Annotated in this window: 53 protein-coding genes (1 of these 53 cut by a window edge); 29 read left to right on the top strand and 24 right to left on the bottom strand. The window is 66.3% G+C overall.

Going from position 1 to position 55,768, the window contains the following annotated elements; all coding sequences use genetic code 11:
- The 3 genes in view from hydA to E0W60_RS24435 are tightly spaced (at most 40 nt apart) and all read left to right on the top strand, a layout consistent with a single transcriptional unit that may run on beyond the window.
- Positions 1-697, top strand: partial view of a dihydropyrimidinase gene (gene hydA, locus E0W60_RS24445; protein WP_135705885.1) — the end only. Its footprint begins 740 nt before the window's first position; only the last 697 of its 1,437 coding nucleotides appear in the window; the start codon falls outside the window, past its left edge; the stop codon is at positions 695-697.
- Between the two features lie 40 nt (positions 698-737).
- Positions 738-2,132 carry an amidase gene (locus tag E0W60_RS24440; RefSeq protein WP_135705884.1) on the top strand — a complete coding sequence of 465 codons (1,395 nt, stop codon included), beginning with the start codon at positions 738-740 and terminating at the stop codon, positions 2,130-2,132.
- 17 nt (positions 2,133-2,149) lie between these two features.
- Positions 2,150-2,893 (top strand): aspartate/glutamate racemase family protein, encoded by a 744-nt coding sequence (locus E0W60_RS24435; RefSeq protein ID WP_029045961.1) that lies wholly within the window; start codon positions 2,150-2,152, stop codon positions 2,891-2,893.
- Positions 2,894-2,948: 55 nt separating this feature from the next.
- Here E0W60_RS24435 and E0W60_RS24430 read toward each other — a convergent pair whose 3' ends face one another.
- The 4 genes from E0W60_RS24430 to mutL form a co-directional block, all read right to left on the bottom strand.
- Positions 2,949-3,692 carry a GntR family transcriptional regulator gene (locus tag E0W60_RS24430; RefSeq protein ID WP_135705883.1) on the bottom strand — a complete coding sequence of 248 codons (744 nt, stop codon included), beginning with the start codon at positions 3,690-3,692 and terminating at the stop codon, positions 2,949-2,951.
- 110 nt (positions 3,693-3,802) lie between these two features.
- The gene (locus E0W60_RS24425) at positions 3,803-4,306 is read right to left on the bottom strand and encodes a GNAT family N-acetyltransferase (RefSeq protein ID WP_135705882.1); all 504 of its coding nucleotides are present in this window, start codon (positions 4,304-4,306) and stop codon (positions 3,803-3,805) included.
- A 56-nt stretch (positions 4,307-4,362) separates the two neighbouring features.
- Complete coding sequence (gene miaA, locus E0W60_RS24420; RefSeq protein ID WP_135705881.1) at positions 4,363-5,331, bottom strand: tRNA (adenosine(37)-N6)-dimethylallyltransferase MiaA; 969 nt, start codon at positions 5,329-5,331, stop codon at positions 4,363-4,365.
- 30 nt (positions 5,332-5,361) lie between these two features.
- Complete coding sequence (gene mutL, locus E0W60_RS24415) at positions 5,362-7,362, bottom strand: DNA mismatch repair endonuclease MutL (RefSeq protein ID WP_135705880.1); 2,001 nt, start codon at positions 7,360-7,362, stop codon at positions 5,362-5,364.
- 162 nt (positions 7,363-7,524) lie between these two features.
- On the opposite strand from mutL, the gene E0W60_RS24410 reads away from it, so the two are divergent.
- Positions 7,525-8,178 carry a VTT domain-containing protein gene (locus E0W60_RS24410; RefSeq protein ID WP_133092380.1) on the top strand — a complete coding sequence of 218 codons (654 nt, stop codon included), beginning with the start codon at positions 7,525-7,527 and terminating at the stop codon, positions 8,176-8,178.
- 28 nt (positions 8,179-8,206) lie between these two features.
- Here the strand turns inward: E0W60_RS24410 and E0W60_RS24405 are convergent, their stop codons facing one another.
- Both E0W60_RS24405 and murJ read right to left on the bottom strand, forming a co-directional pair.
- Complete coding sequence (locus tag E0W60_RS24405) at positions 8,207-9,055, bottom strand: SirB1 family protein (protein ID WP_133092242.1); 849 nt, start codon at positions 9,053-9,055, stop codon at positions 8,207-8,209.
- Positions 9,056-9,107: 52 nt separating this feature from the next.
- A complete protein-coding gene (gene murJ / locus E0W60_RS24400) occupies positions 9,108-10,658 on the bottom strand; it encodes a murein biosynthesis integral membrane protein MurJ (protein ID WP_133092241.1) in 1,551 nt (516 codons plus the stop codon).
- Between the two features lie 351 nt (positions 10,659-11,009).
- On the opposite strand from murJ, the gene rpsT reads away from it, so the two are divergent.
- On the top strand, positions 11,010-11,279 hold the full coding sequence (rpsT, locus tag E0W60_RS24395; RefSeq protein WP_063240209.1) for a 30S ribosomal protein S20: 270 nt from the start codon (positions 11,010-11,012) through the stop codon (positions 11,277-11,279).
- Positions 11,280-11,404: 125 nt separating this feature from the next.
- On the opposite strand, the gene E0W60_RS24390 is transcribed toward rpsT, so the two are convergent.
- Entirely contained in the window at positions 11,405-11,704 is a 300-nt protein-coding gene (locus tag E0W60_RS24390) for a DUF3579 domain-containing protein (protein ID WP_063240208.1), read from the bottom strand.
- 428 nt (positions 11,705-12,132) lie between these two features.
- Here E0W60_RS24390 and argF point away from each other — a divergent pair, with 428 nt between their 5' ends.
- Both argF and E0W60_RS24380 read left to right on the top strand, forming a co-directional pair.
- On the top strand, positions 12,133-13,056 hold the full coding sequence (gene argF / locus E0W60_RS24385) for an ornithine carbamoyltransferase (protein ID WP_133092240.1): 924 nt from the start codon (positions 12,133-12,135) through the stop codon (positions 13,054-13,056).
- Between the two features lie 79 nt (positions 13,057-13,135).
- Positions 13,136-13,447 (top strand): pyrimidine/purine nucleoside phosphorylase, encoded by a 312-nt coding sequence (locus E0W60_RS24380; protein ID WP_135705879.1) that lies wholly within the window; start codon positions 13,136-13,138, stop codon positions 13,445-13,447.
- Between the two features lie 27 nt (positions 13,448-13,474).
- Here E0W60_RS24380 and murB read toward each other — a convergent pair whose 3' ends face one another.
- Positions 13,475-14,485 (bottom strand): UDP-N-acetylmuramate dehydrogenase, encoded by a 1,011-nt coding sequence (gene murB / locus E0W60_RS24375; protein WP_135705878.1) that lies wholly within the window; start codon positions 14,483-14,485, stop codon positions 13,475-13,477.
- A gap of 131 nt (positions 14,486-14,616) precedes the next feature.
- On the opposite strand from murB, the gene E0W60_RS24370 reads away from it, so the two are divergent.
- Positions 14,617-15,102: a YajQ family cyclic di-GMP-binding protein gene (locus E0W60_RS24370; RefSeq protein ID WP_063240205.1), complete on the top strand. Its 486-nt coding sequence runs from the start codon at positions 14,617-14,619 to the stop codon at positions 15,100-15,102.
- 55 nt (positions 15,103-15,157) lie between these two features.
- On the opposite strand, the gene E0W60_RS24365 is transcribed toward E0W60_RS24370, so the two are convergent.
- From E0W60_RS24365 to E0W60_RS24355, 3 genes are all read right to left on the bottom strand, one after another.
- On the bottom strand, positions 15,158-15,619 hold the full coding sequence (locus E0W60_RS24365) for a DUF192 domain-containing protein (protein ID WP_135705877.1): 462 nt from the start codon (positions 15,617-15,619) through the stop codon (positions 15,158-15,160).
- 145 nt (positions 15,620-15,764) lie between these two features.
- The gene (locus tag E0W60_RS24360; RefSeq protein WP_133092236.1) at positions 15,765-15,956 is read right to left on the bottom strand and encodes a hypothetical protein; all 192 of its coding nucleotides are present in this window, start codon (positions 15,954-15,956) and stop codon (positions 15,765-15,767) included.
- Positions 15,957-16,060: 104 nt separating this feature from the next.
- A complete protein-coding gene (locus tag E0W60_RS24355) occupies positions 16,061-16,702 on the bottom strand; it encodes a pseudouridine synthase (protein ID WP_133092235.1) in 642 nt (213 codons plus the stop codon).
- A gap of 238 nt (positions 16,703-16,940) precedes the next feature.
- On the opposite strand from E0W60_RS24355, the gene icd reads away from it, so the two are divergent.
- Both icd and E0W60_RS24345 read left to right on the top strand, forming a co-directional pair.
- Positions 16,941-18,191 carry an NADP-dependent isocitrate dehydrogenase gene (icd, locus tag E0W60_RS24350; RefSeq protein WP_133092234.1) on the top strand — a complete coding sequence of 417 codons (1,251 nt, stop codon included), beginning with the start codon at positions 16,941-16,943 and terminating at the stop codon, positions 18,189-18,191.
- A 149-nt stretch (positions 18,192-18,340) separates the two neighbouring features.
- A complete protein-coding gene (locus tag E0W60_RS24345; protein ID WP_135705876.1) occupies positions 18,341-18,802 on the top strand; it encodes a VOC family protein in 462 nt (153 codons plus the stop codon).
- A gap of 222 nt (positions 18,803-19,024) precedes the next feature.
- Here E0W60_RS24345 and E0W60_RS24340 read toward each other — a convergent pair whose 3' ends face one another.
- Positions 19,025-19,231 carry a cold-shock protein gene (locus tag E0W60_RS24340; protein WP_010814999.1) on the bottom strand — a complete coding sequence of 69 codons (207 nt, stop codon included), beginning with the start codon at positions 19,229-19,231 and terminating at the stop codon, positions 19,025-19,027.
- Between the two features lie 530 nt (positions 19,232-19,761).
- Here E0W60_RS24340 and clpS point away from each other — a divergent pair.
- The 4 genes from clpS (at position 19,762) to E0W60_RS24320 (ending at position 24,472) form a co-directional block, all read left to right on the top strand.
- A complete protein-coding gene (gene clpS, locus E0W60_RS24335) occupies positions 19,762-20,088 on the top strand; it encodes an ATP-dependent Clp protease adapter ClpS (RefSeq protein WP_010814998.1) in 327 nt (108 codons plus the stop codon).
- Entirely contained in the window at positions 20,085-22,379 is a 2,295-nt protein-coding gene (gene clpA / locus E0W60_RS24330; protein WP_133092232.1) for an ATP-dependent Clp protease ATP-binding subunit ClpA, read from the top strand. The genes clpS and clpA overlap by 4 nt, the downstream gene beginning before the upstream one ends.
- Before the next feature lie 201 nt (positions 22,380-22,580).
- Positions 22,581-23,576 (top strand): tripartite tricarboxylate transporter substrate binding protein, encoded by a 996-nt coding sequence (locus tag E0W60_RS24325; RefSeq protein ID WP_135705875.1) that lies wholly within the window; start codon positions 22,581-22,583, stop codon positions 23,574-23,576.
- A 47-nt stretch (positions 23,577-23,623) separates the two neighbouring features.
- A complete protein-coding gene (locus tag E0W60_RS24320) occupies positions 23,624-24,472 on the top strand; it encodes a VOC family protein (protein ID WP_135705874.1) in 849 nt (282 codons plus the stop codon).
- Positions 24,473-24,526: 54 nt separating this feature from the next.
- On the opposite strand, the gene dut is transcribed toward E0W60_RS24320, so the two are convergent.
- The 5 genes from dut to E0W60_RS24295 all read right to left on the bottom strand — a co-directional run bounded on the left by dut (position 24,527) and on the right by E0W60_RS24295 (position 30,917).
- Positions 24,527-25,021 (bottom strand): dUTP diphosphatase, encoded by a 495-nt coding sequence (gene dut, locus E0W60_RS24315; RefSeq protein WP_133092229.1) that lies wholly within the window; start codon positions 25,019-25,021, stop codon positions 24,527-24,529.
- A 30-nt stretch (positions 25,022-25,051) separates the two neighbouring features.
- Positions 25,052-26,254: a bifunctional phosphopantothenoylcysteine decarboxylase/phosphopantothenate--cysteine ligase CoaBC gene (gene coaBC / locus E0W60_RS24310; protein WP_133092228.1), complete on the bottom strand. Its 1,203-nt coding sequence runs from the start codon at positions 26,252-26,254 to the stop codon at positions 25,052-25,054.
- A gap of 122 nt (positions 26,255-26,376) precedes the next feature.
- A complete protein-coding gene (gene lspA / locus E0W60_RS24305; RefSeq protein ID WP_135705873.1) occupies positions 26,377-26,907 on the bottom strand; it encodes a signal peptidase II in 531 nt (176 codons plus the stop codon).
- Positions 26,907-29,807: an isoleucine--tRNA ligase gene (ileS, locus tag E0W60_RS24300; protein WP_135705872.1), complete on the bottom strand. Its 2,901-nt coding sequence runs from the start codon at positions 29,805-29,807 to the stop codon at positions 26,907-26,909. The genes lspA and ileS overlap by 1 nt, the downstream gene beginning before the upstream one ends.
- Positions 29,808-29,921: 114 nt before the next feature.
- Complete coding sequence (locus E0W60_RS24295) at positions 29,922-30,917, bottom strand: bifunctional riboflavin kinase/FAD synthetase (RefSeq protein WP_133092225.1); 996 nt, start codon at positions 30,915-30,917, stop codon at positions 29,922-29,924.
- Between the two features lie 286 nt (positions 30,918-31,203).
- On the opposite strand from E0W60_RS24295, the gene E0W60_RS24290 reads away from it, so the two are divergent.
- Positions 31,204-33,006 carry an ATP-binding protein gene (locus E0W60_RS24290; RefSeq protein WP_431189914.1) on the top strand — a complete coding sequence of 601 codons (1,803 nt, stop codon included), beginning with the start codon at positions 31,204-31,206 and terminating at the stop codon, positions 33,004-33,006.
- Positions 33,007-33,030: 24 nt separating this feature from the next.
- Here E0W60_RS24290 and E0W60_RS24285 read toward each other — a convergent pair whose 3' ends face one another.
- Positions 33,031-33,690, bottom strand: coding sequence for a response regulator (locus tag E0W60_RS24285; protein WP_133092223.1), 660 nt, complete (start codon positions 33,688-33,690; stop codon positions 33,031-33,033).
- Between the two features lie 265 nt (positions 33,691-33,955).
- On the opposite strand from E0W60_RS24285, the gene purN reads away from it, so the two are divergent.
- The 6 genes from purN (at position 33,956) to nadC (ending at position 41,205) form a co-directional block, all read left to right on the top strand.
- A complete protein-coding gene (gene purN, locus E0W60_RS24280; protein ID WP_135705870.1) occupies positions 33,956-34,624 on the top strand; it encodes a phosphoribosylglycinamide formyltransferase in 669 nt (222 codons plus the stop codon).
- Positions 34,621-36,033, top strand: coding sequence for an RsmB/NOP family class I SAM-dependent RNA methyltransferase (locus E0W60_RS24275; protein WP_135705869.1), 1,413 nt, complete (start codon positions 34,621-34,623; stop codon positions 36,031-36,033). The genes purN and E0W60_RS24275 overlap by 4 nt, the downstream gene beginning before the upstream one ends.
- 57 nt (positions 36,034-36,090) lie before the next feature.
- Positions 36,091-37,482 carry a mechanosensitive ion channel family protein gene (locus E0W60_RS24270; RefSeq protein ID WP_133092220.1) on the top strand — a complete coding sequence of 464 codons (1,392 nt, stop codon included), beginning with the start codon at positions 36,091-36,093 and terminating at the stop codon, positions 37,480-37,482.
- Between the two features lie 391 nt (positions 37,483-37,873).
- Positions 37,874-39,064 (top strand): DesA family fatty acid desaturase, encoded by a 1,191-nt coding sequence (locus E0W60_RS24265; protein ID WP_133092219.1) that lies wholly within the window; start codon positions 37,874-37,876, stop codon positions 39,062-39,064.
- A 126-nt stretch (positions 39,065-39,190) separates the two neighbouring features.
- Positions 39,191-40,345, top strand: a complete 1,155-nt coding sequence (gene nadA / locus E0W60_RS24260; protein WP_133092218.1) for a quinolinate synthase NadA — start codon at positions 39,191-39,193, stop codon at positions 40,343-40,345.
- Positions 40,342-41,205, top strand: coding sequence for a carboxylating nicotinate-nucleotide diphosphorylase (nadC, locus tag E0W60_RS24255; RefSeq protein WP_135705868.1), 864 nt, complete (start codon positions 40,342-40,344; stop codon positions 41,203-41,205). The genes nadA and nadC overlap by 4 nt, the downstream gene beginning before the upstream one ends.
- 74 nt (positions 41,206-41,279) lie before the next feature.
- Here the strand turns inward: nadC and nadB are convergent, their stop codons facing one another.
- From nadB to radC, 4 genes are all read right to left on the bottom strand, one after another.
- Complete coding sequence (nadB, locus tag E0W60_RS24250) at positions 41,280-42,872, bottom strand: L-aspartate oxidase (protein ID WP_135705867.1); 1,593 nt, start codon at positions 42,870-42,872, stop codon at positions 41,280-41,282.
- A 266-nt stretch (positions 42,873-43,138) separates the two neighbouring features.
- A complete protein-coding gene (rpmG, locus tag E0W60_RS24245; RefSeq protein WP_010814980.1) occupies positions 43,139-43,309 on the bottom strand; it encodes a 50S ribosomal protein L33 in 171 nt (56 codons plus the stop codon).
- Positions 43,310-43,322: 13 nt separating this feature from the next.
- Positions 43,323-43,556, bottom strand: a complete 234-nt coding sequence (gene rpmB, locus E0W60_RS24240) for a 50S ribosomal protein L28 (RefSeq protein ID WP_006575661.1) — start codon at positions 43,554-43,556, stop codon at positions 43,323-43,325.
- 189 nt (positions 43,557-43,745) lie between these two features.
- Positions 43,746-44,432, bottom strand: a complete 687-nt coding sequence (radC, locus tag E0W60_RS24235; RefSeq protein ID WP_133092215.1) for a RadC family protein — start codon at positions 44,430-44,432, stop codon at positions 43,746-43,748.
- A 119-nt stretch (positions 44,433-44,551) separates the two neighbouring features.
- Between radC and E0W60_RS24230 the strand changes: the two genes are divergently transcribed.
- The 7 genes from E0W60_RS24230 (at position 44,552) to E0W60_RS24200 (ending at position 51,693) form a co-directional block, all read left to right on the top strand.
- Positions 44,552-45,040, top strand: coding sequence for an FKBP-type peptidyl-prolyl cis-trans isomerase (locus E0W60_RS24230; RefSeq protein WP_135705866.1), 489 nt, complete (start codon positions 44,552-44,554; stop codon positions 45,038-45,040).
- Positions 45,041-45,077: 37 nt separating this feature from the next.
- The gene (gene ispH / locus E0W60_RS24225) at positions 45,078-46,043 is read left to right on the top strand and encodes a 4-hydroxy-3-methylbut-2-enyl diphosphate reductase (RefSeq protein WP_133092213.1); all 966 of its coding nucleotides are present in this window, start codon (positions 45,078-45,080) and stop codon (positions 46,041-46,043) included.
- 585 nt (positions 46,044-46,628) lie between these two features.
- Positions 46,629-47,831, top strand: a complete 1,203-nt coding sequence (locus tag E0W60_RS24220) for a branched-chain amino acid ABC transporter substrate-binding protein (protein WP_133092212.1) — start codon at positions 46,629-46,631, stop codon at positions 47,829-47,831.
- Positions 47,832-48,047: 216 nt separating this feature from the next.
- The gene (locus E0W60_RS24215) at positions 48,048-48,983 is read left to right on the top strand and encodes a branched-chain amino acid ABC transporter permease (protein WP_135705865.1); all 936 of its coding nucleotides are present in this window, start codon (positions 48,048-48,050) and stop codon (positions 48,981-48,983) included.
- Between the two features lie 13 nt (positions 48,984-48,996).
- Positions 48,997-50,154, top strand: a complete 1,158-nt coding sequence (locus E0W60_RS24210; RefSeq protein WP_133092210.1) for an ABC transporter permease subunit — start codon at positions 48,997-48,999, stop codon at positions 50,152-50,154.
- Positions 50,155-50,167: 13 nt separating this feature from the next.
- Positions 50,168-50,944 carry an ABC transporter ATP-binding protein gene (locus tag E0W60_RS24205; protein WP_133092209.1) on the top strand — a complete coding sequence of 259 codons (777 nt, stop codon included), beginning with the start codon at positions 50,168-50,170 and terminating at the stop codon, positions 50,942-50,944.
- A 32-nt stretch (positions 50,945-50,976) separates the two neighbouring features.
- Entirely contained in the window at positions 50,977-51,693 is a 717-nt protein-coding gene (locus tag E0W60_RS24200) for an ABC transporter ATP-binding protein (protein ID WP_133092208.1), read from the top strand.
- Positions 51,694-51,969: 276 nt separating this feature from the next.
- Here the strand turns inward: E0W60_RS24200 and E0W60_RS24195 are convergent, their stop codons facing one another.
- Both E0W60_RS24195 and E0W60_RS24190 read right to left on the bottom strand, forming a co-directional pair.
- Complete coding sequence (locus E0W60_RS24195) at positions 51,970-53,157, bottom strand: acetylornithine transaminase (protein ID WP_133092207.1); 1,188 nt, start codon at positions 53,155-53,157, stop codon at positions 51,970-51,972.
- Positions 53,158-53,450: 293 nt separating this feature from the next.
- Positions 53,451-54,518: a CDP-6-deoxy-delta-3,4-glucoseen reductase gene (locus tag E0W60_RS24190; protein WP_135705864.1), complete on the bottom strand. Its 1,068-nt coding sequence runs from the start codon at positions 54,516-54,518 to the stop codon at positions 53,451-53,453.
- Between the two features lie 9 nt (positions 54,519-54,527).
- Between E0W60_RS24190 and E0W60_RS24185 the strand changes: the two genes are divergently transcribed.
- Positions 54,528-55,532: an NAD-dependent epimerase/dehydratase family protein gene (locus E0W60_RS24185; protein WP_135705863.1), complete on the top strand. Its 1,005-nt coding sequence runs from the start codon at positions 54,528-54,530 to the stop codon at positions 55,530-55,532.
- Positions 55,533-55,768 lie beyond the last annotated feature (236 nt).

The following is a 55,768-nucleotide window of genomic DNA, read 5'->3' as shown; positions in this document are numbered from 1 at the left end:
GGTGGAGCAGATCCGCTGGGCGCGCAACCACGGCATGAAGATCTTTGCCGAGACCTGCCCGCAGTACCTGTTCCTGACCGCCGACGACCTGGACCAGCCCGACTACCACGGCGCCAAGTGCGTCTGCAGCCCGCCGCCGCGCGACCGCGGCAACCAGGAGGTGATCTGGGACGGGCTTGCCGACGGCCTGTTCACCATCTTCTCGTCCGACCACGCGCCGTTCCGCTACGACGATCCCGAGGGCAAGAAGCCCGGCGGCAAGGAAGTGCCGTTCCAGTACATCCCCAACGGTATCCCGGGCCTCGAGACGCGCCTGCCGCTGCTGTTCTCGGCGGGCGTCAACGGCGGCCGCATCTCGGTGAACCAGTTCGTGGCGCTGACCTCGACCAATCCCGCCAAGCTGTACGGCCTGCACCCGCGCAAGGGCACCATCGCCATCGGCGCCGACGCCGACCTGGTGCTGTGGGATCCGAAGCGCGAAGTGCAGATCCGCAATGCCGACCTGCACCACGCCGTCGACTACACGCCGTATGAAGGACAGCGCGTGACCGGCTGGCCGGTGACCACGCTGGTGCGCGGCAAGGTCATCGCGCATGAAGGCGAAGTGCGCGCCGAGGCCGGCCATGGCGAGTTCCTGCCGTGCGCGCTGCCGGAGATGGCGCGGCCGCGCTACCGCACCTCGGGCGGCAGCCTGTGAATGCGGTGGTTTTTTCGATGATCTGACCGACACTGCCGATATGGAACTGACCAACAGCCTGGACGCCGCCACCATCGCCGGGCGCGTGGCCGCCGGCCGCCTCGATCCCGCCGAGGTGGTGGCCGCGTTCCAGGCCCGCATCGCGGCGCGCAACGACCAGCTCAACGCCGTCTTCGAACAACGCCAGGAGCTGGTCGACGCCGACCTGGCGCAGCTGCGCGCACGGCTGGCGCAGGGCGAGCGCCCGCTGCTGGCGGGCGTGCCGGTGATCGTCAAGGACGTGATCTGGAGCCAGGGCCGCCGCGTCACGCAGGGCTCGCAGCTGTACCGCGACTTTATCGCGCCGGCCGATGCGATCGCGGTCGAGCGCCTGCGCCGCGCCGGCGCGATCGTGCTCGGCATGGGCAATACCTCGGAGTTCGCCTGCAAGGGCCTGACCACCAACAAGGTCTACGGCCTGACGCGCCATCCGCTCGACGCCACGCTGACCGCCGGCGGGTCGTCCGGCGGCTGCGCGGTGGCGGTGGCTGCCGGCATGGCGCCGCTGGCGCTGGGCACCGACGGCGGCGGCTCCAGCCGGCGCCCGCCCGCGCATGCCGGCGTGGTCGGCTTCAAGCCGTCCTATGGCGCGATTCCCGATTCGATCGGCTTTGCCCATGCCTTCAACGGCATCCAGGTGATCGCGCCGATCACGCGTACCGTGTCCGATGCGGCGCTGATGTTCGAGGCGCTGGCCGGCGCCGATGCACGCGATCCCGATACGCTGGGCTTCAGCCTGGCGGCCGAGCGCCCGCTGCATACGCTCAGGATCGCGCTGAGCCCGCGCCTGGGGCTCGATACGCCGGTCGACGATGACGTCGCCGACGCGTGCGCGCAGGCCGTGGCGCGGCTGCAGGCGGCAGGCCTGAGCATCGAGATGGCCGACCCGGCCTGGCCCCGGGGCGCCGACGAGGCAGCACTGATGCCGCTGCAGCACGTGGGGCTGGCCAATCTCTACGGCGACGCCTGGCGCCGCGATCCCGATGTATTCGATCCGGATGTCGCGCGCCAGATCGAGCGCGGGCTGGCGTGGACCGGCGCCGACGTGGCGCGTGCCCGCGAAGCCAGCCACCAGATCGCGCTGGCCATGGCGGAGTTCTTTACCCGCTACGACTTGCTGCTGTGCCCGACCACACCGTGCGTGGCGTGGCGTAACGACCGGCTCGGGCCCGAACGGATCGGCGGCGTTGCCGTCGAGCCGCGCGCCCATGCGGTCTTCACCCCTTTCTTCAACCATGCGCTGGCACCGGCGATCTCGGTGCCTTGCGGCAGCGGCCGCGACGGCCTGCCGGTGGGCCTGCAGATCGCCGGCCCGCGCGGCGCCGACCGCACCGTGCTGGCCGCGGCCAGGCTTGCCGAACGCGTGCTCGCGGCGCGGCCCGGCGCTAACGGATAACTACGGATAACAAAGATATGCGAATTCTTGTCCTCAATCCCAATACCAGCGAAGGCATCACCGCGCGGCTGATGGCCGCGGCCACGCCGGTGGCATCGCCCGGCACCGAGCTGGTGCCGCTGACCGCCAGCCGTGGCGTGCCGTATATCGCCACGCGCGCCGAGGCGCAGATCGGCGGCGCCATTGCGCTGGAGATGCTGGCGGAACGCCACACGGAATTCGACGCCGCGATCATCGCCGCCTTTGGCGATCCCGGCCTGATGGGCGCGCGCGAGCTGTTCGACCTGCCGGTGGTAGGCATGGCCGAGGCGGCCATGCTGTCGGCCTGCATGCTGGGCCGGCGCTTTTCGATCGTCACTTTCGCGCGCGCCCTCGGCCCCTGGTACGAGGAATGCGTGGACATGCACGGCCTGCGCGGCCGGCTGGCCGGCATCCGCATGCTCGACGGCAGCTTTGCCTCGGTCTCGGACGTGCAGGAAGAAAAGGAAGCGGTGCTGGTGGAACTGGCCAACCGCGCCGTGGTGGAAGACGAGGCCGACGTGGTGATCCTGGCCGGCGCGCCGCTGGCGGGCCTGGCCGCGCGCGTGCGCGATCGCATCCCGGTGCCGGTGGTCGACCAGATGGCTGCCGCGGTCAAGCAGGCCGAGGCGCTGGTCGCGTTGCAGCCGCGCAAGGCCACCGCGGGCACGTTCCGGCGTCCGGATGCCAAACCGACGATCGGCCTGGCGCAGGCGCTGGCGGCGCGCATCGAGCACCGCTGAACACTGTCTGTCCAACACCGCGTCATTTCCGCGCGCAGCGGGAATGACGCCGGCCTTACACCGCGGCGAACACCGCTTCCAGGTCCACTTTCTCTTCAGCCGGCAATTCCAGCCGCAGTGTGCTCTCGACATGCTCGAGGTGCTCGTCCATCAGCTGCGCCACGCGCTCGCCATCGCCGGCTTCCAGCGCATCGACGATATCGTCATGCTCGTGATGCGGGCACGACGGCACGCCCGGCGCGTCGTACAGCGCGATGATGAGGCATGTCAGCGAGCACAGCTCGCGCATGTACTTGCCCAGGTACTGGTTGCCGGTCAGCTCGGCCAGCCTGCAGTGGAATTCGCCTGACAGCCGGATGATGGCGCGCCGGTCGTTGCTGTCGCGCGCCTGCGCTTCCTCGCGCGTGGTCGCGCGCAGCGCTTTCAGCCCGGCCGCATCGATCGCGCCGGCAAGGTCGCGCACCAGCGCCGGTTCGAGCAGGCGGCGCGAATGCAGCACCTGCCTGGCTTCGGCCACGCTCGGGCTCGACACGAAGGTGCCGCGGTTCGGGTGCACCGTCAGCACGCCTTCATGGGCCAGCTTGCCGAAGGCGAGCCGCACCTTGGTGCGGCTGACGCCGAATACGCTGCCCAGTTTTTCCTCGACCAGCTTGGTGCCGGGCGGCAGCCGGTGTTCCCAGATCGCGGTCAGGATACGGTCGGCGATTTCCTCCACCGACGCACCGCGCGCGTTGTCCGCATCGTTTTCGTTGGCATTGCCCAGGGCAGGCGCGGGCTGGTCGGTTCTGGTTCGTGGCATGGCGGGTCGGCGCGGGTGGTCCGAAAAAGACATTCGGTGCCGTCATTGTATGGCGGCTTGCCATCAAGTGTATAACACCGGCGGTGGACCGGTTGCCAGCGCCGGCGGATTTACTTCGCCTTGCCCAGCCTGGCCAGCGCGTCGCCGGTGACGCGGCAAATGCGCCAGTCGGGCAGCACTTCGGCGCCCATGGCCTGGTAGAAGTCGATCGACGGCTGGTTCCAGTCCAGCACCGACCACTCGAAGCGGCCGCAGCCACGCTCGACCGCCAGCGCGGCGAGGTGCTGCAGCAACGCCTTGCCCAAGCCGTGGCCACGCCAGGCCGGGTCGACGTAAAGGTCTTCCAGGTACAGGCCGGGTTTGGCGAGGAAGGTGGAGAAGTTGTGGAAGAACAGGGCGAAGCCGACCGCCTTGGGCGCGCCATTGGCGTCAACTTCAACCAGCACCGCTTCGGCGTGCGGCGTGGCGCCGAACAGCGCTTCCTCGATCTTTTGCGGCGTGGCTTCGACGATATGCGTCAGCTTTTCGTACTCGGCCAGCGCCAGGATCAGGTTGAACAGGGTTTCGCTGTCGGCAGCGGTGGCGGGGCGCAGGGTGAAGGCGGATCTGGACATGTCCGTGAGTAGGCAAGAACAGGATCCGCGATTATCGCCTGTGCATCACATTGCCGTCAGTGGCCAAAGTCCGCCAGCTTGCGCACCTCGTCAACATAGCCCGGCGCCAGGCAGTCCACCACCAGCCGCTCCGGCGTGCTGCGCAGCCAGGTCAGCTGGCGCTTGCACAGCTGGCGCGTGGCAGCGATGCCGCGCTCGCGCATGGTGTCGAAATCGCACTCGCCGTCGAGGTATTCCCACACCTGCCGGTAGCCGACGCAGCGGATCGACGGCAGCCCCGGATGCAGGTCCTCGCGTGTGCGCAGGCGGCGGACTTCGTCAATAAAGCCGTTGGCCAGCATGGCGTCGTAGCGCTGCGCGATGCGCGCATGCAGCGCCAGCCGGTCCGAGGGCTCGAGCGCGATCACGCGGTAGCGCTGGTCTGCGGCACCGGCAAAGGTGCGGCCCTCGGCCTGGCGGGCCAGCAGCGCCGACATCGGCTGGCCCGAAAGCCGGTGGATTTCGAGCGCGCGCTGGATGCGCTGCGCATCGTTGGGCGCCAGGCGCGCCGCGGTGACGGGGTCGACCTGCGCCAGCATCGCATGCAGCGCCGGCCAGCCGCGCTCGGCGGCGAGCTGGTCCAGCTCGGCGCGCACCGCGGGGTCGGCCTGCGGCAAGTCGTTCAGCCCCTGCGTCAGCGCCTTGTAGTAGAGCATGGTGCCGCCCACGATCAGCGGTACGTTGCCGCGCGCGCGGATCTCGCCGATCAGCCGCCCGGCATCGGTGACGAACTGCGCCGCGGAATAGCTCTCGACCGGATCGATGATGTCGATCAGGTGGTGCGGCGCCGCGGCCAGTTCTGCGGGCGTGGGTTTGGCCGTGCCGATGTCCATTTCGCGGTACACCAGCGCTGAGTCCAGGCTGATGATCTCCACCGGCGCATCGGCCGCCAGCGCCAGCGCGGCGGCGGTCTTGCCCGAGGCGGTGGGCCCGAGCAGGCAGACCACGGGTGCAGGCGTGGCGGAATCGTCAGGTACGGCGGACATCGTCGGCAGAGTCGTAAAGAGGCGGTGGCGCTACTGGCCGCGCAGGAACAGGCGGTCCAGCTCGGTCACGGTCAGTTGCACCCAGGTCGGGCGGCCGTGGTTGCACTGGTCGGCGCGCTCGGTCTGCTCCATCTGGCGCAGCAGCGCGTTCATTTCCTCGACGGTGAGCTTGCGGTTGGCGCGCACCGCGCTGTGGCAGGCCAGCGTGGCCAGCAGCTCGTTGCGGCGCTCGGCCAGCACGCGCGAGCCGCCGTAGGCGTGCAGGTCGCGCAGCACGTCGCGCGCCAGCGCTTCGGCGTCGGCCTGTTGCAGCAGCGCGGGCACCGCGCGCACCGCCAGCGTGGTCGGCGATACCGGCGTGATGTCGAAGCCGAGCAGCGCCAGCGTTTCCTGGTGCTCCTCTGCCGAGCCGATTTCCACCGGGCTGGCGGGCAGCGTGACCGGGATCAGCAGCGGCTGCACGGCCAGGTCGCGCGCGTCCAGGCCGGCCTTGATCTGCTCGTAGAGGATGCGTTCGTGCGCGGCGTGCATGTCCACCAGCACCAGCCCGCGCGCATTCTGCGCCAGCACATAGATGCCGTGCAGCTGGGCGATGGCATAGCCGAGGGGGTGGTCGTCGGTGGTGTCTGCCGCGTCGGCGGAGGCCGGCGGCAGGCGGTCGAGCAGGCCCGGCGGCTCGTCGGCGCGCGCGGCCTGCGCATCGGCCAGCCAGGCGGGCGGCTGCGCCGAAGCGCCGGGAAAATTGCCACCTGGAGCACCATACGGGCGAGGCGTCGGCGCGGTCGCGTCGCGCACCATGCCGAGGTAGGCCTGGCGCGGCTGCGCAATGCCGAGCTCGGTCTGCCGCGCCGCGGAGTAGTTGACCCACTGGCTGCCACCACCGCCGCTGCCGCCGCCAAATGACGGTCGGGCGCCCGCAGGCGCCGCAGCCGGCAGCCGGATCTCGCCGTCCTCATCGGTATGCAGGCTGTCGCCATTCTCGCCGGCCTGGCGTGCCAGGCTGCGCTGCACCGCGTGATAGATGAACTGGTGCACCGCGCGCGATTCGCGGAAGCGCACTTCGATCTTGGAAGGGTGCACGTTGACGTCGACCATCTCCGGCGGCAGGTCCAGGCACAGCACGTACGACGGGAAACGGTCGCCGTGCAGCACGTCCTGGTAGGCGCTGCGCACCGCGTGGTTGAGCAGCTTGTCGCGCACGAAGCGGCCGTTGACGAAGAAGTACTGCTGGTCGGGCCGCCCCCGCGACGCGGTGGGCAGGCCGGCAAAGCCGTACACGTGCAGCGTGTCGGCCTGTTCGTCCAGCGGCAACCGCGCCCGCGCGAAGTCGGCGCCCAGTACCTGCGCGGTGCGGTTGGCGACGTCGCCGGCGTTCCAGTGCTCCAGCGGCTTGCCGTTGTGGTGGACCGAGATGGCCACGTCCGGCCGTGCCAGCGCCACCCGGCGCACCATCTCCAGGCAATGCCCGAGTTCGGTCTGCTCCGATTTCAGGAACTTTCGGCGCGCCGGCGTGTTGAAGTAGAGATGCTGCACGTCGACCGTGGTGCCGACTCCGCCAGACGCCGGCTGCACGGTGCCGGTATCGGCACTGACCTGCGTGGCATGGGCGTCGGCAGCGGTGCGGCTGGTCAGCGCAAGTTGGGAGACGGAAGCGATCGAGGCCAGCGCCTCGCCGCGGAAGCCCAGCGTCAGTACCGATTCCAGTTCGTCGAGCGACGCAATCTTGCTGGTGGCGTGGCGCATCAGTGCCACCGGCAGCTCGGCGGCGGGGATGCCGCAGCCGTTGTCGGTGATGACGATGCGCCGCACGCCGCCTTCTTCCAGCCGGATGCCCAGCTGCGTGGCACCGGCGTCCAGCGCGTTCTCCAGCAGCTCCTTGACCACCGACGCCGGGCGCTCCACCACTTCGCCGGCGGCGATCTGGCTGATGAGCTGGTCCGGCAGCGGACGGATCGGACGCGGCAGCTGGGAGGTGCGAAGGGTGGCGCGAAGGGTGGTGCGAACGGGGCTCTGGCTGGCGGAATCGGGCATCCGGCGATTATACGTGGCCGTCCACGCAGAGTCGGCGCCACCGGCCCGCGACAAGTGGCGGAAGGGCACGCCGGCTCTTGTATGATTCATGCCAGGGCGGCACGCGCCGCGTGGACTTGTGCAGTCAACCAAACCATATCGGGGAACGACTTGGAATTCGCTTTGCAGCTCATCGACATGCTGGTCCATGTCGACAAATACCTCGGCACCGTCATCGACCAGTATGGCCACTGGGTCTATGCCATCCTGTTCCTGATCGTGTTCGCCGAAACCGGGCTGGTGGTCCTGCCGTTCCTGCCGGGCGACTCGCTACTGTTTATCGCCGGCGCCTTCTGCGCTACCGGCGCCATGAACGAATGGGCGCTGGTGGGCCTGCTGCTGGTGGCGGCCGTCACTGGCAATACCGTCAACTACTGGGTGGGCAGCTGGATCGGGCCCAAGGTGTTCGACCACCAGTGGCGCTTCCTGGACCAGGATGCGCTGCGCCGCACCCATGATTTCTACGAGCGGCATGGCGGCAAGACCCTGGTGATGGCGCGTTTCGTGCCGATCGTGCGCACCTTTGCGCCGTTCGTCGCCGGCGTGTCGCAGATGACCTTCGCGCGCTTCCAGATGTTCAACGTGCTGGGCGCGCTTGCCTGGGTGGTCGGGCTGGTCTTTGCCGGTTACTTCTTCGGCAACCTGCCGTTCATCAAGCAGTACCTGAACCTGATCGTGCTGGCGGGGATCGGCGCGGCGGTGGTGCCGCTGGTGCTGGGCGGACTGTGGAAGCTGGTGCGCGGCAATCGCCGCCGGCCCTCGCGCGTGGAGCGCTGAAGCGCCTGTAATATCTGACGCAGCCCCGTCAGTTGAGGCTGCGGCTCATCATGCGCAGTGCCGGCATGCGCTCGCGGATCTGGCCGATATCGGCGGCATCGGGGCGTGCCTGCACATAGGCTTCCAGGTCGGCCAGCGCCGGTCGGAAGCACTCCAGGTTGGCATACGCCAGCCCGCGGTCGCGCACTTCCTCGATCGAACCCGGCAGCAGGATCACCAGGCGGTTCTGCACCGCCAGCAGCCGCTGCCAGCGTGACTCCTGCAGGTAGATCGCCTTCAGGTTGCGCAGCATGCGCGCGACGATCTCGCGATGGCTGGCCGCGCGCAGGAACAGGCCCAGTGGCACCTGCCCGGAATCGGTGATGCCTTCGCGCTCCAGGTACGGATCCAGCATTTCCTGCAACTGCTCCTTCGAGAGCGTTTCGCCGGTCAGCGGGTCCAGGATCACCTCGCCCGCCGGGATGGTCATGCGCAACAGGAAATGGTTGGGGAACGACACCCCCTTGAGGGGCAGGCCGATCTGTTGGCCCAGTTCCATGAACAGCACCGCCAGCGAGATGGGGATGCCGCGCCGCTGCCGCACCACCACGTTCAGGTACGAGTTGTCCGGATCGTAGTAGTCGTTGGCGTTCGGGCCAAAGCCAAGGTCGCGATAGAAGAAATGATTTAGCAGCCGCAGCCGCTGGATTGCCGGCGTGCCTTCGGCGATCCGGCGCTTCAGGCGCAGCGCCAGCACGTCCAGTGCGGCCAGCTCGGCCTGCAGGTCCAGGTCCGGATAGGCATCCTGCGCGATGGACAGTGCGGTCTCGGTCAGCGGGATGCCGTTTTCGTCAGCCACGAGGCTGGCGAAGTAATCCAGGACTTTGGTGGATGTCATATCGGATTCCCGGTGCCGCCAGGGGCGCCGCGCGCAGCGTGGGTCACCACGCCTAGGCGGCGCGCCGCTTGAAGGCGGAATAGCGCAGTCCCATGAGCCACAGTGTACCGAAGTAGACCACCGCTGCAAGTACCAGGCACGACGCGAGCAGCGCGATGCGCAGCAGCGGCGTGGCGCCCAGGCCGATCCAGTCGAAATTGCGCGCGAACCAGAGCAGCATGCCCGACAACAGCAGCACCGAGGTGCCCAGCCGCGCCAGGAACAGCCACCAGCCCGGCGCCGGCTTGTACAGGCCGCGCCGGCGCAGGCCGAAGAACAGCAGCAGCGCATTGATGGTGGCGCCGGCACTGATCGACAGCGCCAGGCCCGCATGCCCGAGCCACGGCACGAACACGACGTTGCATGCCTGCGTGATCACCAGCACCAGCAGCGCGATCTTGACCGGCGTGCGGATGTCCTGGCGCGCATAGAAGCCGGGGGCCAGGATCTTGATGGCGATCAGCCCCAGCAGGCCGGTGCCGTACGACACCAGCGCCTGGCGCGTCATCTCGACGGCGTGGGCGTCGAACTTGCCGTAGTGGAACAGCACCGCGGTCAGCGGTGCGCCGAACACGAACAGCCCCACCGCGCAGGGCACCGCCAGCAGGAAGGTCAGCCGCAGGCCCCAGTCGAGCAGGCCGGAGTACTCCGCATGGTCTTCCTTGGCGCTCGCCTTCGACAGGCTCGGCAGCAGGATCGTGCCGAGCGCCACGCCCAGCAGCGCGGTCGGAAATTCCATCAGCCGGTCGGCATAGGTCAGGTACGAGACGCTGCCCGCGGCCAGGTGCGAGGCGATGTTGGTATTGATGATCAGGCTGATTTGCGCCACCGACACCGCCAGCAGCGCCGGCCCCATCTGGCGCAGGATGCGGCGCACGCCGGGATCGGACCAGGCAGTGCGCACATTGAAGCCCAGGCGCGGCATCACGCCCAGGCGGCGCAGCGCCGGCACCTGGATCGCCAGCTGCAGCACGCCGCCGACCAGCACGCCCCACGCCTGCGCATAGATCGGCTGGTCCATGTGCGGGCCGACGAACAGGGCGGCCACGATCAGGCACAGGTTCAGCAGTACCGGCGTAAACGCCGGCACGGCAAACTTGCGCCATGTGTTCAGGATGCCCGAGGCCAGCGCCACCAGCGAGATCAGGCCGATGTACGGGAACATCACCCGCGTCATGAAGACAGCGGCGGTATAAGTCTCGCTCTGCCCGCGGAAGCCGGTCGCCACCGCCGTCATCACCAGCGGCGCGCCGATCACGCCCAGCAGCGACACGCCCATCAGCACCCAGGTCATTACCGTGGCGACGGCGTCGATCAGCGCCTTGGTCTGCTCCTCGCCACGCTTGCTGTGGTATTCGCCGAGGATGGGCACAAACGCCTGCGAGAACGCGCCCTCGCCGAAGATGCGGCGCAGCAGGTTGGGGATGCGGAAGGCGACGTTGAACGCATCGGTCATCTCCGACGCGCCGAACGCGCGGGCGATCAGGATCTCGCGCACGAGGCCGGTGATGCGCGACAGCATCGTCAGGCTGCTGATGGTGGCGAGCGCTTTGAGCAGGTTCAAGGTGTGGATCGGAGCGGGACGGTGGATCGGTGCGGGCGCGGGCCGCGGGGCGGCGTGTGCCGGACGTGGCGCCCGGGACGCCTTTCAGACGTGGGCAACGCGGTAAAGTTGCCGGCTCGCCACGCGCACCGGCGCGATGTGGCGCATATTATACGGATCGCCTGTGAGAGGCCCCGCACGCGTCGGCAAAGTCCCAGCAGTCTTGCGCCGTGTGTCGGCATCTGTGTATAATTGCCGATTCACAAGGACAGTTGCGTTCCGGATTCGTGTGTCAGTGCATCCCGGGTCGCTCGATATGACTTAATTGTTGTGTCCCCCGCGGCACGCATCTGAATTCAGGATATTTTCGAAATGGCAAATTCCGCACAAGCTCGCAAGCGCGCCCGCCAGGCCGTCGCCCAGAACGCTCACAACTCCAGCCTGCGCTCGCGTCTGCGCACCGCCGTCAAGGCCGTCCGCAAGGCCATCGACGCCGGCGACAAGGCTGCTGCCGCTGAAGTGTTCAAGAACTCGCAAGCTGTGATCGACAGCATTGCCGACAAGAAGATCGTGCACAAGAACAAGGCTGCACGTCACAAGTCGCGCCTGTCGGCCGCCATCAAGGCCATGGCTGCTGCCTGATTGTTGTGTGGGTCGCCCCGGCGGCCCGGCAGCGGCGGAACTTCGGTTCCGCCAGACAAAAAAGCTCGTCATCCGACGAGCTTTTTGCTTTTGCGGCGCCTGTAGTTTGGCGACCTACCGCGATGTCATTCCAGCGAGCAGGCCTCGACCAGTTGCAGGTTGTTGTCGCGCGCAAAGTTCAGCACGAAATCCAGCGCCTTCGGTTCGATATCGCGCAGCCGCACATCCACCACCACGCATTTGACGTTGCCGGCGAAGATGGGGCGCACGTAGGGGGAATAGGTCAGCCGGGGATCGCCGGTGTCGCCTTCGGGGCGGAACTGCGCCATCACGCCGCACAGCCGCTCGGCCCAGTCGCTCGGGCGGAAGGTCTTGCCTTCCTTGGTAATGCCTTGGATAAAGTATTCGCGAACGTTGGGGTTCATGAGGCTGGACACTGCGGGTGAGGCGACGACTCGACGGTTAAGCCCGCGGAAACGTGCGCCCGTTTGACGCGGCTGGTGCGCGTTTGGTTCGCGCTTTTTCCGGCCGGGAAGGCGGGGCGTCGGTGTCTGCGGGGGCACTTTTGATGCCGGCGGCGCGCAGCGGCAAGGGTATGCCGGGGCCCCGCGTGAATCAGCCAGTATTATATCTTATATAAGACTTGCGCATAAGGGCGGAATCCTGTCGGGAACCTGTCAACGCGCTCGGCGCGGCGCCCGTCACGGGTTGTCCCGGGCTGGGCAAAGCAGAAATAATCCCTTATGATTCCTGCAGTTAAATTGCGTATGCGACGCGAAAGGCGGCTCCGCGGCGCGCTCAGGTCATGGCACTTCATGACGGCGCGTCCCCACCGAGCCGCCTTCTTTGTTTTATGAGCCCAACCCCGATCAAGCATTACCTCCAGTTCAGCGACTTCACTCCCGACGAGTACGAGTACCTGCTGGACCGCGCGCGGATCCTGAAGGCCAAGTTCAAGAACTACGAGACCTGGCACCCGCTGCACGACCGCACGCTGGCCATGATCTTCGAGAAGAATTCCACGCGTACGCGCCTGTCGTTCGAAGCCGGCATCCACCAGCTGGGCGGCCATGCGGTGTTCCTGAACACCCGCGATTCGCAGCTGGGCCGCGGCGAGCCGATCGAGGATGCGGCGCAGGTGATCTCGCGCATGGTCGACATCATCATGATCCGCACCTTCGGCCAGGACATCATCGACCGCTTTGCCGCGCACTCGCGCGTGCCGGTGATCAACGGGCTGACCAACGAATACCACCCGTGCCAGGTGCTGGCCGATATCTTCACCTACATCGAGCAGCGCGGCAGCATCCGCGGCAAGACGGTGGCGTGGATCGGCGATGCCAACAACATGGCCTATACCTGGATCCAGGCTGCCGAGCGGCTGGGCTTCAATTTCCATTTCTCGGCGCCGCCGGGATACCAGCTCGATCCCGCCATGGTGCCGGCGACCGCCGCCAGCCTGGTCAAGGTCTTCGAGGATCCCCTCGCCGCCTGCCAGGGCGCCAGTTTGGTCACCACCGACGTTTGGACCAGCATGGGCTTCGAGGCCGAGAACGAAGCCCGCAAGCGCGCCTTCAAGGACTGGATGGTCACCACCGCGATGATGGACCGCGCCGAGCCCGACGCGCTGTTCATGCACTGCCTGCCGGCGCACCGCGGCGAGGAAGTCGAGGCCGCCGTGATCGACGGTCCCAAGAGCGTGGTCTGGGACGAGGCGGAAAACCGCCTGCACGTGCAGAAGGCGCTGATGGAATACCTGCTCTGCGGCCGCTACTGAGCGCGCGCGGAGTGAACAGGGGAGGGGCCGCGATGGCCCCTCTTTTTACGTCTGATTCAAGACAGTGAAGGAGATGGAAGTGAGCCAGTTCGACAACGTATCGGTCGTCAAGAAAGCCAACCTGTATTTCGACGGCAAGTGCGTGAGCCACACCGTGCTGTTCCCGGACGGTACCCGCAAGACGCTGGGCGTGATTTTCCCGGCTTCGCTGACGTTCAACACCGGCGCGCCGGAAATCATGGAAATCAACGGCGGCAGCTGCCGCGTGCGCCTGGCCGGCGCGGAAGACTGGCAGGCCTACGGCGCTGGCCAGCAGTTCGACGTGCCGGGCAACAGCAGCTTCGACATCGAGGTGCTGGAGACGCTGGACTACGTCTGCCACTTCGGGTGATCGCCGGGCCAGCAGGCGCTAAAGGCGCTACAGCACTACCGGCTCGGGCTCGATCCGCACGCCGAAGCGCGCTTCGACGGTATCCGCGATGCGGTTGGCCAGCGCCAGGAGCATCGCGCCGGTTCCGCCGCCGCGGTGCACCAGCACCAGTGCCTGCTTGCCATAGACACCCACCGGGCCGTCGCTGACGCCCTTGAACCCGCAGCGGTCGATCAGCCAGCCCGCGGCGAGCTTGTAGCTGCCGTCCGGCTGGGGATAGCTCACCAGGTCGGGATTGGCCTGCAGCAGCGTATCGCGCTGCGCGGCGCTGACCAGCGGGTTCTTGAAAAAGCTGCCGGCGTTGCCGATCTGCGCGGGGTCGGGCAGCTTGCGCGTGCGGATCGCCACCACCGCGTCGCGGACCGTGGCGGCGTCCGGCGCGAGATTGCCGGACAGCTCGCGCGCCAGTTCGCCGTAAGACAGGACCGGTTGCCATGCCTTGGGCAAGCGCAGCGTCACCGCGGTAATGATGTAGCGGCCCGCGCCGGCCTGCTTGAACAGGCTGTCGCGGTAGCCGAACCCGCATGCGCGTAAATCAAGCCAGACGAACAAGTCGGCATGGCGGTCATAGGCGCGCACGCCTTCGAAGCGGTCACGCAGTTCCACCCCATAGGCGCCGATATTCTGGATCGGCGCGGCGCCCGCAGTGCCGGGAATCAGCGCCAGGTTCTCGAGGCCCGGCTTGCCGTCGGCAATGGTGCGGTCGACCAGCGCATTCCAGTTCTCGCCCGCGCCCGCGGTGACCAGCCAGGCGTCATCGGCATCCTCGACCTGGTAGCCCGGGATCTCCATCAGCAGCACCAGCGCGTCGAGGTCGCGCGTCAGCACCACGTTGCTGCCGCCGCCCAGCACTACCAGCGGCAGGCCATTGGCGCGCGGGTCCGCGAGTGCCTCGGTCAGGTCGGCTTCGCTGCGCACATGCACGGCGAAGCGCGCGCGCGCATCGAATCCGAATGTATTGTGGCGGCGCAGGGGATAAAATTCGTGGAAATCTGCCATGCAAGGGGATAGGTGACGCGGCCGCCGCTGGTGGTAAGCGTTGCGGCCCCTGGCTGCGAGGTAGGCCTGAATTATACGGAAGGCGTCGCCAACGGCCGCCTTCCGGGCATATGGATCACAAGGAGAATGCAATGCCGTCGTTTGACGTAGTGTGCGAAGCGAACATGGTCGAGGTGAAGAACGCCGTCGAGCAATCCAACAAGGAAATCTCGACCCGCTTCGATTTCAAGGGCTCGGACGCCCGGGTCGAGCAGAAGGAAAACGAACTGACCGCCTTTGCCGACGACGATTTCAAGCTGGACCAGGTGAAGGATGTGCTGATCAACAAGATGGCCAAGCGCAATGTCGACGTGCGCTTCCTGGACTACGGCAAGACCGACAAGATCAGCGGCGACAAGGTCAAGCAGGTCATCACCATCAAGAAGGGGGTGACGGGCGACCTGGCCAAGAAGATCGTGCGCATGATCAAGGACAGCAAGATCAAGGTGCAGGCCAGCATCCAGGGCGATGCGGTGCGCGTCTCGGGAACCAAGCGCGACGACCTGCAGAACGTGATCGCCATGCTGCGCAAGGACGTCTCGGAAGCGCCGCTGGACTTCAACAACTTCCGCGACTAAGCCGGATTCTCCCGGTGCCGGCGTCCATGCCGGCACCGCATGCCGCCGCGGCGCGTCAGCGCGCCTGCGGCAGCCCGCCGATCTTCGCGCCGGCGCGAATGCCCTTCTGCGTGAACCAGCCCTGGTTCATTTCCAGCGCATAGCGGATCGCCGTCTTCGGGCAGTGGTTGCTCTCGGTACGCGGTGCCATGTCCTCGATATTGACGATGGTCCCGTCGTCGGCAAGAAAAGCGATCGACAGCGGCAGCTCGGTATTGCGCATCCAGAAGCAATGACCGGCCTTTTGCTCGAACACGAACAGCATGCCGCTGTTGACCGGCATGCTCTTGCGGTACATCAGCCCCTGTTCGCGCGCCGCCGGCGTGGCGGCAACCTCGGCGTGGATCGCGTACATGCCCGCGGTCAACGGCACTACCGGCAGCGCGGCTTGCGCCTGGGCCTGGCCGGCGGCGAGCACGGCGAGCGCCGCGGCAATCTGGAAGCAGCGTGACAACGGCGTCTTGAGCAGGAAGGACATGGTGTTCGGTCTGGAAGGGCGCGGACGGCAGCCGCAAGCATAGCGCAGGTGCCGCGCCGATGGATGGCGGCGGCCAAAACGAAAAAGGCAGGCGCCTGGTGGCAGCCTGCCTCCTTCTTCGCCGGCGCGTGGCCGGCACGGCGGCTTACTGCGCGGCCGGGGCCGAAGCCGTGGCGGCCTTCTTGTGGGTGGTCTTCTTGTGGCTGGTCTTCTTCTTTGCGGGCTTCGGGGCTTCCTTGGTGGCCGCGGGCGCTGCAGCGTCGGCAGGGGCCGAAGCCTGGGCGAAGGCGCCGGTGGCGAACAGGCCGACAACCAGAGCAGCGATCAGTTTTTTCATGGCGATTACCTCGAAGGATAAGAACAGTCGGAAGTTGTGACGCGTGATTGGACGTGTCACCGACAAGAACGAGGCGTCCGGACGGCGCGTTGACGCGCCATTTGTTAGCTTTTGTAACGAGAACGCCGCTTGGCGTCGTTCGCCTGTCTGGTCTTTGAGACATGGGTGGCCGGCGCGCGTGTCGCCGTCAAGCCCAGTACATCGGGCTCGACCTCGCACGATTCCCCAGGGGCGAGACCGAGCGTGCGCAGGTCGAGCGGCCCGATGCCCACGCGGACCAGCCGCAGCGTGGGGAAGCCGACGGCAGCGGTCATGCGCCGCACCTGCCGGTTCTTGCCTTCGCGAATCTTCAGCTCCAGCCATGACGTCGGGATCGCGGCGCGATAACGCACCGGCGGATGGCGCGGCCAGAGCCAGTCGGGCTCGCCGATCGCACGCGCCCGCGCCGGCTGCGTGACGAAGTCGCCAAGGTCGACTCCGGCGCGCAGCCGCGCCAGCGCGGCCGCATCGGGAATGCCCTCGACCTGGGCGAGGTAAGTCTTTTCCAGCTTGTGGCGCGGGTCGGCAATGCGCGCCTGGAGCGCGCCGTCGTCGGTCAGCAGCAGCAAACCTTCACTGTCCGCATCGAGCCGGCCGGCCGGGTACACGCCCGGCACGTCCACGCAAGCGGCCAGCGTGGGGCGCGTGGGATGTTCCGAGAACTGGCTCATGGTGCCGTACGGCTTGTTCAGGGCGATCAGGGTCATGGGGCGCAAGTATGCCCCAGCCGCGCGCCGCGGTTGGCGGATGATGAAAGATTGCTGCATAATACGAAATCAGTCTTGTGTCTTATATAAGACTAAGACTTGCCTGAATGTACGCCAAGGTGGTGCAATGCAGTGCTGGGCGGGCCGCGATGCCCGCTACAATGCCAGCGCCACCTCGCGAATCTCGCCGTCGGCCAAGCCCCGGCGGCCGTCTAAACCGTTCCGTACTGGAGACGTCATGTATCAACACATCAAGGTTCCGGCCGGCGAAAAGATCACGGTCAACCAGGATTTTTCGCTGAATGTCCCGGACAACCCCATCATTCCTTATATCGAAGGCGACGGTACGGGCGTCGATATCACGCCGGTGATGATCAAGGTGGTCGACGCGGCCGTGGCCAAGGCCTACGGCGGCAAGCGCAAGATCTCCTGGATGGAGATCTACGCCGGCGAGAAGTCGACCAAGGTCTACGGCCCGGACGTGTGGCTGCCGGACGAAACCCTGGATGTGCTCAAGGAATACGTGGTCTCGATCAAGGGCCCGCTGACCACGCCCGTGGGCGGCGGCATCCGCTCGCTGAACGTGGCGCTGCGCCAGCAGCTGGACCTGTATGTCTGCCTGCGCCCGGTGCGATACTTCAAGGGCGTGCCTTCGCCGGTGCGCGAGCCGGAAAAGACCGACATGGTGATCTTCCGCGAGAACTCGGAGGACATCTACGCCGGCATCGAATGGGCCGCGGAAAGCGAGCAGGCGAAGAAACTCATCAAGTTCCTGCAGGACGAGATGGGCGTGAAGAAGATCCGCTTCCCGGCCACCTCGGGCATCGGCGTCAAGCCGGTTTCGCGCGAAGGCACCGAGCGCCTGGTGCGCAAGGCGATCCAGTACGCCATCGACAACGACAAGCCGTCGGTGACGCTGGTGCACAAGGGCAACATCATGAAGTTCACCGAGGGTGGCTTCCGTGACTGGGGCTACGAGTTGGCGCAGAAGGAATTCGGCGCCGAGCTGGTTGATGGCGGCCCGTGGTGCAAGTTCAAGAACCCGAAGACCGGCAAGGACATCGTCGTCAAGGACGCGATTGCCGACGCCTTCCTGCAGCAGATCCTGCTGCGTCCGGCCGAATACTCGGTGATCGCCACGCTGAACCTGAACGGCGACTACGTTTCGGACGCCCTGGCCGCGCAGGTCGGTGGCATCGGCATTGCCCCGGGCGCCAACATGTCCGACTCCGTCGCCATGTTCGAGGCCACCCATGGCACCGCGCCCAAGTACGCCGGCAAGGACTATGTCAACCCGGGCTCGGAAATCCTGTCGGCGGAAATGATGCTGCGCCACATGGGCTGGACCGAGGCCGCGGACCTGATCATCGCGTCGATGGAAAAGTCGATCCTGTCCAAAAAGGTCACGTACGATTTCGCCCGCCTGCTGGAAGGCGCGACCCAGGTTTCGTGCTCGGGCTTTGGCCAGGTGATGATCGAAAATATGTAAGCACGGACTCCCGCTGTAGCGGGCGACCTGCCTTGGAAGAACCCCGCTGCCGTGCCCCGGCTGCGGGGTTTTTTCTTGCGCCGGCCAGCGCCGTTGCCTAGAACTTCAGGGATTGCAACGGACGGGCGGGCTGGCCCGGGGAGACTGCCATGGACGATCCTTTCCGCCGCACCGCCTTCGGCGCGGCCGTCTTTTACAAGGACCCGCTGGCCGCGCTGGACTGGCTCGAACGCGCCTTCGGCTTCCAGCGGGTGATGGTGATCCGGGACCAGCAGGACCAGCTGGTGCACTCGGAAATGCGCTTCGGCGATAGCTACCTGATGGTCGGTAGCGAGTGGGCTGACTTTACAGCCAGCCCGGCGTCGATCGGCGGCAAGAATACGCAGACGGTGCATGTGCACCTGCGGGATGGGATCGACCAGCACTGCGAGCGGGCCCGTGCCGCGGGCGCGGTGATCGTGCGCGAGCCGCAGGACGAGTTCTATGGCGACCGCTCCTACACTGCCAGGGACCCGGAAGGTCATGTCTGGACCTTCGGCCAGACTGTGCGGCAGGTCACAAAGGAAGAGGCCGAGCAGGCCAGCGGGTTGAAGATCGACGGCTGGGCCTGAGCTGGCCAGCCCCCATGGCCGGCCCGCGCAAAGCAGAAAGCCCGGCACGAGGCCGGGCTTTCCGTCGGATGCGGTGCGTGCAGCTGATATGCGCCACAACCTGCCCGGCTGCCTGAGACAGCGTGGCCGGCACTGGCGCCGATCCCGTCCCGGGGGAGCTCCCCCCGCACCCTCGTAGACCGCTCCACGGCTCTGCCGGCCGGGATACGGTCGCGGCGCAGCTTAGCTGGCGTCCTGGATATTGGTGGCTTGCTTGCCCTTGGGGCCCTGGACCACCTCGAACGAGACGCGTTGACCTTCCTTCAGCGTCTTGAAGCCCGACATCTGGATAGCCGAAAAGTGCGCAAACAGTTCTTCTTCGCCCTCGTCCGGCTTGATAAACCCGAAGCCCTTGGCGTCATTGAACCATTTGACGATACCGCTTGCCATATACTCCCCCAACGAAATAGCAGATTTCAAAGCGGGGAAGCCGATGCCGGCCGGATGGCTCGGACTGCAGCGCACGCACTGCGACGCCATGACCGGCCGCGTCCCGAGGTGCGGCCGGCGATGACGCGCGGCGAGGTGCAATCGCGTGGCGGCCAGTCTGGATGCTGACTCGCCGCCGCCAGGCCGTGGGCCTCCCTGCTCACGGATCACCCGCTCATTGGCCTTTTGCTTTGGCTCGCGGCTTCAGGCGGGTGTGCGAACGATTCTTCTGTCAAACATACATACTGTCAAGCTGGCGGAATCCCCACTGCGGGCAGGGTGTGGCGGGAAACGGACGGCGCGGGATGGTACCTTGGCGGCAAGCATCGGGTATTGTCCGGATCAGTCCTGCGGTCTCCCGTCACGTGCATTGCAATGCCTCTGGCGTGCGGTTCCGCGCTTTTTCATAACCGGAAACAGGTAGCCCGGCCCTTGAATCCGGCGCCTTTTCCCCAAATTGCAGAGTTGCGAGTAAGGGTTAGAATAAAGCCATGGCTACACGGCTTGCGAATGTCCCACAACGCGAAGCGGGCACCATCCTGGAGCGTAAAGAGCAGGCGCTAAAACCGCCTGCCATGTTCAAGGTGGTGCTGCTTAACGACGACTACACTCCGATGGAGTTTGTCGTGATGATCCTGCAGCAGTATTTCAGCAGGGACCGGGAAACGGCGACGCAGATCATGCTGACCGTGCACCGGGAAGGAAAGGGCGTCTGCGGTATCTACACCAGAGATATCGCGGCGACAAAAGTCGAGCTGGTGTCAACGCACGCGCGGCAGGCGGGGCACCCCTTGCAGTGCGTGATGGAGGAAGCATGATTGCGCAAGAATTGGAAGTGAGCCTGCATATGGCTTTTGTCGAAGCCCGGCAGGCACGCCACGAGTTCATTACCGTGGAGCATCTGCTGCTGGCATTGCTCGACAATCCCACGGCAGCTGAAGTCTTGCGCGCCTGCGCGGCCAATATCGAGGACCTGCGCACCAGCCTTAAGAACTTCATCGCGGATAACACGCCGGTGGTGCCGGGGACCGACGAGGTCGATACCCAGCCCACGCTCGGCTTCCAGCGCGTGATCCAGCGCGCGATCATGCACGTACAGTCCACTTCCAATGGCAAGAAGGAAGTGACCGGTGCCAACGTGCTGGTCGCCATCTTTGGCGAGAAGGATTCGCACGCGGTCTACTACCTGCAGCAGCAGGGCGTGACGCGCCTTGACGTGGTCAATTTCATCAGCCACGGCATCCGCAAGGACCAGTCCGAGCCCGCCAAGCATGGCGACAATGCCGGCGAAGGCGAGGGCGGCGACGGCAAGGAAAGCCCGCTCGAGCAATACACCCAGAACCTGAACGCGCTGGCCAAGGCCGGCAAGATCGATCCGCTGATCGGCCGCGAAAGCGAAGTCGAGCGCGTGGTGCAGGTGCTGTGCCGCCGGCGCAAGAACAACCCGCTGCTGGTGGGCGAGGCCGGCGTCGGCAAGACCGCCATTGCGGAGGGGCTGGCCTGGCGCATCACCAAGAACGAAGTCCCGGACATCCTGGAAAAGGCCACCGTCTACTCGCTCGACATGGGCGCGCTGCTGGCCGGCACCAAGTACCGCGGCGACTTCGAGCAGCGCCTGAAGGGCGTGCTGAAGTCGCTCAAGGACAACCCGAACGCGATCCTGTTCATCGACGAGATCCACACGCTGATCGGCGCGGGCGCCGCATCGGGCGGGACACTGGACGCCAGCAACCTGCTCAAGCCGGCGCTGTCATCGGGCCAGCTCAAGTGCATCGGCGCGACCACCTTCACGGAATACCGCGGCATCTTCGAGAAGGACGCGGCGCTGTCGCGGCGCTTCCAGAAGATCGACGTGGTCGAGCCGTCGGTCGACCAGACCGTGCAGATCCTGCGCGGCCTGAAGTCGCGCTTCGAGGAGCACCATGGCGTCAAGTACGCGGCTTCGGCGCTGACCGCCGCGGCCGAGCTGTCGGCCCGCTTCATCACCGACCGGCACCTGCCGGACAAGGCGATCGACGTGATCGACGAAGCCGGCGCGGCGCAGCGCATCCTGCCGAAGTCCAAGCAGAAGAAGACCATCGGCAAGGGCGAGATCGAGGACATCGTCTCGCGCATCGCGCGCATCCCGCCGCAGAGCGTGAACCAGGACGACCGCAGCAAGCTGCAGACGCTGGAACGCGACCTGAAGTCGGTGGTGTTCGGCCAGGATCCCGCGATCGAGGCGCTGGCCTCGGCGATCAAGATGTCGCGCGCCGGCCTGGGCAAGACCGACAAGCCGATCGGCTCGTTCCTGTTCTCGGGTCCCACCGGCGTGGGCAAGACCGAGGTCGCCAAGCAGCTGGCCTTCATCATGGGCATCGAGCTGCTGCGCTTCGACATGTCCGAATACATGGAGCGCCACGCGGTGAGCCGACTGATCGGCGCGCCGCCGGGATACGTCGGCTTCGACCAGGGCGGCCTGCTGACCGAGGCCGTCACCAAGAAGCCGCACTGCGTGCTGCTGCTGGATGAAATCGAGAAAGCGCATCCGGATATCTTCAATATCCTGCTGCAGGTGATGGACCATGGCTCGCTGACCGACAACAACGGCCGGCGCGCCGACTTCCGCAACGTGATCATCATCATGACCACCAACGCGGGAGCGGAGACCATGAACCGCGCCACCATCGGCTTCACCAGCACGCGCGAGCAGGGCGACGAGATGGCCGACATCAAGCGCATGTTCACGCCGGAGTTCCGCAACAGGCTGGATGCCACCATCAGCTTCCGCTCGCTGGACGAGGAAATCATCCTGCGCGTGGTCGACAAGTTCCTGATGCAGCTGGAAGAGCAGCTGCACGAGAAGAAGGTGGAAGCCAGCTTCAGCGAGAAGCTGCGCAAGTTCCTGGCGCACAAGGGCTTCGACCCGCTGATGGGCGCGCGTCCGATGCAACGCCTGATCCAGGACATGATCCGCAAGGCGCTGGCCGACGAGCTGCTGTTCGGCAGGCTGGTATCCGGCGGCAAGGTCGTGGTCGACCTGGACGAGCAGGACCAGATCAAGCTCGATTTCTCCGAGATCGAGCCGGAACCGCCCGAAGCGCCGGAAGAGCAGCGCGCCGAGGCCTGAGCGGCGACCGTCGCTCCGGCCTGAAAGGGCCGGAGACGGCCGAAAATCGCACCGGATCGTGGCGATCCGGGCGCGGTTCGGCGGGGGTCGCCTGCAACGCGGCCGATCATCGGGCAAAATACAGGGGGCGGCAGTGATGCCGCCCCTTCTTTTTTGTCCCGGCGGCCGCCGGCATTGCGGTCGCCAACGCCCGAATACCCGATGTCCTCTGCCGAACGCACGCGGCGCCGCCGCCTGCTGCTCAAGATCCTGCCGCTGGGCGCCATGCCTGTCCCGATGATGCACGCCGCCGCCGAGGCGCCGGCCGGCAACCGTCCGCTCGCGCTGGTGCTGCCGTTCCCGCCCGGCGGCAGTGTCGATATCGTCGCGCGCCAGCTGCAGCCGGGGCTGAAGGCGGCGCTGGGGCAGACCGTGGTGGTCGACAACAAGCCGGGCGCCGGCGGCCTGATCGCGTCCAGCACCGTGGCGCGCGCCAGGCCTGACGGCAGCACGTTGCTGATGGCCTTCGATACGCACGCCATCAACCCGTTTGCCTACAAGCAGCTGCCCTACGACACCTTCCACGATTTCACGCCGATCTCGCAGCTGGTGCGCTTTCCGCTGGTCATCGCCGCCAATCCCTCGCTGCCGGCCGCCAATGTGCGCGAACTGGTGGCATTGGCCAAGGCCAAGCCCGACAGCGTGCGCTATGCCTCGTCCGGCATCGGCAGCCTGAACCAGCTTGCAGCCGAGGCGCTGGCGACCGAAGCCGGCATGCACATGCTCCACGTGCCCTACAAGGGCGGCGGCCCGGCCGTGCAGGCGGTGCTGGCCAATGAGGTCGATATCTTTTTCAGCAGCTATGCCGCGGTACAGGCGCACGTGGCCGCGCGCACCATCAAGGTGCTGGGCGTGACCGGCACCAGCCGCCTGCGCCAGTTGCCGCAGGTGCCGACCGTGGCCGAGCAGGGGCTCAAGGGTTTTGAAGCTTATTCCTGGATCGGCGTGTTCGGGCCCGCCAACCTGGCCGCGGCAACGGTCACGCGGATCCACCAGGCGCTGGTCGAGTCGCTGCGCCAGCCGCGGGTGGTCGATGCGCTGGCCGCGCAGGGCTTCGAGATCGTCGGCGGCAGCCCGGCCGACCTCGGCAAGCTGGTGCGCCAGGAGCACGACAAGTGGCAGGCCGTGGCGCGCAAGGCCAATATCCAGTTCGAATGACGGCGGCCGGCGCAGGCGCGCCCGCCGCACAGACCGAGGTGATGTCGATGGCAAGCCAAGCGGAAATGTTTGACCATGCGGTGGTGGTGTGTCCCGACCTCGATGCGGGGGCGCAGGCCTGGCAACGGCTCGGCTTTACGCTGACGCCGCGCGGCTACCACACGCTGGGTTCGCAGAACCATTGCATCATGTTGGGGCACGACTACGTCGAGCTGCTGCACGTCACAGCGCCCACCCCCAGCCGCCAGTACTACTGGGACGCGCAGGCGCGCGGCGGCGGCTGCGCGGCAATGTCGTGCAAGAGCGACGACGCCTTCGGCGCCGCCGCACGGCTGCGTGCGTCGGGCTGGTACACCTCGGATCCGATCGAGTTCTCGCGCCCGGTGCGGCTGGACGACGGCAGCGAACATTCCGCCACCTTCCGCGTGACCGCGCTCGACGATGCCCCGGGCGCGCGCTATTTCGTCTGCGAGCACCGCACGCCCGAGCTGCTGTGGCGGCCGGAATGGATGTCACACGCCAACGGCGCCGACAGCATCGCGACCATGTTCCTGGTGGTGGCGCCCGCGCTGGTCGATGCCGCGGCGCGGGCCTATGCGGAACTGACCGGCGGCGAGCTGACGCAGCTGAGCGAGCACGTCAGCAGCCTGGCGCTGGATGACGCCGCGCTGGTGGTCAGCACGCCGCAGGCGCTGGCCTCGGCGACCGGCACGGCGCATGTGCACAGGGAGGTGCCGGGATACGCCGCGATGCGCCTGCGTACCGGCGACCTGGCCGCGGCGCGCGCGCTCTGGCGCAACGCCGGTGTGCCGACCCTCGACCTCGGCCCGCGCGAAACGCTGGTGCCGGCCGAGGCGGCCGGCGGCGTGGCGTTGCTGTTCGAACAGCGCAGCTGAAATGCAAACTGGCGCCACAGGGCGCCAGTCTTCCTTTGCCAGCGTGAATGAGCGTCAGGCCTTGGCGTGATGCACCCCGGTCGAGCCGAAGCCACCGGCGCCGCGCTCGCTGTCTTCGCTGAACTCGTCCACCGTCGTGAAGACCGGCCGCAGCACTGGCACGAACATCATCTGCGCGATGCGCTCGCCCGGCTGGATCACGATCGGCTCGGTGCCCGGCGCGTTGCGGTTCCACACGCTGACCATGATCTGGCCCTGGTAGTCGGCATCGATCACGCCGATCGAGTTGCCCAGCACCAGGCCTTTCTTGTGGCCGAGGCCCGAGCGCGGCACGATGGTCGCGGCCATGTAGGGGTTGCCCATGTGCACGGCGATGCCGGCCGGCACTAATTGCGCGGGCGTGCCCGGGGCGATCGACACCGGCGTGTCGACGCAGGCATGCAGGTCGATGGCGGCGGCCATTTCGCTCTGGTAGGCAGGCAGGCCCCATTCGTTCAGGCGGGCATCGAGCACCTTGATTTCGACGGTGGGGTTCAGAGGCTGGGTCATAGACAATCTCGGGGAAATTCGTTTCAACAATCAGGGACGCGGCCGCCCGGGCAGGCGTTGGCCGATGGCGGCAACGAGCTGGCGCGCCAGCGACAGCTTGTCGGCGCGCGGCAGCCGCGTCATGCCGGCGGCATCGAACAGCACGATCTCGTTGTCGTCCAGGCCAAAGGTATGGTGGCCGATATTGCCGACCAGCAGCGGCACGCCCTTGCGCTGGCGCTTCTGTTCGCCGTACTGCTCCAGGTTTTCGCTTTCGGCCGCGAAACCGACGCAGTAGGGCGCATCCGTGCGCGCCGCCACGGTGGCGAGGATGTCCGGGTTCTGCACGAACTGCAGCGTGGGCGTGTCGGTGTCGTTGGCCTTCTTCAGCTTCTGCCGGGCCACTTCGGCGGGGCGCCAGTCGGCCACCGCGGCCACCGCGACGAAGACGTCGGCGCCGGGCAGCTGTGCCAGCACTGCATCATGCATCTGCTGCGCGCTGCGCACATCGGTGCGCACCACGCCGCGCGGCGTCGGCAGGCTGGTCGGCCCGGCCACCAGCAGCACTTCGGCGCCGGCCTCGCGCGCCGCGCGCGCGATCGAGAAGCCCATCTTGCCCGACGACAGGTTGGTGATGCCGCGCACCGGGTCGATTGCCTCGAAGGTCGGCCCGGCGGTGATCAGCACGCGCTTGCCTTGCAGCGGCTTGGGCTGGAAGAAGGCGATGATGTCGTCGAGCAGTTCTTCGGGCTCGAGCATGCGGCCGTCGCCGACCTCGCCGCAGGCCTGGTCGCCGCTGCCCGGCCCCAGGATGGTCACGCCGTCGGCGCGCAGCTGCGCGGCATTGCGCTGGGTTGCCGGCGCTGCCCACATCTGGCGGTTCATCGCCGGCGCCACCAGCAGCGGGCAGTCGCGCGCGATGCACAGCGTGCTCAGCAGGTCGTCGCACAGGCCGTTGGCCAGGCGCGCCATGAAGTCGGTGGAAGCGGGTGCGATGACAATGGCGTCGGCCTCGCGCGAGAGGTCGATATGCGCCATGTTGTTGTCGATGCGGGCGTCCCACTGCGACAGGAACACCGGGCGGCCGGACAGCGCCTGCATAGTCACCGGGGTAATGAAGTGGGTCGCCGCCTCGGTCATGGCCACCTGCACGGTGGCGCCGGCCTTGGTCAGCAGGCGGACCAGCTCGGCCGACTTGTAGCAGGCGATGCCGCCGGTCAGGCCGAGAACGATGTGCTTGCCGCGCAAATCCATGGTGGGGAACCTGGCTGGGGGGAAAGGGAAATGATACCGGGGAAGCCGGCTGGAGGTTTGCTTCCCAAGATGGTTTGCTCCCCTCTCCCGCCCGGCGGGAGAGGGGAACCCAATCCGGCAGTTCAGTGCTTCCGCACCCGCCGCAACTCATCCACGATCAGCAGCACCGCGCCGACCGTGATCGCGCAGTCCGCGACATTGAAGGCCGGCCAGTGATACCGGCCCGCGTAGAAATCCAGGAAGTCGACCACGTGCCCGTAGACCACGCGATCGATCACGTTGCCGACCGCGCCGCCCAGGATCAGCGACACGGCGAAGCAGAACAACCGCTGCCCGGTATGCCGATACAGCAGCCACACGATGAACGCCCCGACCACGAGGCCCAGTCCGGTAAAGAACCAGCGCTGCCAGCCGCCGGCGTCGGCCAGGAAGCTGAATGCCGCGCCCTTGTTGTAGACCAGCACCAGGTTGAAGAAGCTCGTGACCGGGCGCGACTCACCGTAAGTGAAGCTGCGCACGATGACGATCTTGAAGAACTGGTCAAGCAGCACCACCAGCAGTGCGAACGCCAGCCACAGCAGCGGCGTGGTGTTGCCCGCGGCCTTGCTGCCGCGGCGCGCCGGCCGGGCGGATCGGGACGTGGTCGATGCCATCAGGCGTGGCTCCTGTGTTCACCGGCGCCGAACAGGTTGCTGTCGCAGCGGCCGCAGAGGGTGGGGTGGTCCGGGTTGTGGCCGACATCGGCGCGGTAGTGCCAGCAGCGCTCGCACTTGGCATGTGCCGACGGCGTTACCGTCACCAGCAGGTCGCCGGCTTCGGGCGCGGCGGTGACCTTGGCCGACGATGTCAGCAGCACGAAGCGCAGGTCGTCGCCCAGGCTCTGCAGCGCCTGCAGCACCGGGCCGCCGGCCTGGATGGTCAGCTCCGCCTGCAGCGACGAGCCGATCTCGCCTTCGACGCGCACCGCTTCCAGTTGCTTGGTGACTTCGGCGCGCACTTCGCGCAGCGTATGCCATTTCTGCAGCAGGTCATCGGCGTCGTCCATTTCCGGCACCGGGTAGTAGGTGCTGGTGAAGATGGTGTCGGTGTGCTCGGTGCCGTGGACAAAGACCTGCCACGCTTCCTCGGCGGTGAACGACAGGAACGGCGCCATCCAGTGCAGCATCGCCTGGGTGATGTGGTACAGCGCGTTCTGCGCCGCGCGGCGGGCCTTGGAGTCCGCCGCCGTGGTGTAGAGGCGGTCCTTCAGCACGTCAAGGTAGAAGCCGCCCAGGTCTTCCGAGCAGAAGGTCTGCAGCTTGGCCACCACCGGGTGGAATTCGTAGGCCTCGTAGTGCGACAGCACTTCCTTCTGCAGCCGGTCGGTCAGCGCGACGGCGTAGCGGTCGATCTCCAGCCATTCCGACGCCGGCAGCGCGTGCTTGCCGTGGTCGTAGTCGGACAGGTTCGACAGCAGGAAGCGCAGCGTGTTGCGGATGCGGCGATAGCTTTCCACCACGCGCTTGAGGATCTCGTCCGAGATCGACAACTCGCCCGAGTAGTCGGTCGAGGCCACCCACAGCCGGATGATCTCGGCGCCCATCTTGTTGGAGATGTCCTGCGGCGACACGGTGTTGCCGACCGACTTGGACATCTTGCGGCCCTCGCCGTCGACGGTGAAGCCGTGCGTCAGCAGCGCCTTGTACGGCGGCTTGCCGTACAGCATCGACGCGGTCAGCAGCGACGAGTGGAACCAGCCGCGGTGCTGGTCGGAGCCTTCCAGGTAGAGGTCGGCAAGGCGGCCTTCGGCTGTGTCGGCGGCCGGGTCGTACAGGTCGTCGCGGTGCGAGCCGCGGACCACGGTCCAGTGCGTGGTGCCGGAGTCGAACCAGACGTCGAGCGTGTCGCGGTTCTTTTCGTACTGGCTGGCTTCGTCGCCCAGCAGTTCGGCCGGATCCAGCGTCTGCCAGGCTTCGATGCCTTGCTGCTCGACGCGTTTGGCGATGGCTTCCAGCAGTTCAGGCGTGCGCGGATGCAGCGCGCCGGTTTCCTTGTGCACGAAGAAGGCCATCGGCACGCCCCACTGGCGCTGGCGCGACAGCGTCCAGTCCGGCCGGTTGGCGATCATGTTGTGCAGGCGCTGCTTGCCCCACGCCGGGTAGAACTCGGTGGCATCGATGCCGGCCAGCGCGGTCTCGCGCAGGGTCGGCACGGGCTTGCCGTTCTCCTCGGTCGGATCCACGTCCATGCCCGCAAACCACTGCGAGGTGGCGCGGTAGATGATCGGCGTCTTGTGACGCCAGCAGTGCATGTAGCTGTGGGTGTACTTGTGCGAGTTGAACAGGTTGCCCGATTCCTGCAACGCGTCGACGATCTTGGGGTTGGCATCCCAGATCGACAGCCCGCCGAACAGCGGCAGCGTGCCGGCGTAGACGCCGTTGCCCATCACCGGGCTGATGATGTCGCCGTCGGGCATCCCGTGCGCCTTGCACGACTGGAAGTCTTCCACGCCATAGGCGGGCGCCGAGTGGACGATGCCCGAGCCGGTGTCGGTGGTGACGTAGTCGCCCAGGTAGACCGGCGACAGGCGGTCATATCCCGCGTCCATCTTGGCCAGCGGGTGGTGGAAGCGGATTTCCGACAGCGCGGCGCCGGTTGCGGTGGCGATGACCTTGCCTTCCAGCGCGTAGACCTTCAGCTGCTCCTCGACGCGCTCGGTGGCCAGGATCAGGTAGCCGCGCGGCGTGTCGACCAGCGCGTATTCCACTTCGGGGTGCACGTTCAGCGCCTGGTTGCTCGGGATGGTCCACGGCGTGGTGGTCCAGATCACGATCCAGCCGGGCTTGGCGTTGATCTGGTCGAACGGCACCTTGAAGGCGTGCGCCAGCTTGTCGGCCTCGGCAAACGGGAAGCCCACGTCGATCGACAGGTCGACCTTGTCCTTGTACTCGACTTCGGCCTCGGCCAGCGCCGAGCCGCAGTCGAAGCACCAGTTCACCGGCTTCAGGCCGCGGAACACGTAGCCCTTTTCCATGATCTTGCCGAGCGCGCGCAATTCGTCCGCCTCGTTGCTGTAGTTCATGGTCAGGTAGGGGTGGTCCCAGTCGCCCAGCACGCCCAGGCGCTCGAAGTCCACCATCTGGCGCTTGATCTGCTCGGTGGCGTACGCGCGCGCCTTGGCCTGGACTTCCTGCACCGGCAGGCCCTTGCCGAATTTCTTCTCGATCTGGATCTCGATCGGCATGCCATGGCAGTCCCAGCCCGGCACGTAGACGGCGTCGAGCCCGCTCAGGCCGCGCGCCTTGATGATCATGTCCTTGAGCACCTTGTTCACGGCGTGGCCGATGTGGATATCGCCGTTGGCATACGGCGGGCCGTCATGCAGCACGAACTTCTTCGCGCCCTTGCGCGCCGCGCGGATCTTCTTGTAGAGCTGCTTCTCCTGCCACTGCTTGACCCACTGCGGCTCGCGCTTGGGCAGGTCGCCACGCATGGGGAAGGGCGTGTCGAGCAGGTTGACGGGATACTTGTTTTTCTGGTTCTGATCGGACTTGGCGCGTTTGTCGTCGGACATTTCGATTCTCGGAGCAATTCGTTTGGCGCGCGGCCGGCAGCAGGCCGGGGCGCGCGCGGGAAGACTGGGCGGGGCATGCGAACCGGGCCCGCGCACACTGGCGGGCGCCGGCCGCTAGCTAATTCGGTCGGTGGCGGAGGTAGCGAAGTCGCGGCCGCCGGTGCCCTCGGCAGCGCCGGGCGCGGTCAGGCCGAAGAACCCGCGCGCGTCGGCGCTGTCCTTGGCGATCGCGGCGGTCAGGTCTTCCAGGTTGTCGAAGCGCGCCTCGTCGCGCAGCTTCTTCATGAATTCGACCCGTACCAGCTTGCCGTACAGGCTTTCATTGAAGTCAAAGAGGTGGACTTCCAGCAGCACGCGGCCGGCGTCCTCGATGGTCGGGCGCACGCCGATGCTGGCCACGCCGGGCAGCGGGTGGTCGGCAATGCCATGCACCTGCACCACGAAGATGCCGTTGACCGCCGGGCGCTTGTGCGAGATGCGCAGGTTCAGCGTCGGGAAGCCCAGGTCGCGCCCCAGCTTGCGGCCGTGGATCACGTGGCCGCTGATGGCATAGCCGTGGCCCAGCAGGCGCCGCGCGTGCTCGAGGTCGCCATCGGCCAGGGCCTGGCGCACCGCCGAGCTGGAAATGCGGATGCCGCCCTCGGAGACCGAGCCCATCTGCTCGACGTCGAAGCCGAACCGGTGCCCGGCGTCCTGCAGGTAGGCGAAGTCGCCCGCGCGCCTGGCGCCGAAGCGGAAGTCGTCGCCGACCAGCAGCCAGCGCGTGTGCAGGCCGTGCCACAGCACGTTTTCAACGAATTCCTGCGGGGACTGGCTGGCAAAGTGGGCGTTGAAGTGCTCGACCACGACGCGGTCCACGCCGTTGCGGCGCAGGCTTTCCAGCTTGTCGCGCAGCAGCGCGATGCGGGTGGGCGCCTTGTCCGGGGTGAAGAACTCGCGCGGATGCGGCTCGAACGTCATCACGCACAGCGGCAGGCCGCGCGCGTCCGCCGCCGCGCGCGCGCGCGCAAGCAGCGACTGGTGGCCGCGATGCACACCGTCGAAATTGCCGATGGTGAGCGCGCAGGGCGCCCGGCTCTCGGCGTTGGGCAGGCCGCGGAAGACTTTCACGGGGACGGCGGGAAATGTTTCGGGTAAAGCGGGCATTATAAGGCGAATGGGTCGGCTTGCCGCTGCCTGCGCCCCCATGTGCGCTAAGCTGCTGTTTTTGTGCTGCATCCGCCTACCCCGGCATGGCGCGATACGGCAAAAGGCGGCATGATATGCACCACTTGTGTGTCACGCCGACGTCACATGCAGCCAAAACGCGCGCGACACGACATTTCTTGCCGCTTTTTCTCGCCTTGCGCCTGCCATCTCAAGCCAGCCACATTTGAACGCGCTGCCCAACCGGTTCCTGTCCCGGCTTCTCCCCCGGCTTCGGCCCCATATACTGCCGCAATCGAGCGGTGAGCTTGACGTCGAGACCCGCGCCAAGCTGATGGCCATCGTGCACAAGAATGCGCCGACCGCCATCGTCGCTTCCGTGCTGCTGCCGGCGCTGACCACGCTGGGATTCTGGGGCGAAGTCAGCCACGCCGCACTGCTGGGTTGGTGCGCGATCATGCTGCTGCTGACCGCGGGCGGCCTGTGGTTCCATGTCGGCTACCAGCGCGACGGCGCCTCGATGAGCCGTTCCGCGCATACGCGCAGGTGGTGGAACAACATGCGCGTGCTGGCGCTGCTGACCGGGGTAACCTGGGGCAGCTCGGCACTGCTGCATTTGTATACGGACTCGGTGGTCTTCTCCAGCGTGCTGTACCTGCTGACGCTGGGCGTGCTGGCCGGCGGCGCGGTATCGCAGGCCCCGGTGCCGTCCAACCTGGTGTACGCCGGCGTGCCGATCCTGGTGCCCAGCATCCTGATGGCGGAGTTCGCCTTCCCCGGCCATGGCGCTTATGTACAGGGCCTGCTGGTGATCTACGCGCTGATGCTGTCGCGCCATGCCTTCAACCTGCAGCTCACGCTGGTCCGCGCGATCCAGCTCGAGGGTGACAGCCGCCGGCTGGCCAAGCAGTTCCAGGAAGAAAAGGAGCGCGCGCTGCATGCCAGCGAAGAAAAATCGCGCTTCCTCGCCGCCGCCAGCCATGACCTGCGCCAGCCGGTGCATGCGCTGGTGATGCTGGTTGAAGCGCTGCGCGCGCGCAACCAGTCGTCGTCGCTGCATCCGCTGGTGGAGCAGGTGGCGGCGGGCACGCAGACCATCGACCTGCTGTTCCGCTCGCTGCTGGACCTGTCCAAGCTGGAAGGGCGCAAGGTCCTGCCGACGCTGGAGCCGTGCGAGCTGGGCGCGTTGATCCGCGACGTGATGAGCCAGTTTGCCGCCGACGCCCGCGAAAGCGGCCTGATGCTGACGCCGCGCGTGCCCGACGAACTGTACGCGATGGCCGAGCCGGTGCTGCTGCGCCGCGCGCTGTTTAACCTGGTGCAGAACGCGTTGCGCTATACCCAGCGCGGCGGCGTGCTGGTGACCGCGCGCCAGCGCCGCAAGCACGTGCGGCTGGAGGTTTGGGACACCGGCGCCGGCGTCACGCCCGAGCACCTGCCCGAGATCTTCTCGCCGTACTACCAGGTCAACAACCCGCAGCGCGACCCGTCTCAGGGCCTCGGCCTCGGCCTGGCGATCTTCAAGGAGTGCGTGCGGCTGATGCGCGGCACCTATGGCGTGCGCTCGGTGCCGGGCAAGGGCTCGGTGTTCTGGTTCGCCCTGGCCCCGGTGCCGGCCGAGACCGTCGCCAGCGTGCGCGAGATGCGTGCCATGGCGCAGGCCCAGGAAGCCAAGCCCGACCGGCTGCAGGGCACGGTGCTGGTGGTCGACGACGACAGCCAGATCCGCAAGGCGTGGATCGCGCTGATGGAGGCGTGGGGCATCCACGTGGCCTGCGCCGCGCACGGCGCCGAGGCCGACAAGCTGTTTGCCAAGGGCCTGCGCCCGGACATCATCTTCTGCGACCTGCGGCTGCCGGGCAGCGAGAACGGCCTGGACCTGCTGGAGCGCTGGCAGAACACGCAACCGCAGGCGCGCAGCGCGCTGCTGACCGGCGACCTGAAATCGGCCGCGCTGGCGGCGGCGGAAGAGGCGGGGTATTTCGTGCTGCCCAAGCCGGTGGACCCGGCGTCGCTGCGGATGCTGCTGCGGCGATGGCTGCGCCCGGCTTAGGCTGGGGAGGGCAAGTGCGGCGCCTTACTGGCGCAGGCGGAACCGTTCCATCCGCGACATCACCTGCATCCGGGTACGCACGCCCAGGCGTTGCAGGATCGCCGACACGTGCTCCTTGACCGTGTTCTCGGTCAGCCCGAGCCGGCGCGCGATCACCTTGTTCGGCAGGCCTTCGAGCACCAGGGCCAGCACGGACCCCTGGCGCGGCGTCAGGCCCAGCTCGGCCGGCGTAACCGGGATGCCGTGCGCGGGGCCAAACGACTGGGCCCGCCCGTTCAGGGCTTCATCGGTAGGGAAGGAGGTGTCACCCGCCAGCACCTTGCGCACCGCGGCGGTGAAGGCATTGGCATCGAGATGCTTGCCGACGAAGCCGCATGCCGACAGCGCACGGGCGCGGCCGACGATTTCGGGCGTGGCTTCTGCGGACATGAAGATAAAGCGCGCCCCGGGGATCACGGTCTTGAACGACTGCATGGCATCGAAGCCGGTGCCGTCGTTCAGCCAGATATCGAGCAGCACAATATCCGGGCGCAGCCCCTGCTGCAGGCTCGCCAGGGCTTCTCGGGCACTGCCGGCGGCGTGTACCGCGACATCCGGCATGACTTCGGCAAGGAAGGCCGTGGTGCCTGACAAGGCCATAGGATGATCATCGACCACCAACAACGTCGGTGCAGCGTTCGACATGCGAGTTCCCGTCTAATTTCCCGTTTTGTCCTTGTTGTCACCCGCTCGCTTGGAGCACTGTGTCGTGAAAAACCTGCACAGGATTGGCGCGTGGACGTAGCGCCCACTCTAGCAGAGGGGGCGAAGCGTCACAATCCATCAATCGGGGGTATGCGGCGCCATCGTCACATGTTAGGGGCATTGCACTTGTCCGGACCTGCTGAATTAAGTACCTAATGGGTTCGCGTTACCGGAGTTTAGTGCCTCGCCTTGGTAGAATTGCGCGATGAAAAAAATTGTCATCTTGATTTCCGGGCGTGGCTCCAACATGGAAGCCATCGTCCGTGCCTGCGCGGGCGGCGGTTGGCCGGCGCGCGTGGCAGCGGTGCTGTCGAACCGGCCCGATGCCGCCGGGCTGCAGTTCGCGCAGCAGCAAGGCATTGCCACCGGCGTGGTCGACCATCGCCAGTTTCCCGACCGCGCCTCGTTTGATGCCGCGATGGCCGAGGCCATCGATGCCCACGCCCCCGACCTGGTGGTGCTGGCCGGCTTCATGCGCATCCTGACGCCGGGTTTTGTCGACCGCTATGCGGGCCGGCTGCTGAATATCCACCCGTCGCTGCTGCCGTGCTTCCCGGGGCTGAACACCCACAAGCAAGCGCTGGACGCCGGCGTCAAGCTGCACGGCGCCACCGTGCACTTCGTTACCCCGGAACTCGACCACGGTCCGATCGTGATCCAGGCCGCACTTGATGTGCTGCCCACCGACACGCCCGAAAGCCTGGCCGAGCGCCTGCTCGACTGCGAGCACCAGATCTATCCCCGCGCCGTCCGCTGGTTCGTCGAGGACCGCCTGCAACTGCAGGACGGCGTGGTCAACGTTATCAACCCGGCCGAGCCGCAACTGCTGATGGCCATCTCCGCCCATACCCGGGCGGCAGGAGTCGAGGCATGAGCCGCAACCAGGCAGGAACCCGTCCCACCCGTAGCGAGGGCCACGCGCCGCCGCGCGGCAAGAGAAAGGGCAAGGGCAGCCCCATCCGCAAGCCCGCCAACGGCAATGCCGTCCGCGACGGCGCGCCGCGCATGCACGGCGGGCTGCACGCCTCGCATATCCAGCATATCGACCGCCTGCTTGGCAAGGTCATGCTGTTCGCCCGCCCGGCCGATGCCGTGGTGAGCTATTACTTCCGCGAGAACAGCAAGCTGGGCCATCGCGAGCGCGGCATCATCGCCGAGGCCATCTATGCGGTGCTGCGCCGGCGCGTGGAGTTCGCGCAGTTTGCGGAAAGCGGCACCGGCGCCAGCTCGCGCCGCCTGGCGCTGCTGGGCCTGGCGGCCACGCTCGGACGCGACGTACTGACGCCGTTCCTGCACCCCGAAGAGGCCGAATGGCTGGACCGCCTGACCACGATCGAGCGTTCCAGCCTGGCCCCGCGCGTGCGCACCAATCTGCCCGAATGGCTGTACGACGAGCTGGTGCGCCGCCATGGCGAAGAATTTACCGCGGCACTGGGCGATGCCTGGCTGCGCCCGGCGCCGCTTGACCTGCGCGTCAACCTGGGCAAGACCAGCCGCGATGCGGCGCTGGCCGAGCTGCAATCCGCCGGCCTGGGCGCCGAGCCGACGCCGATGGCGCCCGCCGGCATCCGCATGACCGGCAAGCCCGCGCTGAACCAGCTGCCAATCTTTGTCAACGGCCTGGTCGAGGTGCAGGACGAAGGCAGCCAGCTGCTGTGCAACCTGGTGGCGCCAAAGCGTGGCGAGATGGTGGTCGACTTCTGTGCCGGCGCGGGTGGCAAGACCTTGGCGCTGGGCGCCGCGATGCGCTCCACCGGCCGGTTGTACGCCTTCGACGTGTCGGAAAAGCGCCTGGCCAACCTGAAGCCCCGCCTGGCGCGCAGCGGCCTGTCCAACGTCCATCCGGTCCTGATCGACTCCGAACGCGACGCCAAGATCAAGCGCCTGGCCGGCAAGGTCGACCGGGTGCTGGTGGACGCGCCGTGCAGCGGGCTGGGAACGCTGCGGCGCAACCCCGACCTGAAGTGGCGCCAGACGCCGGAATCGGTGCTGGAGCTGACTGCCAAGCAGAGCGCTATCCTTGAGTCGGCGGCGCGCCTAGTCAAGGGCGGCGGCCGCGTGGTCTACGCCACGTGCTCCGTGCTCGAAGCCGAAAACGAGGCCATCGTGCGCGATTTCCTCGCCGCGCACCCCAACTTCCGCCTGGTTCCGGCCAGCGAGGTGCTGGCCGACCAGAAGATCGAAGTGCCCGCGTTGCCTCAGGATAGCGGCATGTTCGCGCTGTATCCGCATCTGCACCAGACCGACGGCTTCTTTGCCGCGGTGCTGGAACGCACCAGCTGACGCCTGTGGCCGCCGCCCGTCTGCAGCGGACGGCGGCCCTCAACCTGAGTCTCCCCGATGAACGGTGAAACCCTGTCCGGCCTCGGCGGCGAGCTGACGGCCTCCCATTCGATGTTCGGCAAGATGCTGGACGACCTGATCCGCGATGCCGGCGGCCCGGGGTTCTTCTGGCAGCTGCTGGTGCTGGCCGGCTGCCTCGCGGTGGCGTGGCCGCTGGGGCGCTATGTGGTGCACCGGCTCGAGGCGCGCTACGCCAGTTCCAGCTTCTCGCTGCGCTTTGCAGCCGCCAGCCTGGAGCGGGCCATGTTCCCGCTGGCAGGTTGGGTGCTGGTGATGGTCGCGCGCTTCGCGCTGGAGCCGTTGATCCCGATCAGCGTGCTGCGGCTGGCGCTGGTGCCGCTGTTCGGTATCACCTCGCTCAATGTCGTCTTCTATATCCTGCGGCGGGTCATGTCCGGCAGCGGGCAGTTGCACGGCATGCTGCTGCTGGTGGAGAAGGTGCTGACCACGCTGGTGTGGATCGGCATGGCGCTTTATGTGCTTGGCGTGCTGTCGGAGGTGGTCGCGTGGATGCAGGACGTGCGCTTCTCGATCGGCGGCAAGCAGAAGATCAGCCTCGCCGACACGCTGATGGCGGGGGTCTGGATCCTGCTGACGGTGCTGGTGGCGATGTGGTTCGGGTCCTGGCTGGAGGAGCGGCTGATGCGCTCGGCCAACCTCGACGTCAACCTGAAGGTGGTGCTGACCCGCATCTCCAAGGCCTTGCTGCTGCTGGTGTCGCTGCTGCTGAGCCTGTCGCTGGTCGGGATCGACCTGACCGTGCTGTCGGTGTTCGGCGGTGCGCTGGGCGTGGGCCTGGGCCTGGGCTTGCAGAAGATCGCGAGCAACTACATCTCGGGCTTCATTATCCTGCTGGACCGCTCGGTCAAGCTGGGCGACCAGATCACGGTGGACAAGTACACCGGCATCGTGTCGCAGATCCGCACCCGCTACACCGTGGTGCGCAACGGCGACGGCGAGACGCTGGTGCCGAACGAGCAATTGGTGGCGCAGTCGGTGCAGAACCATTCATTCTCGAACACCAATGTGCGCGTGGCGACGCGTGTCCAGGCCGACTACAGCGCTGACCCGGAGACCGTGATCGCACTGCTGACCGAATGCGTGCGCGAACTGCCGCGCGTGCTGAAAGACCCGGAGCCGGCGGCCTTCCTGGTGCTGTTTGCGGACAGCGGCATCGAGTACGAAGTCGCGGCCTACATTGCCGATCCACAGAACGGAAAGCTAGGGGTGCAATCCGCGATGAACCGCGCCATCTGGCGCACGCTGCGCGAGCACGGCATTTCGATTCCCTATCCCCAGCGTGAGCTGCGTGTGATGCACGAGACGCCGATGCCCGGACCAGGCGCCCCCAAGGCAAGTACCTTGCCGGAAGCCGCCAACGCCACCTAGACTGTCACCTGAGCGTCACAGGACCGTGCAGATGCCAGCCAGGCGGCGAGTTCGGCACCCCACGGAACGAAAACCGTTGCACCCCGTCCAAATCCGGGAAATAGCGTATGCTTGCGCCCTCGCCAATCCGGTAGAATGCCGGGTTGTCGCGGGTTGAGACATCCCGCTCCCACATCAGACAGCCGCCAGATTGCAGCGGCTCGTACCTTGTCCCGCCTGCCACGGCCGGCGCCAGACTCGCGTGCCAGGGAGCCCGGAGCGACTTCGGGTCCCGAGGCAAGCGCCAGACAGCTATCGCAATCAATAGATTCGCAGCTATTTTTTCTGCGCGTTGTGTGCACCGGCCAGCCGGCCTGCACGGGAAAGTCCTGTTTAACCGACGGAGAACAGTTTGTTCGACACTATTCTTGACTGGGCCGCCAACGGCCTTGCCAATTGGGCCTGGTGGGAGATCGTCATCTACACCCTGGTGATGACGCATATCACCATCGCTGGCGTCACCATCTTCCTGCACCGCTGCATGGCGCACCGGTCGCTGGACCTGCACCCGATCGCCCAGCATTTCTTCCGCTTCTGGCTGTGGCTGACCACCGGCATGGTCACCAGGGAGTGGACCGCGATCCATCGCAAGCACCACGCCAAGTGCGAGACCGAGGACGATCCGCACAGCCCGCAGACCCGCGGCATCCGCAAGGTGCTGCTGGAAGGGGCTGAACTCTATCGCGCCGAGGCCAAGAACAAGGAAACCATCGCCAAGTTCAGCCATGGCTGCCCGAATGACTGGATCGAGCGCAACCTGTACTCGCGCTTCACCTGGCAGGGCGTTGGCCTGATGCTGATCATCGACCTGGCGCTGTTCGGCGTGATCGGCATGTCGGTGTGGGCAGTGCAGATGCTGTGGATCCCGATCCATGCCGCCGGCATCATCAATGGCCTGGGCCACTGGTGGGGCTACCGCAATTACGATTGCGAAGACGCGTCGACCAATGTGTCGCCGTGGGGCCTGATCATTGGCGGTGAGGAACTGCACAACAACCACCACACCTACCCGACCTCGGCCAAGTTTTCGATCAAGTGGTATGAGTTCGACGTGGGCTGGGGCTATATCCGCGCGATGCAGGCGGTCGGCCTGGCCAAGGTCAAGAAGACCCCGCCCAAGGCGCGCCTGGTGGAAGCCCGTCCGGTCGATCACAACACGCTGGAAGCCATCATCGCCAACCGCTATGACGTGATGGCGCGCTACGCCAAGGCCGTCAAGGGTGCGTTCCGCCAGGAACTGGACAAGCTCAAGGAAGGCGGCGTGGCCGAGTACCGCAGCTTCAAGCCCGCCAGCAAGTGGTTCCACCGCGAGGAAACCAAGCTGGCCGCACAGCAGCGCGAGCAGCTGGCGAGCATCGTCGAGCAGAACAAGGCGCTGCAGACCTTCGTCGAAATGCGCCGTGAACTGGCCGCCATCTGGGGCCGTTCCAACCTGACGCGCGAGCAGCTGCTGCAGCAGCTGCAGGCCTGGTGCCACCGTGCCGAGGCCAGCGGCATCCAGGCGTTGCACGATTTCTCGCTGCGCCTGCGCCGCTACGCCTGATACAATTCGGCCGCGCCGTATGGTTTGACAAAGCCCCGCCCATGGCGGGGCTTTTGTTTTAGATAAACTCCCCCATGTTCTGGCCGGCCGCACCCTGTTGGCGGAGGTCTAGAGGAGTACCCGGAGATGACCCCACAATCGATCAAGACCGTCGAGTTCGAGAAGCCGAACCTGGCGGATGCCGAAAACGCCACTGGCGGCAGCTGCGTGGCCCATGCCTGGGCCAAGGTGCCGCCGGTGCTGTCGCCCGATGAGCGGCAGTCGCTGAAGGCGCGTATCCGCCGCTTGCTGCAGGAACGTAATGCGGTGCTGGTGGCGCACTACTACGTCGACGCCGACCTGCAGGACCTCGCCGAAGAAACCGGCGGCTGCGTCTCCGACTCCCTCGAAATGGCCCGCTTCGGCCGCGACCACGAAGCCAAGACCCTGGTGGTGGCCGGCGTGCGCTTCATGGGCGAGACCGCCAAGATCCTCAGCCCCGAGAAGACCGTGCTGATGCCGGACCTGGATGCGACCTGCTCGCTCGACCTGGGTTGCCCGGCCGACGAATTCGCCGCCTTCTGCGATGCGCACCCGGACCGCACCGTGGTGGTGTACGCCAATACCAGCGCGGCGGTGAAGGCGCGCGCGGACTGGATGGTCACGTCGAGCATCGGGCTGAAGATCGTCGAGCACCTGCACGCGCAGGGCAAGAAGATCCTGTGGGCACCCGACAAGCACCTGGGCAGCTATATCCAGAAGCAGACCGGCGCCGACATGCTGCTGTGGCAGGGCTCGTGCCTGGTGCACGACGAGTTCAAGGGCATCGAGCTGGACCTGCTGCGCCGCGAATTCCCCAACGCCAAGATCCTGGTGCACCCGGAATCGCCCGAAAACGTGGTGGCGCAGGCCGATGTGGTCGGCTCCACCTCGCAGCTGATCGAAGCGGCGCAGAAGCTGGACGCGACCGAGTTTATCGTTGCCACCGACAACGGCATCCTGCACAAGATGCGCATGGCCGCGCCTGGCAAGCACTTCATCGAGGCGCCGACGGCCGGCAACAGCGCGACCTGCAAAAGCTGCGCGCACTGCCCGTGGATGGCGATGAATGCGCTGACCAACCTGGCCGAGGTGCTGGAGACCGGGCGCAACGAGATCCACGTCGACCCGGCCATCGGCGTCAAGGCGGTGACCTGCATCAACCGCATGCTCGATTTCGCCGCGGCGCAGAAGCGCAATGTGCGTCCGTCGTCCGACCTGGCGAAGGAACAGGCGCTGTTCCAGGGGATCGGCCCGGCATGAGCGTGAATCCGATTTTCGACAGCTACGGCGCAGCGCTGCACGCAGCGCTGCAAGCCAATGTGCAGGCCGCCATCGCCGAGGATGTCGGCAGCGGCGACCTGACCGGCCTGCTGGTGCCCGCTGGCAAGCCCGCGCACGCGCGCGTGATCGTGCGCGAAGCGGCGGTGCTGTGCGGACAGCCGTGGTTCGATGCCTGCATGCGCGCGGTCGACCCGGCGCTGGAAGTGCGCTGGCTGCAGGAAGAGGGCGCGCGGATGGCGGCGGATTCCGTGGTGTGCGAGATCACCGGCCCGGCGCGCTCGCTGCTGACTGCCGAACGCCCGTCGCTGAACTTCCTGCAACTGCTGTCCGGCGTGGCCACCGTGACGCGCCGCTATGCCGACCTGATCGCCGGCACCCTCGCGCGCGTGCTGGATACCCGCAAGACGCTGCCGGGCCTGCGCCTGGCGCAGAAGTACGCGGTCCGCATCGGCGGTGGCGAGAACCAGCGGCTGGCGCTGTACGACGGCATCCTGATCAAGGAAAACCATATCGCCGCGGCAGGCAGCATCACCGCCGCGCTGCAGGCGGCGCTGGCGCTCGATACCGATGCGTCGGTGCAGGTCGAGGTCGAGTCGCTGGCGGAGCTGGAAGAAGCCCTGGCAGCAGGCGCGAAGTCGGTGCTGATCGATAACTTCACCGTGCCGATGATGCAGGACGCGGTGAAGATCAACCAGGGCAGGGCGCTACTTGAGGTGTCGGGCGGCGTCAATGCCGAGACCATCCGCACTTTCGCCGAGACCGGCGTGGACCGGATCTCGGTGGGCGCATTGACCAAGGACGTGCGCGCGACGGATTACTCGCTGCGTATCATCGGCTGACGCATCGCCAGCCCGAAGCCAAAACGGGGTGGAGCCATCAGGCTCGCACCCCGTTTTTTATTGCTGCGCGGCGCTCAGCGCTTGCGCACGGCGGGCGGTTGCATCACCGTAGGCAGGGCCTTCGGCAGCGAATCCGGATAGTCCCGGCTGAAATGCAGTCCGCGGCTTTCATGCCGCGAGTACGCGCTGTCAACGATCAGCGAGGCCACCTCCACCAGGTTGCGCAGCTCCAGCAGGTCGCGCGTGACGCGGAAATTCGCGTAGTACTCGGCGATTTCCTCGCGCAGCAGGCCGATGCGGTGCTGCGCGCGTTCCAGCCGCTTGCTGGTGCGCACGATGCCGACGTAGTTCCACATCATGCGGCGCAGTTCATCCCAGTTGTGGGACACCACGACTTCCTCGTCGGCATCGGACACGCGGCTTTCGTCCCACGCCGGCAGCGTGATATTGGGTGCGCCGGCCTTGTCCTTCGAGGCGATGTCTTCCGCCGCGGCGCGGCCGATCACCATGCATTCGAGCAGCGAGTTGGAGGCCAGCCGGTTGGCGCCGTGCAGGCCGGTGCAGGCAGACTCGCCCACTGCATACAGGTTGCCGATATCGGTGCGGCCCGCGGTATCGGTGACAACGCCGCCGCAGGTGTAGTGCGCGGCCGGCACCACCGGGATCGGCTCGCGCGTGATGTCGATGCCCAGTTCCAGGCAGCGCGCGTAGATCGTCGGGAAGTGTTCCTTCAGGAAGGCTTCGGGCTGGTGGCTGATGTCCAGGTAGACGCAGTCCAGGCCGCGCTTCTTCATCTCGAAGTCAATGGCGCGCGCGACCACGTCGCGCGGCGCCAGCTCGGCACGCTCATCGTGCTCGGGCATGAAGCGGGTGCCGTCGGGCAGCTTGAGCAGCCCGCCTTCGCCGCGCACCGCCTCGGAAATCAGGAACGACTTGGCATAGGGGTGGTACAGGCAGGTCGGGTGGAACTGGATGAATTCCATGTTCGACACCCGGCAGCCCGCGCGCCACGCCATGGCGATGCCATCGCCGGTGGCGGTGTCGGGGTTGGTGGTGTACAGGTAGACCTTGCCCGCGCCGCCCGCGGCCAGCACCGTATGCGTGGCGGTGAGGGTGTGTACCGCGCCGGTATTGTCGTCGAGCACGTAAAGGCCATAGCACCGGTTGCCCGGGAGTCCCAGCTTGCGTGACGTGATCAGGTCGATCGCGAAATGGTCTTCCAGGATGGTGATGTTCGGATGCTGCGTGGCCTGCTGCAGCAGCGTGCTGACCACCGCGTGTCCGGTGGCATCGGCCGCATGGATGATGCGCCGGCGGCTGTGGCCGCCTTCGCGGGTCAGGTGGAAGCCCAGTTCGGCCTGCTCGTCGCGCGTGAATGGCACGCCGCGGTCGATCAGCCACTGGATCGCCTCGCGCCCGTGCTCCACGATAAAGCGGGTTGCCTCTTCGTCGCACAGTCCTGCGCCGGCAACGAGCGTGTCCTGCGTGTGCTCGTCATGGCTGTCGCCGGAATCCAGCACGGCGGCGATGCCGCCTTGTGCCCAGTCGCTGGCGCCCTGTGTCATGGCGCGCTTGCTGAGAATGACAACCCGGTGGGTGTCGGCCAGTTGCAGCGCGACCGTAAGGCCGGCCAGACCGCTGCCGACGATGGCGACATCGAAATTCATGGTGCGGAGAGAGCGCCGCAGGGCGCCAGGCGGATGGGGGAAACGGCAAAGTCTACACCGTGCGCGCCATACCGTGCACCAGTGCACCGGGCGGGATTGGGCGGTGATCGCGCCGGAAGGGCGCGGCACCGGCCGCGGTGTGCCGAACGGCGCGCTTCCTGCCTTCTGCGGGCGCCAACGTCGCGCGTGGAGCGCCGTAAGCAGAACGAGTGGGCAACAAAAAGCCCCGCAACCGGGCGGGGCTTCTTGTCGGGATACCGGATCAATTACTTGATCTTGGTTTCCTTGTAAGCGACGTGCTTGCGAGCGACGGGATCGAACTTCATGATCTCCATCTTCTCCGGCATGGTGCGCTTGTTCTTGGTCGTGGTGTAGAAGTGACCCGTGCCTGCGGTCGATTCCAGCTTGATCTTGTCGCGGCCGCCCTTGCTTGCCATGATGTGCTCCTAATTAGACTTCGCCGCGTGCGCGCAGGTCTGCGAGCACGGAGTCGATGCCTTTCTTGTCGATCAGGCGCAGGCCGGCGTTCGAGACGCGCAGGCTCACCCAGCGGTTTTCGGATTCAACGAAGAAACGACGATTCTGCAGGTTGGGCAGAAAACGGCGCTTGGTCTTGTTGTTTGCGTGGGAAACGTTGTTGCCGACCATCGGCGCTTTCCCGGTCACTTGACAGACGCGTGCCATGAAGCACTCCTAAATCTTATTCGTGGACAATGTTCGCAACAGATCAACAAAAGGCGCGCGGGCCCGGACTGCAGCGGTTGGGACTTCAGTGAAACGTAAATTATAGACCGGAATCCTCCGGCGAATCAATGCCTGCCGTACGATGACGGCAGCATGTGTTGTGTCTCGTCCAGCACTGTGCCGCAGGCGTCACAGTCCCGGCAGGCATTCGCAACCGTCAGCCAGCGAACGGATTTCCTGGCCGGCCACGATGAAATGGTCGAGCAGATGCACGTCGATGAGTTCGAGCGTCCTTGCCAGCTCGCGAGTCAGGTGCACGTCGCTCTGGCTGGGCGCGGTGGTGCCGGAAGGATGGTTGTGCGCCACGATCACGCCCGCCGCATTATGCACCAGCGCCTGGCGCGCGACCTCGCGCGGATACACCGCAGTGCGCGTCAGGGTGCCCCGGAACAGTTCTTCGCAGGCAATCATGCGGTTGCGCGGATCGAGGAACAGGCACAGGAAGACTTCGTGCGGCAGCGATGCCAGCGTCAGGCGCAGGTAGTTGTGCACCGCCGCGCGCGAGTCGAAGCCGGTCGGCAGCCTTAGTGATTCGGCCAGCGCGCGGCGCGCCAGTTCGGGGATGGCCTGCAGCTGTGCGTATTTGGCAACGCCCATGCCCTTGATGCCAGCCAGCGCGCCGGGTTCGGACGCGAACAGGGCGGTCAGCGAGCCGAAGCGGTGCAACAACTCGCGGGCGAGGTCGACGGCACTTTTGCCAGCCGCGCCGATGCGCAGGAACACCGCCAGCAGTTCGGCGTCTGACAGGGCGGCGGCGCCGCATTCCAGCAGTTTTTCGCGCGGCCGCTCGCAGGCGGGCCAATTGGCTATGGTCATGGGCGTTCAGGGTTTGGACCGCCGGCCGGAGACTGGAAGGGTAGAAGGGGTATACGCTTCGGCACGGCGAGCGATGGGCCAGTCGAATACAATACGGGTTGTTCCTCGGTTGATCACCCATGAATTTGCAAACTTTCGCGTCGGAAGCCGACGGCGGCACGGCTGGCCGCAAGACTGTCCTGGCCGACTCTTTCCTGACCCTGCACTACAGCATCTCGCTAGAGAACGGCACCGAGGTCGTCAGCACCTTCGACGACAAGCCCGCCACGCTGCTGCTCGGCCAGGGCCAGCTCGCGCCCACGCTGGAGCAGGCGCTGCGGGGCATGCCGGAAGGCGAGCGCATGACTTACCGTCTCGCTCCGGAGCACGCGTTCGGGCCGCGCAATCCCGAACTGCTGCAGTGGGTGTCGCTGGCCACGCTGCGCGAGAACAGCTCGTTCGAGGAAGACTACAGCCCGGGCGACCTGGTCGAGTTCAACGCGCCCGGCGGCGGCAAGTACGCGGGCGTGCTGAAGGAAATCGGCGAGACCGCGGCGCTGTTCGACTTCAACCATCCGCTGGCCGGGCAGACCATCCTGTTCGACGTGCAGCTGATCGGCATCCTCTGATTGCGCCAACGTGCCGACTCCTGTCCAGACACGCAGCATGCCTGACCTGACCACCGCACCCGACGCCGAGATCCTGATGGCCCAGCCGCGCGGCTTCTGCGCAGGCGTGGATCGTGCCATCGAGATCGTCGAGCGCGCGCTCGCGCGCTTCGGCGCGCCGATCTACGTGCGCCATGAAATCGTGCACAACGCCTACGTGGTGGCGGACCTGCGCAGCAAGGGCGCGGTGTTCGTGCGCGAGCTGGACGAGGTGCCCGCCGGCGCCACCGTCATCTTCAGTGCGCACGGCGTGTCGCGCGAAGTGCGCGAGGACGCCGCCAAGCGCGGCCTGCACGTGTTCGACGCAACCTGCCCGCTGGTGACCAAGGTGCATGTCGAAGTCAGCAAGATGCGCGCGGAAGGCTGCGAGATCGTAATGATCGGCCATCGCGGCCACCCGGAGGTCGAAGGCACCATGGGCCAGGCCAACAGCGGCATGGTGCTGGTCGAGACGGCCGACGACGTCGCCAGGCTGCAGATCGCGGACCCGGCGCGGCTTGCCTTCGTGACCCAGACCACGCTGTCGGTGGACGAGACCCGCGAGATCGTCGCCGCGCTGAAGGCGCGCTATCCGCAGATCCGAGAGCCGAAGAAGCAGGATATCTGCTATGCCACGCAGAACCGCCAGGACGCGGTCAAGTTCATGGCGCCGCAGGTCGAGGTGGTGATCGTGGTCGGCAGCCCCAACAGCTCCAACTCCAACCGCCTGCGCGAACTGGCGCAGCGCCTGGGCGTGCCGGCCTATATGGTCGATGCGCCGGAGCAGGTGCGCCCGGAATGGATCGCCGGCAAGCGCCGCATCGGCCTGACCGCCGGGGCCTCGGCGCCCGAGGCGCTGGCGCAGTCGATCGTCGATCGCCTGCGCGCGCTCGGTGCGCGCCAGGTGCGGGCACTGGAGGGCATCGAGGAAAACATGGCGTTCCCGCTGCCGCGCGGCTTGATGCCGGCCAGCGTCGCCGCCTGAACGGCAGCGGGCCGGCCCGCACCTCGATACGCCGATGACAAAAGCGCCGCGCAATGCGGCGCTTTTTTTTTGCGCTTGCCTGCGCGGTCGCGATTCATGGGCTTATGACGCGCAATGCACATTATCGGTGCAATGCGATCGGTGCATGTATAACCCGCGTGTTTGGCGAACAGACAAATAGGGGTAATCCCCGTAACTGGGGTTTTCCCTATTATGGTGCGGCGCTACATTCTGCACATTAGAGATTGGTGCGCCGCATTTGAAATGAAATGCCTAATTAATTAAGGCCTATTATAGTGGCGCAGCCCGCGCCTAATGCCGCCCGCCAGGCGGTGCAGGCACGATTCTTGTAAGTATGTGGGACGGCCCCGCCATGTGAGCGGGAATTGCCCCAATTTGTGCATTGGGGAAATTCCCTAGCTCATTTGCAGGGTAAATCGGTCGACTTGTTGCGTCGCGTATTGCATCTGCAAAGAAAGGGGATACAATGCGCGCGTTTCAAATTGAAACTAAACAAAGGCGGTCCAGGGAAACGTCCGGGAGGCGTTGCAAATCCCTGTTTTTGTGAATCCTAGGAGATCACTCATGCAAATCACGTTTGCCAAGATTCTGCCGATCGCGGCCGCAGTGGCGCTGGTAGCAGCTTGCGGCAAGAAGGAAGAGAAGCCGGCGGATGCGGCCTCTTCGGCGCCGGCCGCAGCAGCCCCTGCCGCGGGCGGTGGCGAGACCGTCGTCAAGATCGGCCACGCGGCCCCGCTGACCGGCGGTATCGCGCACCTTGGCAAGGACAACGAAAACGGCGCCCGCCTGGCCGTGGAAGAAGTCAACAAGGCCGGCCTCGAGGTCGGTGGCAAGAAGATCAAGCTGGAACTGGTCGGCGAAGACGATGCCGCCGATCCGAAGACTGGCACCTCGGTGGCACAGAAGCTGGTCGACGCCAAGGTCGTGGCCGTGGTCGGCCACCTGAACTCGGGCACGTCGATCCCGGCCTCCAAGATCTATAGCGATGCCGGCATCGTGCAGATCTCGCCGTCGTCCACCAACCCGGACTACACCAAGCAGGGCTTCAAGACCACCTATCGCGTGGTGGCCACCGACGCACAGCAGGGCCCGGCACTGGCCAACTATGCCAGCAAGACCCTCCATGCCAAGAGCGTGGCGATCGTCGACGACGCCACCGCCTACGGCAAGGGCCTGGCCGACGAGTTCGAGAAGACCGCCAAGGCGGCCGGCGTGAACGTGGTGGCACGCGAGGCCACCAACGACAAGGCTACCGACTTCAAGGCCATTCTCACCAAGATCAAGGGCAAGAAGCCTGACGTGATCATGTACGGCGGCATGGACGCCACCGGCGGCCCGTTCGCCAAGCAAGCCAAGGAACTGGGCATCGGCGCCAAGATCGTCGGCGGCGACGGCGTCTGTACCGACAAGGTGGCCGAGCTGGCCGGCGATGCCGTGACCAACATCATCTGCTCCGAGGCCGGCCTGGCCCTGTCGAAGATGGAGCAGGGCGCGGACTTCTCCAAGCGCTACCAGGCACGCTTCAACGCGCCGGTGCAGATCTACGCGCCGTTCACCTATGACGCGGTGATGGTCATCGTCGACGCCATGAAGCGCGCCAACTCGACCGAACCGGCTGCCATCCTGGCCGAAATGCCCAAGACCAACTACAAGGGCGTGATCGGCAACATCGCCTTCGACGAGAAGGGCGACATGAAGGAAGGCACCATCACGCTGTACGAGTACAAGGACAAGAAGAAGTCCGTCCTTGATGTCGTGAAGATGTAATCAGGGCTTACCGGCCCATCCGAACGGCACCGTGAGTATTTTGCGGTGCCGTTCTTTTTAGCCTCGCCTAATGTAGAAGCATCCTTACCCTGGATGGAGCATGGCGGGCCGCTTACCAGCAACGCAACCTCGGCAACCTTACCCATCACCACATCAATGTCCCTCCCCCGGCATCCACACCATGCCGTCAGGTAAGGGACTGAAGCAGGAGTTTTCATGGATATCCTTATCCAGCAGATCGTGAACGGTCTGGTGCTCGGCAGCATCTATGCGCTGATCGCACTGGGCTACACCATGGTCTACGGCATTCTGGGGATCATCAACTTCGCCCACGGCGATGTCCTGATGATCGGCGCGCTGACCGCCCTGTCAGCGATTCTTGGCCTGCAGAAGTTCGCCCCCGGCTTGCCCGAATGGCTGACGCTGGTCATTGCGACCCTGGTCGCGATGCCGGTCTGCGCAATACTGTCTTACTCGATCGAGCGAATCGCTTACCGGCCCTTGCGCAATGCGCCACGGCTGGCCCCGCTGATTACCGCGATCGGCGTGTCCATCATCCTGCAGACGATGGGCATGCTGATCTGGTCGCGCAACCCGCTGACCTTCCCGCAACTGCTGCCGTCGGAGCCGATTGATATCGGTGGAACCGGCGCCACCATCACCGGAAAGGAAATGGTCATCATCGGCCTGGCCGTGATGGTGATGTCGGGCCTGCTGGCACTGGTGAACCGTACCAAGCTCGGCCGCGCCATGCGCGCCACCGCCGAGAACCAGAAGGTGGCCGGCCTGATGGGCGTGAACCCCAATTTTGTCATCTCCGCCACCTTCATGATCGGCGCCACGCTGGCGGCGCTGGCCGGCGTGATGATGGCCACCAACTACGGCAACGCCCACTTCTACATGGGCTTCATCCCGGGCCTGAAGGCGTTCACCGCCGCGGTGCTGGGCGGCATCGGCAACCTTGCCGGCGCGATGGTCGGCGGCATGCTGCTGGGCCTGATCGAGGCGCTGGGTGCCGGCTATATCGGCGACCTGACCGGTGGTGTGTTCGGCTCGAACTACCAGGACGTCTTCGCCTTCATCGTACTGATCACTGTGCTCGTCTTCCGTCCGTCCGGCATCATGGGCGAACGCGTGGCGGACCGCGCCTGAGGAGAGCGAATCCATGAATACCCCGATTCCATCCACGGCCGCCGTCGCGGCTCCGACGAAGGTGCCGGCCAAGACCCTGGCCGCGCTGATCGGCTTCCTGGTGGTCGCGCTGTGCGCACCGTTCATCGTCCAGACCCTGGGCGGCAACTACTGGGTCCGCGTGCTGGACTTTGCGCTGCTGTACATCATGCTGGCGCTGGGCCTGAACATCGTGGTGGGCTTTGCCGGCCTGCTTGACCTGGGCTATATCGCGTTCTACGCGGTCGGCGCCTACCTGATGGCTTTGCTCGGCTCGCCGCACCTGGCGAACCAGTTCGAGTGGATCCACCAGCTGTTCCCTACCGGCATCCATTTGTCGATGTGGTTCGTGTTGCCGATCGCGATCCTGGTGGCCGCCACGTTCGGCGTGCTGCTGGGGGCGCCGACGCTGAAACTGCGCGGCGACTACCTCGCCATCGTGACGCTGGGCTTCGGCGAAATCATCCGCATCTTCATGAACAACCTGGACCGTCCGGTGAACATCACCAACGGGCCCAAGGGCATCACCGCGGTGGACCCGGTCCATATCTTCGGCTTCGACTTCTCCAAGTCGCACGAGATCTTCGGGCTGAAGTTCACGCCGGTGTTCATGTACTACTACCTGCTGGTGTTCCTGGTCATCGTGATCGTGTTCGTGTGCCTGCGTTTGCAGACCTCGCGCATCGGCCGGGCCTTCGTCGCTATCCGCGAGGACGAGATCGCCGCCAAGGCAATGGGCATCAACACCCGCAATATCAAGCTGCTGGCCTTTGCCATGGGCGCGTCGTTCGGCGGCGCCTCTGGCGCGGTGTTCGGCGCGTTCCAGGGCTTCGTGTCGCCGGAATCGTTCACGCTGTGGGAATCGATCTACGTGCTGGCCATCGTGGTGCTCGGCGGCATGGGCCATATCCCGGGCGTGATCCTGGGCGGCGTCCTGCTGGTGGGCTTCCAGGAGCTGCTGCGCGTGGTGGCGGAGCCGATGCAGACCGGCTTGTTCGGCCATGTGATTGTGGATGCCGAAGTCCTGCGCCAGCTGCTGTTCGGCCTGGCCCTGGTTGGCGTCATGCTGTACCGCCCGGCAGGCATCTGGCCGTCGCCGCGCAAGGAAGACCGCCCGGTGGTGCGCCGTGCGGGCAGCGTGGGCCGTTTCTGACCAGGAGGACAACATGAGCAACAACGATTTCCTCCTGTCGGTACAGGGGGTCAACAAGCGATTCGGCGGCCTGCAGGCACTGTCCGAGGTGGGCCTGCAGATCAAGCCGGGCGAGATCTATGGCCTGATCGGCCCCAACGGCGCCGGCAAGACCACCTTCTTCAACGTGATTACCGGGCTGTACACGCCGGATTCGGGCGAGTTCGTGCTGGGCGGCAAGCCCTACCAGCCGACCGCCGTGCATGAGGTGGCCAAGGCCGGCATCGCGCGCACGTTCCAGAACATCCGCCTGTTCGGCGAGATGACCGCGCTGGAAAACGTGATGGTGGGGCGGCACGTGCGCTCCAAGGCCGGGCTGTTCGGTGCGATCTTCCGGCCGCCTTCGGTGCGCCGCGAGGAAGAGGGCATCGAGGACATGGCGCATGACCTGCTCGACTACGTTGGCATCGGCAAGTACGCCAACTTCACCGCGCGCAACCTGTCGTACGGCCACCAGCGCCGGCTGGAGATCGCCCGCGCGCTGGCGACCGAGCCCAAGCTGCTGGCGCTGGACGAGCCGGCCGCGGGCATGAACGCGACCGAGAAGGTAGAGCTGCGTGGCCTGCTCGACAAGATCAAGAACGACGGCAAGACCATCCTGCTGATCGAGCACGACGTGAAGCTGGTGATGGGCCTGTGCAACCGCCTGACCGTGCTGGACTATGGCAAGGTGATTGCCCAGGGCCTGCCGCACGAGGTGCAGAACAACCCCGCGGTGATCGAGGCATACCTCGGCACCTCGGCGCACTGATGGCGGGAGGGAAAGCAATGACACAGCCAGCAATGAAACAGACAGTACTGAAGATCTCCGGCCTGAAGGTCGCGTACGGCGGCATCCAGGCCGTCAAGGGCATCGACCTGGAAATCCAGGACGGCGAACTGGTCACGCTGATCGGCGCCAACGGCGCCGGCAAGACCACCACCATGAAGGCCATCACCGGCCTGCAGGGCTGGGCCGGCGGCGACGTGGAGTACATGGGCAAGTCGATCAAGGGCGTGCCCAGCTACACGCTGCTCAAGCAGGGGCTGGCGATGGTGCCGGAAGGCCGCGGCGTGTTCGCGCGCATGACCATCACCGAGAACCTGCAGATGGGCGCCTACACGCGCAACGACGAGGCCGGCATCAAGGCCGACGTCGACCGCATGTTCGGCATCTTCCCGCGCCTGAAGGAACGCGCCAACCAGTTGGCGGGCACCATGTCCGGCGGTGAGCAGCAGATGCTGGCGATGGCGCGCGCGCTGATGAGCCAGCCCAAGGTGCTGCTGCTGGACGAGCCGTCGATGGGCTTGTCGCCGATCATGGTCGACAAGATCTTCGAGGTCGTGCGCGATATCTCGGCGCAGGGCGTGACCGTGCTGCTGGTCGAGCAGAACGCGCGCCTGGCGCTGCAGGCAGCGCACCGCGGCTACGTGATGGAGTCCGGGCTGATCACCATGAGCGGTGACGCCAGGCAGATGCTGGACGATCCCAAGGTGCGGGCCGCCTACCTGGGCGAGTAAAGGCGTCGGCAAGGTCGAGTGGTTTTGGGTGCTCCCAAGCCGCTCGAACTGGCCTAAACAAGGTGTTCCCCCTCATGGGGAGAGGGTTGGGGTGAGGGGCGGGCTAGCAAGGCACCACGCCGAGCGAAGCCAACGGTTCTAAACCCGCGAGCATCAGCTTTTGACGCTCCTGCCCTCACCCCCGGCCCCTCTCCCGCAAGCGGGAGAGGGGAGCAAACCTGCCAGTGTGCAAGGTTTGCAGCAGCCCTCACGCCTCGCTTACGCGAGGCTTTTTTGTCAGGCCAGCTTCTTCAGCAGCGTGCGCAGCATGCCGATCATCTGGTCGATCTCTTCGCGCGTGACGTTCAGCGCCGGCATGAAGCGCAGCAGGTTGGCGCGCGGCGCGTTCAGCAGCAGGCCTTGCGGATCCATGTCGCGGGCTTCTTCCACCAGTTGCGGGCCGATGTCCTTGTCCAGCAGCAGGGCGCGCAGCAGGCCTTCGCCACGCTCGCCGCCCAGGCCGAACTCGGCCGACAGCGCCAGCAGCTGCTCCTTCAGGTATTCGCCCTTGGCCTTGACGTCATCCAGGAAACCCGGCGCGGTCAGCTGCTCGATCACTGCGCTGCCCACCGCGGTCATCAGCGGGTTGCCGTTGTAGGTGCCGCCCTGGTCGCCGGCCTCGAAGCTGGCGACTTCGGCCTTGCACAGCAGCGCAGACAGCGGCACGCCGCCGCCGATGCCCTTGCCCAGCGTCATGATGTCCGGCTCGACGCCCGACAGCTCGTACGCGAACAGCGTGCCGCAGCGGCCGCAGCCGGCCTGCACTTCATCGACGATGAACAGCAGCCTGTGCTTGTCGGCCAGTGCGCGCAGGCCCTGCATGAACTCGCGCGTGGCGGGGATCACGCCGCCTTCGCCCTGCACCGGTTCCAGCATGATGCCGACGGTCTTGTCGGTGATCAGCTTCTCGACCGAGGCCAGGTCGTTCAGCTCGGCCTTGGGGAAGCCCGGCACCTGCGGCGCGAAGATGGTGTCCCAGCCGGCCTTGCCCGACGCGCTCATGGTGGCGAGCGTGCGGCCATGGAAGCTGTGGTCCATGGTGATGATCTCGTAGGCGCCGTTCTTGTGCTTGCGGCCCCATTTGCGCGCCAGCTTGATCGCACCTTCGTTGGCTTCGGCGCCGCTGTTGGCGAAGAAGACTTTGTCGAAGCAGCTGTTATCGGTCAGCTGTTTGGCCAGGCGCAGCATCGGCTCGTTGTAGAAGGCCGGGCTCGGGTTGATGATCTTCTTCGACTGCTCGACCAGCGCGTCGATCATGCCCTGGTTGGAGTGGCCCAGGCAGTTGACCGCCCAGCCCTGCACAAAGTCCAGGTATCGCTTGCCGTTGTGGTCCGTCAGCCAGGAGCCCTTGCCTTCGGTGAAGACGAGCTCGGGCCGGTTGGTGATGTACATCAGGGATTGGACGGGAAACTCAGCAAATGCCATGGCGGACTCCAGGGGTCGGCTTTAAACGATGGACGGACAAGCAGGAAAAAAGCGGAAAAGCGCGGAAAAACAAAAAGCCACGGGGGTTGCCCGTGGCTCGTTGACCTGAACAGACGCAGTCGACGGTCAGCCGCGCGGCACCCCAGCGGGGAGCGACGTACGGAAGCTGCGGCGTCGGTTGAAGGTCGTATGCATGCGGGCAAATATAAGGCGCATGGGCCCGGGTGTCAAAACCAATTTTGGCGGACCCGGGCATTGTTGCGCTGGCGGAACGGCGTGCCGGCCCGGGCGGGTCAGGCAGCGGGTGCTGCCGGCGTGGCCGGGTGCATGTCGGCCTCGGAGGTGAACGAGTCGGCGAAGAACGCGTCTTCGTGCAGCTTGCACTGGCGGGTGAAGTCGCCGCGCGCGGCGTTGATCATCACCGGCGCGCCGCAGGCGTAGACCTCGTGGCCCGACATGTCGGGATGGTCGGCGATCACCGCCTGGTGGACGAAGCCCGTGCGGCCCTGCCAATTGTCTTCGGGCAGCGCGTCGGATACCACCGGCACGTACCTGAAGTTGGGCAGGTCGCGCGCCCATTGCTCGGCCAGCGCGTGCATGTACAGGTCCTTGGGCCGGCGGCCGCCCCAGTACAGCGTCATCGGGCGCGTGATGCCGGTGTAGGCGGCATGCTCGACGATGGCCTTGATCGGGGCGAAGCCGGTGCCGGAAGCCAGCAGGATGATCGGGGCGGTCGATTCCTCGCGCAGGAAGAAGCTGCCCAGCGGGCCTTCGAAGCGCAGGATGTCGCGTTCCTTCATCGCCGGGGCACCTTCCTTGGCGCCGAAGACATAGTCGGTGAAGGCGCCGCCCGGCATATGGCGGATATGCAGTTCGATCGGACCGTCCTCGTGCGGCGGCGTGGCGATCGAATAGCTGCGGCGCTTGCCGTCGCGCAGCAGAAATTCCACGTACTGGCCGGCCAGGTACTGCATGCGCTCGGTCGCGGGCAGCTGCAGCTTGATGGCGATCACGTCATCGGCCAGCCGCTCCAGCGAGGTCACGCGGCACGGCACCTTCTTGATCGGGATGTCGCCGGCGCCGTGGACTTCGCGGCATTCGATGGTAATGTCGGACGACGCGTTGGCGCAGCAGAACAGCGCGCGGCCCTCGGTCTTTTCCTGCGCGGTCAGCGCGGCCGGGGCGTGGTCGCCCTGCACGATGGTGCCTTCCAGCACGCGGCCCTTGCACGAGCCGCAGGCGCCGTTCTTGCAGCCGTAGGGCAGGCCGATGCTGTGGCGCAGGGCCGCGCCGAGGATGGTTTCGTCCGCGGCCACTTCGAACTTGTGGCCACTGGGCATGACGGTTACTTGATAAGCCATAATCGGTCTATGAGCCAAATTCAGTCGATGCTGCAGTCCTCGCGCCTCCCGCTCCTGCCGGCTTTACCAGTTTTGCCGGTCCCCAGCCGCCGGCTGGGTCGTCCGCGCCTGTTGATCGTCGGGTGCGGGGATGTGGGGACGCGCTGCCTGCGAATCCTGTCGTCGCGCATGCGCGTGTTTGCCGTCACGTCGCAGCCGGCGCGCCGCGCCGAACTGCGCGCCGCCGGTGCGGTGCCGCTGGTGGCGGACCTGGACCGGCCGGTGACGCTGGCGCGGCTGCGCGGGCTGGCCACGCAGGTGCTGGACCTGGCGCCGCCGCCCGGTCAGGGCGAGGGCGATCCGCGTACGCGTGCCTTGCTCGCCGCCTTGCGCCGCAAGGCCTGGCGGCAGGGCGGCACGCCTGGCGGCGAGCCCGCCATTCTACCCGACCGGGGCCTTCGCCGCCGTGCCTTTGTCTACGCCAGCACCTCGGGCGTCTACGGCGACCGGCAGGGCGCGCGGGTGTCGGAATTCCATGCCGTGCGGCCGCAGACGGCGCGCGCGCGCCGCCGCGTGGCCGCCGAGGGGGCGGTGCGCGCCTTTGGCCGCGATGCCGGCTGGCGCACCAGCATAGTGCGCATCCCGGGCATCTATGCCGCCGAGCGGCTGCCGGTGGCCCGGCTCAAGCGGGGCACGCCCGCGCTGGTGCCGCAGGACGACGTCTACACCAGCCATATCCATGCCGACGACCTGGCTCGCATCATGGTTGCCGCGCTGTTCCGCGGCCGGCCGCAGCGGGTGGTCCATGCCAGCGACGATACCGAGCTGCGTATGGCCGACTACTTCGACCTCGTTGCCGATCGGCGCGGCCTGCCGCGGCCCCCGCGTATTACGCGCGGCCAGGCGCGTGAAGTGATTGAGCCGACGCTGCTGAGCTTCATGAGCGAGTCGCGCCGGCTCGACAACCGCCGCCTGAAGCGCGAGTTGCGGCTGCGGCTGCGCTTTCCCACGGTCGCTTCCTTCTTCGACGCCTGAGCGCGCCCGCGGTCGCGCCCCGTGCCCCTGGCACGGGGTTTGCTCATCCTGGCGTCACTTCAATCCTGTCTATACAGCAACACTTCTGGCGTGCCAAGGTGGTGCTTTCCGCACCTACGGCAAGCCGCAGCACCGTTGTGGTGGTTGATGCCTCCGCGCCGTCCAGCCGATTTCCGCGGTGATGTGACGTCTAACCCCTCGGGGGAAGCCCTACATTGACTTGTATATACAGGCAT

This window comes from Cupriavidus oxalaticus, assembly GCF_004768545.1.
Lineage (GTDB): Bacteria > Pseudomonadota > Gammaproteobacteria > Burkholderiales > Burkholderiaceae > Cupriavidus > Cupriavidus oxalaticus_A.
The sequence above is the reverse complement of the archived record's forward strand: the minus strand, read 5'-3'. Positions and strand labels throughout refer to the sequence as shown.

Excerpts from the sequence above, each read along its gene's own strand:
- ispH (WP_133092213.1), top strand. The coding sequence starts at position 45,078 with ATGCCTGACCTGACCACCGCACCCGACGCCGAGATCCTGATGGCCCAG.
- rpmB (WP_006575661.1), bottom strand. The coding sequence starts at position 43,556 with ATGGCACGCGTCTGTCAAGTGACCGGGAAAGCGCCGATGGTCGGCAAC.
- icd (WP_133092234.1), top strand. The coding sequence starts at position 16,941 with ATGTATCAACACATCAAGGTTCCGGCCGGCGAAAAGATCACGGTCAAC.
- miaA (WP_135705881.1), bottom strand. The coding sequence starts at position 5,331 with ATGTCCGCCGTACCTGACGATTCCGCCACGCCTGCACCCGTGGTCTGC.
- E0W60_RS24190 (WP_135705864.1), bottom strand. The coding sequence starts at position 54,518 with ATGGCTTATCAAGTAACCGTCATGCCCAGTGGCCACAAGTTCGAAGTG.
- dut (WP_133092229.1), bottom strand. The coding sequence starts at position 25,021 with ATGACCCAGCCTCTGAACCCCACCGTCGAAATCAAGGTGCTCGATGCC.
- rpmG (WP_010814980.1), bottom strand. The coding sequence starts at position 43,309 with ATGGCAAGCAAGGGCGGCCGCGACAAGATCAAGCTGGAATCGACCGCA.
- rpsT (WP_063240209.1), top strand. The coding sequence starts at position 11,010 with ATGGCAAATTCCGCACAAGCTCGCAAGCGCGCCCGCCAGGCCGTCGCC.
- E0W60_RS24210 (WP_133092210.1), top strand. The coding sequence starts at position 48,997 with ATGAATACCCCGATTCCATCCACGGCCGCCGTCGCGGCTCCGACGAAG.
- coaBC (WP_133092228.1), bottom strand. The coding sequence starts at position 26,254 with ATGGATTTGCGCGGCAAGCACATCGTTCTCGGCCTGACCGGCGGCATC.
- clpA (WP_133092232.1), top strand. The coding sequence starts at position 20,085 with ATGATTGCGCAAGAATTGGAAGTGAGCCTGCATATGGCTTTTGTCGAA.
- E0W60_RS24345 (WP_135705876.1), top strand. The coding sequence starts at position 18,341 with ATGGACGATCCTTTCCGCCGCACCGCCTTCGGCGCGGCCGTCTTTTAC.
- E0W60_RS24355 (WP_133092235.1), bottom strand. The coding sequence starts at position 16,702 with ATGACCCTGATCGCCCTGAACAAGCCGTACGGCACCATGAGCCAGTTC.
- E0W60_RS24270 (WP_133092220.1), top strand. The coding sequence starts at position 36,091 with ATGAACGGTGAAACCCTGTCCGGCCTCGGCGGCGAGCTGACGGCCTCC.
- E0W60_RS24360 (WP_133092236.1), bottom strand. The coding sequence starts at position 15,956 with ATGAAAAAACTGATCGCTGCTCTGGTTGTCGGCCTGTTCGCCACCGGC.
- E0W60_RS24285 (WP_133092223.1), bottom strand. The coding sequence starts at position 33,690 with ATGTCGAACGCTGCACCGACGTTGTTGGTGGTCGATGATCATCCTATG.
- E0W60_RS24365 (WP_135705877.1), bottom strand. The coding sequence starts at position 15,619 with ATGTCCTTCCTGCTCAAGACGCCGTTGTCACGCTGCTTCCAGATTGCC.
- E0W60_RS24320 (WP_135705874.1), top strand. The coding sequence starts at position 23,624 with ATGGCAAGCCAAGCGGAAATGTTTGACCATGCGGTGGTGGTGTGTCCC.
- E0W60_RS24220 (WP_133092212.1), top strand. The coding sequence starts at position 46,629 with ATGCAAATCACGTTTGCCAAGATTCTGCCGATCGCGGCCGCAGTGGCG.
- E0W60_RS24435 (WP_029045961.1), top strand. The coding sequence starts at position 2,150 with ATGCGAATTCTTGTCCTCAATCCCAATACCAGCGAAGGCATCACCGCG.
- E0W60_RS24440 (WP_135705884.1), top strand. The coding sequence starts at position 738 with ATGGAACTGACCAACAGCCTGGACGCCGCCACCATCGCCGGGCGCGTG.
- E0W60_RS24215 (WP_135705865.1), top strand. The coding sequence starts at position 48,048 with ATGGATATCCTTATCCAGCAGATCGTGAACGGTCTGGTGCTCGGCAGC.
- murB (WP_135705878.1), bottom strand. The coding sequence starts at position 14,485 with ATGGCAGATTTCCACGAATTTTATCCCCTGCGCCGCCACAATACATTC.
- ileS (WP_135705872.1), bottom strand. The coding sequence starts at position 29,807 with ATGTCCGACGACAAACGCGCCAAGTCCGATCAGAACCAGAAAAACAAG.
- E0W60_RS24200 (WP_133092208.1), top strand. The coding sequence starts at position 50,977 with ATGAAACAGACAGTACTGAAGATCTCCGGCCTGAAGGTCGCGTACGGC.
- nadA (WP_133092218.1), top strand. The coding sequence starts at position 39,191 with ATGACCCCACAATCGATCAAGACCGTCGAGTTCGAGAAGCCGAACCTG.
- E0W60_RS24340 (WP_010814999.1), bottom strand. The coding sequence starts at position 19,231 with ATGGCAAGCGGTATCGTCAAATGGTTCAATGACGCCAAGGGCTTCGGG.
- E0W60_RS24325 (WP_135705875.1), top strand. The coding sequence starts at position 22,581 with ATGTCCTCTGCCGAACGCACGCGGCGCCGCCGCCTGCTGCTCAAGATC.
- nadC (WP_135705868.1), top strand. The coding sequence starts at position 40,342 with ATGAGCGTGAATCCGATTTTCGACAGCTACGGCGCAGCGCTGCACGCA.
- lspA (WP_135705873.1), bottom strand. The coding sequence starts at position 26,907 with ATGGCATCGACCACGTCCCGATCCGCCCGGCCGGCGCGCCGCGGCAGC.
- nadB (WP_135705867.1), bottom strand. The coding sequence starts at position 42,872 with ATGAATTTCGATGTCGCCATCGTCGGCAGCGGTCTGGCCGGCCTTACG.
- E0W60_RS24390 (WP_063240208.1), bottom strand. The coding sequence starts at position 11,704 with ATGAACCCCAACGTTCGCGAATACTTTATCCAAGGCATTACCAAGGAA.
- E0W60_RS24370 (WP_063240205.1), top strand. The coding sequence starts at position 14,617 with ATGCCGTCGTTTGACGTAGTGTGCGAAGCGAACATGGTCGAGGTGAAG.
- E0W60_RS24230 (WP_135705866.1), top strand. The coding sequence starts at position 44,552 with ATGAATTTGCAAACTTTCGCGTCGGAAGCCGACGGCGGCACGGCTGGC.
- E0W60_RS24430 (WP_135705883.1), bottom strand. The coding sequence starts at position 3,692 with ATGCCACGAACCAGAACCGACCAGCCCGCGCCTGCCCTGGGCAATGCC.
- purN (WP_135705870.1), top strand. The coding sequence starts at position 33,956 with ATGAAAAAAATTGTCATCTTGATTTCCGGGCGTGGCTCCAACATGGAA.
- E0W60_RS24405 (WP_133092242.1), bottom strand. The coding sequence starts at position 9,055 with ATGACATCCACCAAAGTCCTGGATTACTTCGCCAGCCTCGTGGCTGAC.
- E0W60_RS24195 (WP_133092207.1), bottom strand. The coding sequence starts at position 53,157 with ATGGCATTTGCTGAGTTTCCCGTCCAATCCCTGATGTACATCACCAAC.
- E0W60_RS24275 (WP_135705869.1), top strand. The coding sequence starts at position 34,621 with ATGAGCCGCAACCAGGCAGGAACCCGTCCCACCCGTAGCGAGGGCCAC.
- radC (WP_133092215.1), bottom strand. The coding sequence starts at position 44,432 with ATGACCATAGCCAATTGGCCCGCCTGCGAGCGGCCGCGCGAAAAACTG.
- argF (WP_133092240.1), top strand. The coding sequence starts at position 12,133 with ATGAGCCCAACCCCGATCAAGCATTACCTCCAGTTCAGCGACTTCACT.
- E0W60_RS24185 (WP_135705863.1), top strand. The coding sequence starts at position 54,528 with ATGAGCCAAATTCAGTCGATGCTGCAGTCCTCGCGCCTCCCGCTCCTG.
- E0W60_RS24425 (WP_135705882.1), bottom strand. The coding sequence starts at position 4,306 with ATGTCCAGATCCGCCTTCACCCTGCGCCCCGCCACCGCTGCCGACAGC.
- E0W60_RS24205 (WP_133092209.1), top strand. The coding sequence starts at position 50,168 with ATGAGCAACAACGATTTCCTCCTGTCGGTACAGGGGGTCAACAAGCGA.
- mutL (WP_135705880.1), bottom strand. The coding sequence starts at position 7,362 with ATGCCCGATTCCGCCAGCCAGAGCCCCGTTCGCACCACCCTTCGCGCC.
- clpS (WP_010814998.1), top strand. The coding sequence starts at position 19,762 with ATGGCTACACGGCTTGCGAATGTCCCACAACGCGAAGCGGGCACCATC.